Annotated in this window: 54 protein-coding genes, 1 tRNA gene and 5 pseudogenes (2 of these 60 cut by a window edge); 33 read left to right on the forward strand and 27 right to left on the reverse strand. The window is 45.4% G+C overall.

What is annotated here, in order from left to right:
• Together AC0IYG_RS10740 and AC0IYG_RS10745 are read left to right on the forward strand one after the other, a co-directional pair.
• A protein-coding gene (locus AC0IYG_RS10740; RefSeq protein ID WP_471711082.1) for a glucuronyl esterase domain-containing protein crosses the window boundary here: on the forward strand, positions 1–136 show its end. It extends 1,046 nt beyond the left edge of the window; only the last 136 of its 1,182 coding nucleotides appear in the window; its start codon lies off the left edge, out of view; its stop codon occupies positions 134–136.
• A gap of 86 nt (positions 137–222) precedes the next feature.
• Entirely contained in the window at positions 223–1,263 is a 1,041-nt protein-coding gene (locus AC0IYG_RS10745) for an SDR family NAD(P)-dependent oxidoreductase (RefSeq protein ID WP_471711083.1), read from the forward strand.
• A gap of 23 nt (positions 1,264–1,286) precedes the next feature.
• On the opposite strand, the gene AC0IYG_RS10750 is transcribed toward AC0IYG_RS10745, so the two are convergent.
• From AC0IYG_RS10750 to AC0IYG_RS10760, 3 genes are read right to left on the reverse strand one after another with little or no spacing between them, the layout of a single operon-like run.
• On the reverse strand, positions 1,287–2,867 hold the full coding sequence (locus AC0IYG_RS10750; RefSeq protein ID WP_471711084.1) for a glycoside hydrolase family 43 protein: 1,581 nt from the start codon (positions 2,865–2,867) through the stop codon (positions 1,287–1,289).
• A 52-nt stretch (positions 2,868–2,919) separates the two neighbouring features.
• Positions 2,920–3,534: a DedA family protein gene (locus AC0IYG_RS10755; RefSeq protein WP_471711085.1), complete on the reverse strand. Its 615-nt coding sequence runs from the start codon at positions 3,532–3,534 to the stop codon at positions 2,920–2,922.
• Positions 3,535–3,562: 28 nt separating this feature from the next.
• Positions 3,563–3,832 carry a TIGR03643 family protein gene (locus AC0IYG_RS10760; RefSeq protein WP_471711356.1) on the reverse strand — a complete coding sequence of 90 codons (270 nt, stop codon included), beginning with the start codon at positions 3,830–3,832 and terminating at the stop codon, positions 3,563–3,565.
• Between the two features lie 302 nt (positions 3,833–4,134).
• Between AC0IYG_RS10760 and AC0IYG_RS10765 the strand changes: the two genes are divergently transcribed.
• From AC0IYG_RS10765 to AC0IYG_RS10780, 4 genes are read left to right on the forward strand one after another with little or no spacing between them, the layout of a single operon-like run.
• Positions 4,135–4,719 carry a YgaP-like transmembrane domain gene (locus AC0IYG_RS10765; RefSeq protein ID WP_471711086.1) on the forward strand — a complete coding sequence of 195 codons (585 nt, stop codon included), beginning with the start codon at positions 4,135–4,137 and terminating at the stop codon, positions 4,717–4,719.
• Positions 4,716–4,943, forward strand: a complete 228-nt coding sequence (locus tag AC0IYG_RS10770) for an SRPBCC family protein (protein ID WP_471711087.1) — start codon at positions 4,716–4,718, stop codon at positions 4,941–4,943. The genes AC0IYG_RS10765 and AC0IYG_RS10770 overlap by 4 nt, the downstream gene beginning before the upstream one ends.
• Entirely contained in the window at positions 4,924–5,238 is a 315-nt protein-coding gene (locus AC0IYG_RS10775) for an alcohol dehydrogenase catalytic domain-containing protein (protein WP_471711088.1), read from the forward strand. The genes AC0IYG_RS10770 and AC0IYG_RS10775 overlap by 20 nt, the downstream gene beginning before the upstream one ends.
• A complete protein-coding gene (locus AC0IYG_RS10780) occupies positions 5,174–6,115 on the forward strand; it encodes a zinc-binding dehydrogenase (RefSeq protein ID WP_471711089.1) in 942 nt (313 codons plus the stop codon). The genes AC0IYG_RS10775 and AC0IYG_RS10780 overlap by 65 nt, the downstream gene beginning before the upstream one ends.
• 58 nt (positions 6,116–6,173) lie before the next feature.
• On the opposite strand, the gene AC0IYG_RS10785 is transcribed toward AC0IYG_RS10780, so the two are convergent.
• The 4 genes from AC0IYG_RS10785 to AC0IYG_RS10800 all read right to left on the reverse strand — a co-directional run bounded on the left by AC0IYG_RS10785 (position 6,174) and on the right by AC0IYG_RS10800 (position 8,314).
• Positions 6,174–6,542 carry a hypothetical protein gene (locus AC0IYG_RS10785; RefSeq protein ID WP_471711090.1) on the reverse strand — a complete coding sequence of 123 codons (369 nt, stop codon included), beginning with the start codon at positions 6,540–6,542 and terminating at the stop codon, positions 6,174–6,176.
• Between the two features lie 160 nt (positions 6,543–6,702).
• Positions 6,703–7,110 carry a hydroxyisourate hydrolase gene (uraH, locus tag AC0IYG_RS10790; RefSeq protein WP_471711091.1) on the reverse strand — a complete coding sequence of 136 codons (408 nt, stop codon included), beginning with the start codon at positions 7,108–7,110 and terminating at the stop codon, positions 6,703–6,705.
• Between the two features lie 11 nt (positions 7,111–7,121).
• Positions 7,122–7,655 carry a GlcG/HbpS family heme-binding protein gene (locus AC0IYG_RS10795; protein ID WP_471711092.1) on the reverse strand — a complete coding sequence of 178 codons (534 nt, stop codon included), beginning with the start codon at positions 7,653–7,655 and terminating at the stop codon, positions 7,122–7,124.
• A gap of 62 nt (positions 7,656–7,717) precedes the next feature.
• Entirely contained in the window at positions 7,718–8,314 is a 597-nt protein-coding gene (locus AC0IYG_RS10800) for a Crp/Fnr family transcriptional regulator (protein ID WP_471711093.1), read from the reverse strand.
• 320 nt (positions 8,315–8,634) lie between these two features.
• Here AC0IYG_RS10800 and AC0IYG_RS10805 point away from each other — a divergent pair, with 320 nt between their 5' ends.
• Positions 8,635–9,057 (forward strand): response regulator, encoded by a 423-nt coding sequence (locus tag AC0IYG_RS10805; protein ID WP_471711094.1) that lies wholly within the window; start codon positions 8,635–8,637, stop codon positions 9,055–9,057.
• Positions 9,058–9,179: 122 nt separating this feature from the next.
• On the opposite strand, the gene AC0IYG_RS10810 is transcribed toward AC0IYG_RS10805, so the two are convergent.
• On the reverse strand, positions 9,180–9,380 hold the full coding sequence (locus AC0IYG_RS10810) for a hypothetical protein (protein WP_471711095.1): 201 nt from the start codon (positions 9,378–9,380) through the stop codon (positions 9,180–9,182).
• Between the two features lie 18 nt (positions 9,381–9,398).
• Positions 9,399–9,761 (reverse strand): YtxH domain-containing protein, encoded by a 363-nt coding sequence (locus AC0IYG_RS10815; protein WP_471711096.1) that lies wholly within the window; start codon positions 9,759–9,761, stop codon positions 9,399–9,401.
• A gap of 600 nt (positions 9,762–10,361) precedes the next feature.
• On the opposite strand from AC0IYG_RS10815, the gene AC0IYG_RS10820 reads away from it, so the two are divergent.
• Both AC0IYG_RS10820 and AC0IYG_RS10825 read left to right on the forward strand, forming a co-directional pair.
• The gene (locus AC0IYG_RS10820; RefSeq protein ID WP_471711097.1) at positions 10,362–10,634 is read left to right on the forward strand and encodes a nuclear transport factor 2 family protein; all 273 of its coding nucleotides are present in this window, start codon (positions 10,362–10,364) and stop codon (positions 10,632–10,634) included.
• Positions 10,635–10,636: 2 nt separating this feature from the next.
• Entirely contained in the window at positions 10,637–10,924 is a 288-nt protein-coding gene (locus AC0IYG_RS10825; RefSeq protein ID WP_471711098.1) for a VOC family protein, read from the forward strand.
• 301 nt (positions 10,925–11,225) lie between these two features.
• Here the strand turns inward: AC0IYG_RS10825 and AC0IYG_RS10830 are convergent, their stop codons facing one another.
• Both AC0IYG_RS10830 and AC0IYG_RS10835 read right to left on the reverse strand, forming a co-directional pair.
• A complete protein-coding gene (locus tag AC0IYG_RS10830; RefSeq protein WP_471711099.1) occupies positions 11,226–12,110 on the reverse strand; it encodes a helix-turn-helix domain-containing protein in 885 nt (294 codons plus the stop codon).
• 154 nt (positions 12,111–12,264) lie between these two features.
• A tRNA-Ile gene (locus AC0IYG_RS10835) sits at positions 12,265–12,338 on the reverse strand.
• Positions 12,339–12,512: 174 nt separating this feature from the next.
• On the opposite strand from AC0IYG_RS10835, the gene AC0IYG_RS10840 reads away from it, so the two are divergent.
• The 6 genes and pseudogenes from AC0IYG_RS10840 to AC0IYG_RS10865 all read left to right on the forward strand — a co-directional run bounded on the left by AC0IYG_RS10840 (position 12,513) and on the right by AC0IYG_RS10865 (position 18,098).
• The gene (locus tag AC0IYG_RS10840) at positions 12,513–13,091 is read left to right on the forward strand and encodes an HD domain-containing protein (protein ID WP_471711100.1); all 579 of its coding nucleotides are present in this window, start codon (positions 12,513–12,515) and stop codon (positions 13,089–13,091) included.
• Positions 13,075–13,647 carry a hypothetical protein gene (locus tag AC0IYG_RS10845; protein WP_471711357.1) on the forward strand — a complete coding sequence of 191 codons (573 nt, stop codon included), beginning with the start codon at positions 13,075–13,077 and terminating at the stop codon, positions 13,645–13,647. The genes AC0IYG_RS10840 and AC0IYG_RS10845 overlap by 17 nt, the downstream gene beginning before the upstream one ends.
• A gap of 182 nt (positions 13,648–13,829) precedes the next feature.
• A pseudogene (lpxD, locus tag AC0IYG_RS10850) lies at positions 13,830–14,877 on the forward strand (UDP-3-O-(3-hydroxymyristoyl)glucosamine N-acyltransferase).
• 37 nt (positions 14,878–14,914) lie between these two features.
• Positions 14,915–16,306 (forward strand): bifunctional UDP-3-O-[3-hydroxymyristoyl] N-acetylglucosamine deacetylase/3-hydroxyacyl-ACP dehydratase, encoded by a 1,392-nt coding sequence (locus AC0IYG_RS10855; protein ID WP_471711101.1) that lies wholly within the window; start codon positions 14,915–14,917, stop codon positions 16,304–16,306.
• Positions 16,303–17,115: an acyl-ACP--UDP-N-acetylglucosamine O-acyltransferase gene (gene lpxA, locus AC0IYG_RS10860; protein WP_471711102.1), complete on the forward strand. Its 813-nt coding sequence runs from the start codon at positions 16,303–16,305 to the stop codon at positions 17,113–17,115. The genes AC0IYG_RS10855 and lpxA overlap by 4 nt, the downstream gene beginning before the upstream one ends.
• Positions 17,116–17,324: 209 nt before the next feature.
• Positions 17,325–18,098, forward strand: a complete 774-nt coding sequence (locus AC0IYG_RS10865) for a hypothetical protein (protein ID WP_471711103.1) — start codon at positions 17,325–17,327, stop codon at positions 18,096–18,098.
• A 408-nt stretch (positions 18,099–18,506) separates the two neighbouring features.
• Here the strand turns inward: AC0IYG_RS10865 and AC0IYG_RS10870 are convergent, their stop codons facing one another.
• Both AC0IYG_RS10870 and tsaD read right to left on the reverse strand, forming a co-directional pair.
• Positions 18,507–19,259, reverse strand: a complete 753-nt coding sequence (locus tag AC0IYG_RS10870; protein WP_471711104.1) for an MOSC domain-containing protein — start codon at positions 19,257–19,259, stop codon at positions 18,507–18,509.
• 48 nt (positions 19,260–19,307) lie between these two features.
• Complete coding sequence (gene tsaD / locus AC0IYG_RS10875; protein ID WP_471711105.1) at positions 19,308–20,306, reverse strand: tRNA (adenosine(37)-N6)-threonylcarbamoyltransferase complex transferase subunit TsaD; 999 nt, start codon at positions 20,304–20,306, stop codon at positions 19,308–19,310.
• A 71-nt stretch (positions 20,307–20,377) separates the two neighbouring features.
• Here tsaD and AC0IYG_RS10880 point away from each other — a divergent pair, with 71 nt between their 5' ends.
• Entirely contained in the window at positions 20,378–24,970 is a 4,593-nt protein-coding gene (locus tag AC0IYG_RS10880) for a translocation/assembly module TamB domain-containing protein (RefSeq protein WP_471711106.1), read from the forward strand.
• 23 nt (positions 24,971–24,993) lie between these two features.
• On the opposite strand, the gene AC0IYG_RS10885 is transcribed toward AC0IYG_RS10880, so the two are convergent.
• The gene (locus tag AC0IYG_RS10885; protein WP_471711107.1) at positions 24,994–25,386 is read right to left on the reverse strand and encodes a hypothetical protein; all 393 of its coding nucleotides are present in this window, start codon (positions 25,384–25,386) and stop codon (positions 24,994–24,996) included.
• A gap of 266 nt (positions 25,387–25,652) precedes the next feature.
• Here AC0IYG_RS10885 and AC0IYG_RS10890 point away from each other — a divergent pair.
• The 3 genes and pseudogenes from AC0IYG_RS10890 to pafA (AC0IYG_RS10900) all read left to right on the forward strand — a co-directional run bounded on the left by AC0IYG_RS10890 (position 25,653) and on the right by pafA (AC0IYG_RS10900) (position 31,924).
• Positions 25,653–28,408: pseudogene (locus AC0IYG_RS10890) on the forward strand (M16 family metallopeptidase).
• Between the two features lie 123 nt (positions 28,409–28,531).
• Positions 28,532–30,205: an alkaline phosphatase PafA gene (pafA, locus tag AC0IYG_RS10895; RefSeq protein ID WP_471711108.1), complete on the forward strand. Its 1,674-nt coding sequence runs from the start codon at positions 28,532–28,534 to the stop codon at positions 30,203–30,205.
• A gap of 63 nt (positions 30,206–30,268) precedes the next feature.
• Positions 30,269–31,924: an alkaline phosphatase PafA gene (gene pafA / locus AC0IYG_RS10900; RefSeq protein ID WP_471711109.1), complete on the forward strand. Its 1,656-nt coding sequence runs from the start codon at positions 30,269–30,271 to the stop codon at positions 31,922–31,924.
• 30 nt (positions 31,925–31,954) lie between these two features.
• On the opposite strand, the gene AC0IYG_RS10905 is transcribed toward pafA (AC0IYG_RS10900), so the two are convergent.
• The 4 genes from AC0IYG_RS10905 to AC0IYG_RS10920 all read right to left on the reverse strand — a co-directional run bounded on the left by AC0IYG_RS10905 (position 31,955) and on the right by AC0IYG_RS10920 (position 34,584).
• Entirely contained in the window at positions 31,955–32,431 is a 477-nt protein-coding gene (locus tag AC0IYG_RS10905; RefSeq protein ID WP_471711110.1) for an NfeD family protein, read from the reverse strand.
• Between the two features lies 1 nt (position 32,432).
• A complete protein-coding gene (locus tag AC0IYG_RS10910; RefSeq protein ID WP_471711111.1) occupies positions 32,433–32,963 on the reverse strand; it encodes an SPFH domain-containing protein in 531 nt (176 codons plus the stop codon).
• 14 nt (positions 32,964–32,977) lie between these two features.
• Positions 32,978–33,346, reverse strand: coding sequence for an SPFH domain-containing protein (locus AC0IYG_RS10915; RefSeq protein ID WP_471711112.1), 369 nt, complete (start codon positions 33,344–33,346; stop codon positions 32,978–32,980).
• Between the two features lie 125 nt (positions 33,347–33,471).
• Positions 33,472–34,584, reverse strand: a complete 1,113-nt coding sequence (locus tag AC0IYG_RS10920; RefSeq protein ID WP_471711113.1) for an acyl-CoA dehydrogenase family protein — start codon at positions 34,582–34,584, stop codon at positions 33,472–33,474.
• Positions 34,585–34,851: 267 nt separating this feature from the next.
• Between AC0IYG_RS10920 and AC0IYG_RS10925 the strand changes: the two are divergent.
• Together AC0IYG_RS10925 and AC0IYG_RS10930 are read left to right on the forward strand one after the other, a co-directional pair.
• A pseudogene (locus AC0IYG_RS10925) lies at positions 34,852–36,170 on the forward strand (UDP-glucose dehydrogenase family protein).
• 39 nt (positions 36,171–36,209) lie between these two features.
• Positions 36,210–37,201, forward strand: a pseudogene (locus AC0IYG_RS10930) (UDP-glucuronic acid decarboxylase family protein).
• 66 nt (positions 37,202–37,267) lie between these two features.
• Here the strand turns inward: AC0IYG_RS10930 and frr are convergent.
• The 4 genes and pseudogenes from frr to dusB form a co-directional block, all read right to left on the reverse strand.
• Positions 37,268–37,828, reverse strand: coding sequence for a ribosome recycling factor (gene frr / locus AC0IYG_RS10935; protein ID WP_471711114.1), 561 nt, complete (start codon positions 37,826–37,828; stop codon positions 37,268–37,270).
• Between the two features lie 28 nt (positions 37,829–37,856).
• Complete coding sequence (pyrH, locus tag AC0IYG_RS10940) at positions 37,857–38,576, reverse strand: UMP kinase (protein ID WP_471711115.1); 720 nt, start codon at positions 38,574–38,576, stop codon at positions 37,857–37,859.
• Positions 38,557–39,174 (reverse strand): acyl-CoA carboxylase biotin carboxyl carrier protein subunit, encoded by a 618-nt coding sequence (locus tag AC0IYG_RS10945; protein ID WP_471711116.1) that lies wholly within the window; start codon positions 39,172–39,174, stop codon positions 38,557–38,559. Before AC0IYG_RS10945 ends, pyrH begins: the two co-directional genes overlap by 20 nt.
• A pseudogene (gene dusB, locus AC0IYG_RS10950) lies at positions 39,168–40,158 on the reverse strand (tRNA dihydrouridine synthase DusB). Before dusB ends, AC0IYG_RS10945 begins: the two are co-directional and overlap by 7 nt.
• Positions 40,159–40,223: 65 nt before the next feature.
• Here dusB and AC0IYG_RS10955 point away from each other — a divergent pair.
• From AC0IYG_RS10955 to AC0IYG_RS10970, 4 genes are all read left to right on the forward strand, one after another.
• Positions 40,224–41,195 (forward strand): lysostaphin resistance A-like protein, encoded by a 972-nt coding sequence (locus AC0IYG_RS10955; RefSeq protein ID WP_471711117.1) that lies wholly within the window; start codon positions 40,224–40,226, stop codon positions 41,193–41,195.
• A gap of 21 nt (positions 41,196–41,216) precedes the next feature.
• Positions 41,217–41,438, forward strand: coding sequence for a putative signal transducing protein (locus AC0IYG_RS10960; RefSeq protein WP_471711118.1), 222 nt, complete (start codon positions 41,217–41,219; stop codon positions 41,436–41,438).
• Positions 41,410–42,243, forward strand: a complete 834-nt coding sequence (locus AC0IYG_RS10965) for a phosphatidate cytidylyltransferase (protein WP_471711119.1) — start codon at positions 41,410–41,412, stop codon at positions 42,241–42,243. The genes AC0IYG_RS10960 and AC0IYG_RS10965 overlap by 29 nt, the downstream gene beginning before the upstream one ends.
• A 132-nt stretch (positions 42,244–42,375) precedes the next feature.
• Positions 42,376–43,119 carry a carboxypeptidase-like regulatory domain-containing protein gene (locus AC0IYG_RS10970; RefSeq protein ID WP_471711120.1) on the forward strand — a complete coding sequence of 248 codons (744 nt, stop codon included), beginning with the start codon at positions 42,376–42,378 and terminating at the stop codon, positions 43,117–43,119.
• Here AC0IYG_RS10970 and AC0IYG_RS10975 read toward each other — a convergent pair.
• Entirely contained in the window at positions 43,116–43,925 is an 810-nt protein-coding gene (locus AC0IYG_RS10975) for a UDP-2,3-diacylglucosamine diphosphatase (protein WP_471711121.1), read from the reverse strand. The two genes, AC0IYG_RS10970 and AC0IYG_RS10975, sit on opposite strands and share 4 nt — an antisense overlap.
• 104 nt (positions 43,926–44,029) lie before the next feature.
• On the opposite strand from AC0IYG_RS10975, the gene AC0IYG_RS10980 reads away from it, so the two are divergent.
• Positions 44,030–44,770 (forward strand): hypothetical protein, encoded by a 741-nt coding sequence (locus AC0IYG_RS10980; RefSeq protein ID WP_471711122.1) that lies wholly within the window; start codon positions 44,030–44,032, stop codon positions 44,768–44,770.
• Between the two features lie 35 nt (positions 44,771–44,805).
• Here the strand turns inward: AC0IYG_RS10980 and AC0IYG_RS10985 are convergent, their stop codons facing one another.
• Entirely contained in the window at positions 44,806–45,369 is a 564-nt protein-coding gene (locus tag AC0IYG_RS10985) for a DUF4494 domain-containing protein (protein WP_471711123.1), read from the reverse strand.
• Between the two features lie 92 nt (positions 45,370–45,461).
• On the opposite strand from AC0IYG_RS10985, the gene AC0IYG_RS10990 reads away from it, so the two are divergent.
• The 7 genes from AC0IYG_RS10990 to AC0IYG_RS11020 all read left to right on the forward strand — a co-directional run bounded on the left by AC0IYG_RS10990 (position 45,462) and on the right by AC0IYG_RS11020 (position 53,997).
• Positions 45,462–46,094, forward strand: coding sequence for a hypothetical protein (locus AC0IYG_RS10990; RefSeq protein ID WP_471711124.1), 633 nt, complete (start codon positions 45,462–45,464; stop codon positions 46,092–46,094).
• Between the two features lie 19 nt (positions 46,095–46,113).
• Positions 46,114–47,949 (forward strand): hypothetical protein, encoded by a 1,836-nt coding sequence (locus AC0IYG_RS10995; RefSeq protein WP_471711125.1) that lies wholly within the window; start codon positions 46,114–46,116, stop codon positions 47,947–47,949.
• A 4-nt stretch (positions 47,950–47,953) separates the two neighbouring features.
• Positions 47,954–48,742 (forward strand): exodeoxyribonuclease III, encoded by a 789-nt coding sequence (locus tag AC0IYG_RS11000; protein ID WP_471711126.1) that lies wholly within the window; start codon positions 47,954–47,956, stop codon positions 48,740–48,742.
• 84 nt (positions 48,743–48,826) lie between these two features.
• Entirely contained in the window at positions 48,827–49,369 is a 543-nt protein-coding gene (locus tag AC0IYG_RS11005) for a Uma2 family endonuclease (RefSeq protein WP_471711358.1), read from the forward strand.
• A gap of 32 nt (positions 49,370–49,401) precedes the next feature.
• Positions 49,402–49,998 carry a pseudouridine synthase gene (locus AC0IYG_RS11010; protein WP_471711127.1) on the forward strand — a complete coding sequence of 199 codons (597 nt, stop codon included), beginning with the start codon at positions 49,402–49,404 and terminating at the stop codon, positions 49,996–49,998.
• A 96-nt stretch (positions 49,999–50,094) separates the two neighbouring features.
• Complete coding sequence (gene mutS, locus AC0IYG_RS11015) at positions 50,095–52,746, forward strand: DNA mismatch repair protein MutS (RefSeq protein ID WP_471711128.1); 2,652 nt, start codon at positions 50,095–50,097, stop codon at positions 52,744–52,746.
• Between the two features lie 45 nt (positions 52,747–52,791).
• Positions 52,792–53,997 (forward strand): MFS transporter, encoded by a 1,206-nt coding sequence (locus AC0IYG_RS11020; RefSeq protein WP_471711129.1) that lies wholly within the window; start codon positions 52,792–52,794, stop codon positions 53,995–53,997.
• A 71-nt stretch (positions 53,998–54,068) separates the two neighbouring features.
• Here AC0IYG_RS11020 and AC0IYG_RS11025 read toward each other — a convergent pair whose 3' ends face one another.
• The 3 genes from AC0IYG_RS11025 to AC0IYG_RS11035 form a co-directional block, all read right to left on the reverse strand.
• Positions 54,069–54,698, reverse strand: a complete 630-nt coding sequence (locus tag AC0IYG_RS11025) for an RNA recognition motif domain-containing protein (RefSeq protein ID WP_471711130.1) — start codon at positions 54,696–54,698, stop codon at positions 54,069–54,071.
• A 42-nt stretch (positions 54,699–54,740) separates the two neighbouring features.
• Positions 54,741–55,571: an SMP-30/gluconolactonase/LRE family protein gene (locus tag AC0IYG_RS11030; protein ID WP_471711131.1), complete on the reverse strand. Its 831-nt coding sequence runs from the start codon at positions 55,569–55,571 to the stop codon at positions 54,741–54,743.
• Positions 55,572–55,721: 150 nt separating this feature from the next.
• A protein-coding gene (locus tag AC0IYG_RS11035) for a 3-keto-alpha-glucoside-1,2-lyase-like domain-containing protein (protein ID WP_471711132.1) crosses the window boundary here: on the reverse strand, positions 55,722–57,671 show its 3' portion. 1,485 nt of this gene lie beyond the right edge of the window; 1,950 of the gene's 3,435 nt are visible here — the last part of the coding sequence; its start codon lies beyond the right edge, outside the window; the stop codon is at positions 55,722–55,724.

Raw genomic sequence — 57,671 nt, forward strand, 5'->3', positions numbered from 1 at the left:
CAATCCGCCGGGCATTAACAAACCGATTTTTAGATCACCCATCGCTTATCACAACCGCGAAGGCGAGCACGATATGACGGCCTACGACTGGGGGAATTTCGTGCAGTTCGCCAATTATCATTTCAAGAAGCGATAGGAAACTGATTTTCTATTAATGTCTTCACCAGGCAGCACGGCACAACATTTTTAGGAGGAGAGCCATCATCATTGAACAAACTGATTATGGACAATAACAGCAATAACAGCCTTTTTTCGGGAAAAGCGGCCTTATGGGCAGCTGCCGGACTGGGAGCTTTTGCAGCGGCCAGACATTTTTATCGGGAAATGATCAAGTATGATTTTCAGGATAAAGTCGTCGTAATCACCGGCGGAGCGCGCGGGTTAGGGCTGCTGCTGGCAAGGGAACTTGCTGCAAAAGGCGCTAATCTGGTCATTTGCTCGCGAAATGCGGAGCAAATCGTCATTGCTGAGCAGGAACTTCGCCGCATGGGCTCGACCGTGCTCGGCCTGAAAGCCGACGTGAGCGATCCACGCGATGCCAACCGGGTGATTGAGGCTGCGATCTCACAATTTGGAAAGGTCGACGTGCTCATTAATAATGCGGGTGTAATGCTCGTAGGTCCTGAAAATGTGATGGATGTGGATGATTACAAAACCGCAATGGACAGCAACTTTTGGGCGGCGCTGTATATGATCAAAGCCGTTTTACCCCATTTTCACGAACGGGGTGAGGGACGGATTGCCAATGTTTGCTCCATAGGCGGGAAAATCGCGGTGCCGCATTTGCTGCCTTATAGTGTGAGCAAGTTTGCGATGGTTGCCTTGTCGGAAGGACTGCATGGTGAGTTAAAAAAAGACAACATTCACGTTACGACGGTTATTCCAAACTTGATGCGGACGGGAAGCCCTAGGAATGTTTCGCTTAAAGGCGATCACGAAGCTGAATATGCCTGGTTCAAAATCGCCGATTCATCGCCATTGCTTTCGCAGGATGCGTCGGATGCGGCAGCGCAGATTGTGAATGCCATTGTTTACAGGGAATCAGAAGTAATATTGACCAATACTGCAAAACTGGCTGTGGCCATGCAGGGCGTAAGTCCCGCGCTGGTGTCGCTGGTAATGTCGGCGGCGAACCGGTTTTTGCCCAAATCCGGCCCCGAAGGAGCGGTGATCAGAAAAGGTTACGAAAGTGAATCAGAAAAGACTGTTGGTCCGGTTGCCTCAAAAAGTGACCGTGCAGCCTTGGAAAATAATGAGATCTAGGTTTAGTGAAAAATGACTTAATGCTAGTCATATTTCATTTGAACAGCCTTTATCTCGCTTTTGCCGGCGCCATTGCCTGAGACATTTACGCCCACTCTCGGCGCGCGGTCCCAGCGTGGCAGCCACGGCGCTTCAATCTGAACAGCACTGGTCAGGGAATCGATTTTCTGACCTTTTACGTCCCAGCGGAATTCGTAAAAGCGGCCGTAACGGCTTTTTAGGCTTAGCTTAATGTCTTTGAATTTATCCGGAATTTCCTGCGATTTGATTACTTCATGCTCGCCGTCTTTCAATTGCCACAGATCAATGTGATTGTCGCGCACGCCGTAGCCAATCGCGTTTTTTGCATCGCCATAGACAATGATGTTTTGCATCAAACCCTTCTGTGCGGTCACTTCGGTTGTAAATGTATAAGTGCCGTTTTTGATTGTCAGACCAATAAAATTACCGGTTTTAGTGTGGTTAGCATTATCAATTCTGAGCGCTCCGTTCTGGATTTCATAATTGGGCTTTGGAAAACTGACATCATAAACCCATGGCGCCCTGAGCGTATCATTGTTATAATTGATTGAAAAGTTGTGGTTGATCACCGCGCCAATTGCGATTGGCGCTTCGGCCTGTGCAGGCGTTGTTTTGCCATAGCGGAAAGCAGGCCATTTTGTGACTTCATCCCAAACCAGTTCGCTCAGCACACCTTGCCGGCCCGAAAATGTGAAATCGACCGCATTATAGGCGTGATGCAGGTAAAAATAGCGGTTATCTGCGGTCATAACCACAGTTCCGTGTCCGGGACATTTCCATGTTTCGTCACCGAAAAGTGCGGGGTTACCAGCGTATTTTGTCCAGGGCCCTTGCAGCTTTTCAGCGCGTGCAAAACCAACCTGATAATCGCAACTGGCGCCGCAGCAAGCATTTCCGGAGTAAAGCATATACCAATAATTCCCCCTTTTAAAAATCGATTGTCCTTCCGCGCCGCCCGATTCCCAGCCCGTCGCATCCGCTTTGATCAGGCTGAATTCTTTGCCGGTTACTTTCAGGCCATCCGGTGCGAGTTCGGCACCGAGAATTTCAATTCCACGGTCTTTATCTAGACCATATGCCTTCCAGGTGATGAATAATTTTCCTTCATCTTCAACCACAAATGCGTCAATTGCCTCTTTTGTCCATTCAATAATGACGCCGTGGTCTGTAAAGCCTTTTTTCAAATCCTTTGTGCTGGCCACGCCAATGAAAGACTGCTTGTCGGATTTACGGCGGGCAGTGTAATAACAATAAAAAGTGCCGTTGCGAAAATACGATTCAGGCGCCCAGTAACTGCCCATTGTCCAGTCCGGCAAGTCAGCAAAAACAGGCCCTACATATTCCCAGTCCACCAGATTTTTCGAGCTGTATATCGGATAAGCCGGTCCCCATTCCGAAGATGTGCCCGCAGCATAATAAGTGTCGCCCACCCGGATCACCGAAGGATCGGCAAAGTCACCTGCAATAACCGGATTGCGATATGTCACGACGAGACTTGGCGCTGGTTTTGGCTTTGGTCTTTGGGCAAAAGTGGAATTGATAGCGAATATTGTTATGGAGAGAAGGCAGGCTAAAAATCTCATAATGTAAAGGTTTAGGATAGTTTGCGAATGTTGCAAGTCGGTTTCAGGAGCACTAAGATCGGCTGTTTTTCTTTTTGAGCCAATTTCTGACAAGCTGCACGGCATAAAGCACTAGCAAACCGATGAAGATTACATTAAACACTTTCCCCACCATGTCGAATGCGCCCTGGTATTTATTTCCAAAATAATAAGCCACAAAAAACACAAGTGAAGACCAGATCAAGGTGCCTGCGAAGGTGTAAACCAGGAATTTGGAAAGTTTCATCCTGACCAGTCCGGCCGGAATAGATATGAAAGTTCTGAACGTGGGCACCATTCTTCCCCAAAACACGGCCGCAGTGGCATGCTTGTCGAAAAACCGGAGTGCTTTTTGATATGATTCGTCTGAAAGTCCGATCCAGATCCCTTTCCGGCTCACCCAGCTTTCCAGGCGGTCGTGCCCAACTTTACTCCCGACCCAATACCACAAACCTGCGCCCGCTAATGAGCCCAAAGTGGCCGAGAGGACGGCAAGAAAAGGATTTATTTCGCCCCTGCCCGCGGTAATGCCGGCAATGGACAGGATGATTTCTGAGGGCAGCGGCGGAAAAACATTTTCCAGAAGCATTAACAGAAAGATGGCAATGTAACTGGCTTGGTTAATAAATTCTTCAATCAGTGCAGTCATATTTTCAAAGTCTTGCCATCAGAAAAGGCTACACTCGTTTGCTGATCTTGTTCATTGTGACTTGTCTTTGCATGTTTGATTTGAAGCGTGTATCCTGAATTTCTGACAACTTCATGTGCTTGGTAACACGTCCCTGGACGCGTTTGCGCCACATTCTGAAACTGCTAGGCCTCATTTCTGTTCGCATGATTTTGATCACCTCCTGTTCATTTATCAAGAACTGCGCCTTGATCGCTTCAAAGGGCGTCCTGTCTTCCCAGGCCATTTCAACGATTCGGTCAACTTCTTCGGCTGTAATTCTTTTTCTTTTCCCAGCATATCATTAGGTGTCGTGTTGCTAAGGTAAGTCCAAATATGCATGCCACCAGCGTGCTGGGGAATTGCGTCTACTGTGTTAAGGCGTAGCATGTTTACAATGTCTTCAATATGAATTGCTTATTGTCAAATCCAGGCAATGTTACAGCAGTGCCGCTTCTGGAACATTGTTTTACTGCCGCCCGTCCAGAAATTTAATTATGCACGATTACGGGATCAGCACCGCATCATCATCGGCTGCGGGTTCGTCAACGTTGCACTTTCCATGTACTTAAATTAAAAGCGATGGCAACAATTAAAATTAATTCATCTGAATTCATCGATCGAGGCGTCATCAAGCCGCTTCCGACGGGTTCATCGTACATTAATGTAGGCTCCACTGAGCGGATTGCTTCCGCTGCGGCCGGTCTTGCGCTCATGTATTTCGGACTGCGGAAATTTTCGATGGCCGGTCTGCTGGTAGGCGCTGCGGGTGCTGCCTTACTCGAAAGAGGGACTTCGGGTTACTGCCCAGTGAACAATCTTATGCAAAGGGATTCTGCAAAACGGCCGGTCGATTCAACCGAAATCACCAAAAGCCTGACCATTAACAAGCCGAAAGCGGAGGTTTATCAATACTGGCGGAAGCTTGAAAACCTGCCCAAATTCATGCAGCATCTGGAATCGGTAAGTCAGACGGACGAAAGAAGGTCGCATTGGGTTGCGCCGGTTCCGGGCGGTGTCGGCAGGATTTCCTGGGATGCGGAAATTGTCGAAGACATTGAAAATGAAAAGCTCAGTTGGCGATCGGTTCCCAATGCAGCGGTTGACAATTCAGGAGAAGTCCTGTTCAAAGATGCGCCCGGTAATCAGGGACGGAGATTTATGTGATCATCAAATATCTGCCGCCAGCCGGTGCAATCGGCACCACCATTGCAAAGCTGTTCAATCCTGCATTTAAACAAATGGTGAAGGAAGATTTGCGCCGCTTTAAGAGGCTCATGGAAACGGGCGAAATTCCTGTAAGCGAAGCGCAGCCCTCGGGCAAGAAGCTGACATTTTACGATACTACTCACGATAAAATAGAGAAAGAATATGAAAGCCCTTTGTTATAACAGCGTAAAGGACCTGCGCGTGGAAAACGTGCCGGATCCTGAAATCATCAGCCCAAAGGACATGATCGTGCGCGTAACATTGTCCTCGGTATGCGGCTCGGACCTGCACATTATCAATGGTTTTATCCCGACTGTGAAAGCGGGAGATGTGCTCGGACATGAGTTTATGGGCGAGGTTGTGGAAATCGGCCGGGGATGTCAAAAAGTTTGTAAAGGGCGATCGGGTGGTGGTGGCTTCGGTCATTGCTTGCGGCGAATGTCATTATTGCAACGAGCAGGCTTTTTCGCTTTGTGATAATTCCAATCCCAATGCATACATCCCCGAGAAGTTGTACGGAGATACGATGGCCGGGATTTTTGGTTACACCCATGCTTTCGGGGGATATGCGGGAAGTCACGCACAATATATCCGGGTTCCTTTTGCGGACAATGGCGCGTTCAAAGTGCCGGAAGGGCTTGATGATGATTCGGTTATTTTTTGTTCGGATGCTTTTCCAACCGGTTACATGGCCGCAGATATGGCGAATATTAAACCGGGAAGTGTGGTGGCAGTTTGGGGAGCAGGCGGTGTAGGGCAAATGGCTATGCAAAGCGCCTGGCTGATGGGAGCAGAAAGAGTTATTGCGATCGATCGTGAGCCATACAGACTTAGGGTTGCCAAAGAAAAAAGCAAGGCTGAAACCCTCAATTTTATGGAAGTTGAAATTTTGGAAGCATTGAAAGATTTAACCGGAGGCCGCGGCCCTGACTGCTGTATTGATGCTGTGGGGATGGAATCGTCAGGGTCCGGCTTTGGTTATGCGTATGATAAAGCCAAACAATGGGCGCGAATTGAAAATGACCGCCCGCTCGTGTTGCGGGATGCGATAATGGCTTGTCGCAAAGGTGGCACGGTTTCCATTGTCGGTGTTTACAGCGGCTTCGCGGATAAGATTCCGATGGGTGCAGCAATGAACAAAGCGCTCACATTCAGAATGGGACAAATGCACGGCCCGAAATACATTCCAACCTTACTTGATCACGTTCAAAAAGGCGATGTTGATCCATCATTTTTGGTAACCCACAAAATGGGTCTGGATCAGGGGCAGCAAGGTTACGATATGTTCACAAAAAAAGAAGACAACTGCATGCGCGTGGTCTTCGATCCTCAAAAAAGCATGCAACCTGCGTAGAATAGCGAAGTAATGCTGAGTGAAACTGAAATGTCTTTTGGTTTCGCTCAGCATTATTTTAAGGACAGGATTGTGAAATGCTTTCACAAACAAGGATAGTCGCCGGCCCAAAGTTGGCAGTGCAATAGCCTATTACCACATTCGATTCCCTGGCCGTATCATAATAAAAGCGCATGTTAATCGTGGTGTCTCGTACTTGAACAGACTCAGGCAAATCCAGCATTGCTGCGATGTATTCAGGATTGGCGTCATCTCCGGAGTAATTTTTAGTCAAGGAAGTGGGCGAAAGAAATTCCACCAGATAAAGCGGTTCACTGGTTCCATTGCAATATTTTGTTAAAAATCTGGCCTGTCTGCATTGCGTTTCCGAGCGGGCTTCAACTTTCTTTTCGCAAGAGACAAATAGGCCAGCTGTAAACAGGAGCATATAAGTAAGGAGCTTAGTCACAAGATTTGAGTCACCATACTTCGGTTCCATATAGCATTTTACTTACTAAGACATTTAAGGAGGCATAAAGGTTGTATTAAATGCAATTTATTATATGATTAAGCCAAACCTGCTACAATTTGAATGATACTTAACTAGCCTAGTTACCTCTGTAAGTTGAATATCCGTAGGCGGAAAGTGTGATTGGGACGTGGTAATGTTTGTTGTCTTTGATTTCGAAGACAACTTCAATGAAAGGATAAAAGCTTTCGATGTTTTGGCTTTTGAAATAGTCTGCTGTCAGGTAAGTCAATTTGTAAATGCCTTCATTCGATTTTCCTGCACTAAGGAAGTCCGCAATCCGGCCGTTTGTATCAGTTACTTTTTCCTCGACAACTGACCACGTTTTTTTGTTCGAATCCATTTTTTCAAGTCGTATGGTGACGCCCGATGCCGGCACGCCTTTCGAAATATCAAGAATATGGCTTGATAACTGGAATGTCTTGGACTGCGCGAAGGCGAGTGTAGTGCTGAGTATCAAAGCCAGCGCAAGAACTAGGTTTTTCATCTTGTTTGAAGTTAGTTAAGTTGTGTAAATATGCCCGCTTCCTGAATGGCAGCGGATTTTGCAATTAAATCGTCATGCTCAGGACTTCCGCCGCCCGCGACGCCGATGGCGCCAATCAACTTTCCTTCAAACCAAAGGGGGCAGCCGCCGCCCAGCAGCAACAGTTCGGGAAGATTAGCCAGGTTTTCCGTGTCAGGATTTGTCCTGGCATTTCGTGATAAAGCCAGGGTAGGGGTTTTAGTTGAAACCGAAGTGTAAGCCTTTCTTCGGGATGCTTCCGTATTATGTGGCCCGACACTTTCCTGACGGCTGATGAGAATCACCTGGCCAGCCGCATCCAAAATAGTGATAGTGACTGATTTGCCTAAGTTGCTTGCGCAAACTCTTGCCTGCTTCGCAAGTGCAACCGCAGCGTCGAGCGTCAGCTGATAGGAAGGACTAAGATATGTTGTTGGCTGGGTAGGAACGTCCTTGCCAGGATTGACCGCTTGTGCAATCAACACAGTTGGAAACAGGTGAAGAAATATTAACAGTCTGATCTTCATTGCGTTTTTTTTACAAAACTACAAGTCGCATCTCCCGTAAGTGTTGCCCTATGTCAACGTTTTTATAACCTTGATTTTGCGCGGCTCAGGGTGGAAGGGGAAATTCCCAGATAGGAAGCGGCCATTTTGTTGGAGACGCGTAACAGGAAATTGGGCTGTGATTCGATAACCCACTTTACTTTTTCCAATGCATCAAATCCCTGAAATCCATAAATGCGTTTTTGGGCATTGACAAATCCCACTTCCAGGATTTCCCGATAAATGTGGCTGAATTCAGTCGTGGTGTCTACAAGCTGAAAAAAGTCCTTTCGCGAAATTGAAAGCAATTCACCTTTTTCAATGGCCTGCAAATACTCTAATGCAGGCTTTTGGTCAATAAAACTGGGAAGTGCAGTTGCAAACATGCCTTCAAACGCAAAATATCGGGATGTTTCAAGCCCTGCATTGTTCACTGTAAAAAGTCTGAGAGAGCCGGAATTGATAAAATAGTAAGTTCTGCAAACCTCATTATAATTGACCAAAATCTGTTTTCGAGAGACTTTTAATGGCTTAAAACAAGAAAGGATTTTTTGTAATTTCTCTTCATCAACACCATATTTCTGCAATAAATAAGACGCAAGGGGCTGATATGCGGCAGGTAACGACTGTATAAATTGCATGGTTTTTGGATGTTGTTAATAGAGGCGCCAAATATTTGTTCAGACACAAGCAACTGCTAAGTTATCAACTGTGTATGCATTTGTTGACGTCTACAACCTGGATGTTTAGAATCAGCTGACACAAAGTGCTTTCGCTCATCTTTGGCAGATCGAAACATTCACTTCATTAAGAACTGCATTTGATTTTGCTATCTGGACCGCATCTTTCAGGTTTTCCAGGGACTGCATGGCAGAAGTGAGTATGCAGGAACGGGAATTGGCCAATAATCCGTCCTACAATGCTCCTGGCAAGGTTTTAGTTGTTAAATCATAAACATTAAATGGAAAACGGACCAATATTATACGTCGGTGGAGATGAAGATGACAGATATCTCGTAACCGATGCACTATCAGAAATAGGATGCACCAGTAAGGTTGTCAACTTTGACAACGGTCAGGCATTAATTAATTATCTCAGCAGCAGTCAAGAACGTCCCTTTATCATACTTTGCGACCTGTATCTTCCTCAAATGACAGGTCTGGAACTGAAAGAAGTCATTAACAAAGATGATAAATTAAAAAGGCGTACGATCCCATTCATTTTTCTATCAGAATCAGTAAATCCCAAGGATGTGGATGATGCATATATGTCCCTTGTTCAGGGTTTTTATGTAAAATCTCCAACATTTGAAGGCTTAAAAGATCAGCTTTCCGCTATTTGTAATTATTGGGAAAGAGCCACATTGCCCAGAGAGAAAGTGTAGCGGATGGGTTGAAGCTTAATGTTGGCAACATAACAAAATGAATAACCGGGGCACCAATAAATGGTAGCCCCGGTTTGCTAACGCTGAGTAGAGAAGGGGTTTGTATATTTTAAGGCACTGGATTATAACCGGGCGCCTGCTGGCATGTCAAAACGGTTCTGGTTGTCTTTTGACTCCGTGCCCATCTTCGCTCCGTATCCGGCAGCAGCCACGCCAATTAGTAATCCCAGAAAACCAAAAATCGCTGCTTTCGACGCTGCAGAAGCGGCATCGTCGGCCATTTGTCTGGCTTTTGCTTCCGCTTCTTTTTTGGTTTGCTCCAATTTGACCTGTGCCTAATGTTAATATCTCTTTTGGAATCGGTCATTGATGGTTTCTACGCCGTCTTGAATTTCGTTTTCAGCCTTGTTTGCAAAATCTTTCAACTTGGATTCAGTGTTATCCGCTGCCGAGTCAAATGCGTCTTTCGCGTCATCTGCAACCTCACTTGCCTTATCCTTTGCGTTTTCCCACTGCTTTTCTAATTTATTGCCCTTCTTACCGGCCAGATCTTTGATTTTCTCACGCATGGCCTTGCCTGATTTCGGTGCCAGCAACACTGCAACGCACGCACCAATTGCAGCGCCGAGAAGCAAGCCTGTGATTAATCCCTGGTTGTGACTTTCCTGGCTGGTCAAGTCGAATTGTCCATACTTGGTTTTCATGATTTGTCTGTTTTGGTTGTTTAACAAAATTCCCAAATAGAAAAAGCATGCCATAAAATGTTGACTTAGTACGTCCGACGCTGTTGTAACTCATTGATTATGATGTTACTAGCGGACACTTAACTTGTGAGCTTTTACTGTTTGAAGTTGATGGTAAGGATGTTAGTACGCTAAGACGGTTAAGTGGAAGCGTGGGGAAACAAGCTAAAAATTTATTAAATTTTTTTAATAAGGGCTGTTACAAATTGCTTTTGATGGTTGACAACGGAGCCAAGTTTACTACTGTGGGATAATATGATCATCAAAAGAAACATCATAGTCAAATGAAAATAGCGTATTCGGAACCAGAATACCCGCCAGGTAAACTGATCCGGCGGAAGCAATCATGTTGACCTTTGCTGCACCAATTGCCGATGCCATCCACTTTACTCGGGATGACCAAGAAAACGCCCAATATTGGAGTGCGCAGGCGGAAAAGAAGAAATATCAAACAATTTTTAACTATAATATTACTATATGAGCTCAGCCCTCACAAACGACAGCATGACTCGCGCGGAACGAGCATTTCGGCAACACCTTTCGTTGTTTACTAACCAAGCTATGACTGCGGAAGCTTACGCAAATCTAATTACGGAGGACGTGGTACACGAATATCCATATGCACCTGCTCCCTTCGCTAATCGGGTACAAGGGCGCGACTCCGTAACGGCACACCTGTTGAACATCACCCGCCTTGCTTCCAACTGGCGCTTTACGGACTTCACTTTTTCAGCCAGCTCTGACCCTGATACAGTGTTTGTAGAATTCGAAGGCGGCGGCTTAGTAACGGGTGTACAGGTAAGACCTATCACCAGGTTTACAATGCCCGCCTGACTATGCGCGGCGAGCAAATTGCCCATTATCGCGAATATTTTAATCCAAGTCGGATCCTGGAAGCTTTCTTACCTAGTCGCTCTGAAGAAAAAACCGCTAAGGAGCATTCAATGTCAGACCGCCTAACCTATTTCCACCATGTTGGCATCACCGTGCGTAATCTGGAAGCTACGATTAACTGGTATGAGAAGCATCTTGGCTTTAAGCGGTTGACGGACTTTGGCTTTCCAGGAGCAAGCGTGGCCTTTATCGGACGTGGCGATCTCAGGCTTCGAGTTCTTTCAGATTGAGAACGCCAGGCCGATGGAGGACGGGCGGAAAGAAGCAGAATCAAACCTAAGCTATGGAGGAATCAATCACTTCGCAATTTTTGTGAATGACCTTGACGGCATTCTTATGGATTTAAAAGCCAAGGGAGTTGAGCAAGCATTCACACTCAACGTCGTACCTGATGGGAGCGGGGACCGCTATACTTTCATTAGAGACAATGAAGACATGCTTATCGAGTTGTATCAGCCAGGCGCTGAGTCTAGTCTAAGGCTATATTCGCCAATTGACCCGATTTAAATTAGAGGGTGCTTGCTATATAGTTTATAGGGGCCTTTGCTGTTTATAAGCAAGCGGGGTCTGCCCCATTTGACGCCGAAAGAATTTGCCAAAAGCTGACGTATCGCTGAAGCCCAATTCTTCGGCGACCTGTGTAATACTGCGATCAGTCTGCCAGAGCAGGTGGCGGGCTTCACGTAGCAACTGGATGTCAATCCATTCCCCTGCCGTTTTGCCTGTGGCTTCTTTCAAGGTCTCGCTTAAATATTTACTGGTAACACAAAGCAAACTAGCATAATCGGTTACTCGGTGACACTGCGAGTCAGGCTGTGCTAGGAGTTGCTGGAAACGGCTCACCAGCTCAACTTGGCGGGGCAGAGCTTCTGGAAGCGGCATGCGCTGCTCATAACTGTCGGCGGCTAAGAACAGTAGGATGGCGACGTAGCTGCGGACAATGTCAGCTTGGTGTTTGCTCGGCTGCGCCAGGGTTTGCCGGACCCGTTCGAGCAGTTGACCCACCTGAGCGGCCTCGGACGCTGATAAAGGCAGTACGTGTGTGGCTTGGGCATGAAAGAAGGCGAATTGCCTTAGCCGCGTCGAATCGGTGTAAGGCGCAGAGAAAAAGGTTTCGGTAAAAAACAGAGCTTCGGTGTAGTAGTCAGCCGACTGCTGCTGCCATTGACGCAGCACCTCAGGACCTAAAAGAATAAGTGAGCCGGGAGCTACGCGGTAGTAATCCCGGTTTACTTTTAACTCCACGCTACCCGCCCGGCACAGGCCAAGGGCATAGAAAGTCGTGTGATAAGGGACATTGGTTAATTTTCGTCCTGGTGGACTCACCATCAGGTGGTAGTCCTCCGAAGGCAGCGCCTGAGACGGAAGTCCCTTCGCTAGTTCGGGAGTGGCAACCTTGGGAATTGCGTCACGCATGAGGTGGAATGAGGTGATACCGCTATTAATTCGGTTTAAAAAAATATAAAACTTGTTTAGTGTGTCCAGTTACCATGCCACTTCTCTCAAACAAGATATTGCAAGAGAAAGAAAAAGGACTTGGCTTTTCTAGCTACAGTCCTTGATTTTCAAGTGGGCCCACCTGGAATCGAACCAGGCACCTACTGATTATGAGTCAGTTGCTCTAACCGAATGAGCTATAGGCCCTTAAATTATGTCCGTTGCTTAAACAACCGGCAAATGCTTGGAAGGCACTTACCCTTTTAATTCCTTGCAACGAAGCGCAAAATTAGTCAATAGCGGCAAATCTCCAAATGATAATGACAAGATTAAGTTCTTTTGTCCGTTGCTTGTTTATTACTTTTGCCAAAAAATCAAGCTTTGAATAAAAGGAAAATCATAAACGATCCCGTCTACGGGTTCATCTCCATCTCCTCCGATTTACTATATGATCTGGTCGAACATCCTTATTTCCAACGCCTGAGACGCATTAAGCAGCTTGGTTTGGCGGATGTTGTTTACCCAGGTGCATTGCATACGCGCTTCCATCACGCCTTGGGTGCCATGCATTTAATGAGCCTGGCATTGAAGGTTTTACAGGAAAAAGGACACGCAATATCTGACCAGGAAGCGGAGGCCGCGCAGGCTGCCATTTTGCTGCACGATCTCGGCCACGGACCATTCTCACACGTTTTAGAAAGTGTGTTACTCGAACATGTTGCGCATGAATCCATCACACTCGTGTTGATGAAAGCCGTGAACAAGCAGCTTTCGGGCAGGCTTGATATGGCCATTCAAATGTTTGAAGGCACATATAAAAGGAAGTTTTTTCATCAAATGGTTTCCAGCCAGCTCGATATGGACCGGATGGATTATCTGAACCGCGACAGCTTTTATACGGGTGCTGTAGAAAGGTGCAATCGGCGCGGACCGATTGATCAAAATGCTGGATGTGGTTGATGACCAGTTGGTTGTTGAAGAAAAAGGATTGCTTAGCATAGAAAATTTCCTGCACGCGAGACGGTTAATGTATTGGCAGGTGTATTTGCATAAAACCTTGCTGAGCGCACAGGCTATGCTGACGCAGATTCTATACCGGGCAAGGGAGTTGACGCAAAATGGGACTCAATTGTTTGCTACGCCTGATTTTGCCAAGTTTTTGGATAATAATTTCACGCTGGAGGACTTCGATATTCACAACGATCTGCTGGAATCATTCAACGGTTTGGACGATAACGACGTATGGGCTTCTGTGAAGGGCTGGCGAACACACAGCGATCCGGTCTTGTCGAACCTTTGCACCATGTTGTTAAACAGGAATTTATTCAAGATCACTTTCTATGATGCTCCGCCGGATGAAACGCTCCTCAATGACTTTCGCAAACAGCTTACTGAGTTGGGAATTACGGCTGATCAGATGAAATATTTCCTGATTGAGGGCGAAACCGCAAACTGGGCATATGCGAAGGAATTGGACCCGATTCGCGTAAAAATGAAGAATGAAACGCTGCTCTGATATTGCAGATGCATCCGATATCCCCACTATAAAGGCACTGACTAAGATTGTGCGCAAGTACTATGTATGTTGGGCTAAAAATGTATCTTTGCGTGGTTAGTCAGGATCATAATTAGAAATAGCCTTTTTAAAAATCCATAGTTAGTACTCGAAAATCGTTACCCGAAATTAGCCGAAAATATATGAAATTTACTGTCAGCGAGATTGCTCAAATGCTTGATGGAAACATTGTTGGAAATGAAAAAATTACAATTGATTCGGCTGCTAAGATAGAAGAAGGGCGTCCGGGGTGCATTTCGTTTTTGGCCAACAGCAAATACGAATCCTACATTTACACTACACAATCCTCGGCCGTAATAGTTAATAAGGACTTTGTTCCGAAAAAAGAAGTTGCCGCTACACTTATATATGTGGAGAACGCGTACACCGCATTTACAATCCTCCTCGAAGAATATCAAAAACGCCTTGCAAACGCTAAATCAGGCGTTGAACAACCCAGTTTTATCGGAGAAAACAGTCAGGTCGGTGAAAATTGCTATCGCGGCGCTTTCTCCTATATTGGTAAAAACTGCGTGCTTGGAAACGGCGTAAAAATTTATCCAAACACTTATCTCGGAGACAACATCGAGATCGGTGATAATTCTGTGATCCATCCGGGCGTAAGGATTTATGACAACACGATTATTGGTAAAAACTGTGTTGTCTTTGCTAATACGGTCATTGGAAGCGATGGTTTTGGATTTGCACCGCAGGCAGACGGGACTTATAAAACCATCCCGCAGCTCGGTAATGTGATCCTTGAAGATGAAGTGAGCATAGGCGCAAACTCTACAATTGACTGTGCCACAATGGGTTCTACGATTATCAGGAAAGGTGTCAAAATAGATAACCTTGTGCAAATCGCGCATAATGTAGAGATTGGAAAAAGATACCGTAATTGCAGCGCAATCGGGCATCTCAGGATCCACAACGATTGGAGAGCAATGCATCGTTGCAGGGCAGGTTGGCATTGTTGGACATATTACCATTGCCAACAGAACCAAAATAGGAGCCCAAAGCGGGTTAGGAAAATCAATCAAAAAAGAAGGACTCTCTTTATCTGGCTCGCCAGCAAGGGATTTGAACGAACATTTACGGTCAATGGCCCTCGTAAGAAGGCTTCCGGAAATGGAAGAGAGACTCAAAGATCTTGAAAACAAGCATGAAACATCTGATTTTCAAGGTCGATAGCACAACGCGCCTTTAAGAAGAAAAGGAAAGTATCATAATGAACGAAAAACAACAAACCATTTCCAAGTCTGTATCCGTAACAGGAGTGGGTTTACATACGGGTGTAGTGGCGACCATGACATTTGTGCCAGCGCCTGCCAATCACGGATACAAATTTCAACGAATTGATCTACCCAATCAGCCAATTGTAGACGCAGATGTTGACAATGTTGTCGACTTATCCCGCGGAACAACCATCGAACAAAACGGAGCGAGGATCCATACTGTGGAACACACGCTTGCTGCACTGGTTGGTTTACAAATCGATAACGTGCTTATCCAGCTTGACGGCCCTGAACCGCCGATTATGGACGGAAGCTCCATCAAATTTGTAGACGCGCTGCTCGATGCGGGCATTGAAGAACAAAATGCATACAGGAATTATTTCGAAGTTCCTGAGTATGTGCATTATATGAATAAAGAAACCGATACGGAACTTGTAGCATTGCCGCTTTCTGATTACAGGCTTACGGTGATGGTTGATTACAATTCAACGGTTATCAGCAGCCAGCATGCGTCTCTGAATGACATTACTTTGTTCAAAGATGATATCGCAGAATGCCGGACTTTTGTATTCTTACACGAACTTGAAGCGTTATACGGACAAAACCTGATTAAAGGCGGCGACCTTACCAATGCAATTGTTATTGTTGACAGAGAAGTTCAGGACGGAGAATTAGACCATCTTTCGCAGCTTTTGAGCAAACCAAAAGTGAGCGTTAATAAGTCAAAAGGCATATTAAACAATGTCGACCTGCATTATCCAAACGAAATGGCGCGGCATAAGCTGCTTGACCTGATCGGGGATCTTGCATTGGTAGGCCGTCCGATTAAGGCGCAGATTTTGGCCGCTCGTCCGGGACACGCTGCTAACGTTGCATTAGCCAAGAAAATCAAAAAGCTTATTAAATCGGGTAAAGGTGACATTCCACAATACGATCCCAACAAAGCGCCCGTTTTTGACATTAACCAGATCGGAGAGTTGCTCGCACATCGCTATCCTTTCCAAATGATCGATAAAATCATTGCATTGGACGAAAACAGCGTTGTGGGCGTTAAGAATGTCACGATTAACGAACAATTTTTCCTTGGTCACTTTCCTGGAAACCCGGTAATGCCCGGCGTTTTACAATTGGAAGCCATGGCGCAGACGGGTGGAATCTTGGTTCTGACCAGCGTTCCGGACCCAGATAATTACTGGCCGTATCTGATCGGAATTGATGCTTGTCGTTTCCGCCGTAATGTTTTCCCTGGGGACACGGTAATTTTTAAATGTGAATTTACGTCTCCAATGAAACGGGGAATCGTAAAAATGAGTGGCCGGGGATACGTAGCCGGACAGTTGGTGTGTGAAGCGGACATGATAGCAAGCCTGGTAAAGAAAAAATGACTCAATCATTAGCATATATTCATCCTGACGCTAAGATCGCTCAGAATGTGGAAATTGAACCATTCGCAATGATACATTCCGATGTAGAAATTGGCGAGGGCACATGGATAGGATCACACGCTGTTATTAATTCAGGCGCAAGAATCGGTAAAAACTGCCGTATTTTTCCTGGGGCAGTAATTGCTTCCACGCCGCAAGATCTCAAATATAACAACGAGTATACATTCACTATCATCGGTGATAACACGACAATCCGCGAGTACGCGACGATTAGCCGCGGAACCGAGGAACATTGGAAAACGGTGGTCGGCTCAGACTGTCTGATCATGGCTTATGCGCACGTAGCGCATGATTGCAGGGTAGGCAACAGCTGCATTATCGGGAACAATGTACAAATGGCCGGTCACGTACATGTAGGCGACTGGGCGATTGTAAGCGCATTAAGTGCTGTGCATCAGTTTGTTAAAATCGGTTCGCATGCATTTGTTTCGGGGGCAACATTGGTTCGTAAAGACGTGCCGCCATTTACAAAAGCTGCCCGTGAGCCGATTTCCTATGCCGGGATCAACTCCGTAGGACTGAGAAGACGTGGTTACAGCAACGAGAAGATCAACGAAATTCAAAATATTTACCGCTACATCTACATGCGCGGCCTGAACAATGCCGAGGCTTTGCAAAAGATAGAGCTTGAATTGCCGCCATCCAACGAGCGCGATGTGGTTATTAACTTCATCCGCAATTCAGAAAGAGGGATTATGAAAAGCCCTTTTCAAACAAATGGCACAACGGAGACCGAAGCTCAGCAGTAGAAACTTCCGAAACACGCTCAAAAATATTACATCAAGCCCGGGATTTATCCCGGGCTTTTTTACGGTTTGTCCTTACCGTTAAATCATAATTTCCCCTTAAAATAACCGACAGCGACCGTTAATTCAACGGATGGCTAAGGCGTGACAATGGCTGCTTTGGTTGCCTTAATATTGTGATTGAACAAAATATAGCAAAACATTTTTCAATCATGAAACGAATCACACTTCAATTGTCATCCGTGCTCTCGGCGCTCTTTCTCTTCGCTTTTTCATGCCAGGATCACGTCACGCCCGATCCTAATCCCGATCCGATTGTCGAGGACGCGCGCGTTAGAACATTGGAAATCACAAATCCAGGTCAGGTTATCAATGACCTTAATTTCAGAATGTCGTTTGAAAAAGTGGGCACCAGGCCTATTTCTGAATATGGGGTTTTACTGTCATTCAAATCAGCCAATAGCGAGGAATTTGCGGCAGTTCCGACGCTTGGAAATGAATTCAGCAGCGCGCTTAAATTTGATGACGCACCAACGGCTGGCGAGCATGCTAATCTGAAACAATCAGTTGGTTTTGACGACTTTAAAACACTTTATTATCGTGCCTATGCGAAACTGAATAATGGCAATGTTGTGTATGGGGATGTAATGGAATTCACGCCGGTTGATATTCCTAAATTCGGCACATTTACTGTGACTAAAACTCAGAATGTTCCGGCAGATGCCAAACTGCAAATTATTGGCGTTGGAACAGTTGAAGTGCAAGAGTATGGTGTTGTCTATTCATACAGAACAACGGCAAACGGAGCGATAAATAGCCAGCCGACATTAGCTGATAAAACTGTTACATACCCACTGCCGGTCACCGTTAAAACACATTCAATCAGTTTGCCAATTGCGGAAGGCAGTTATAACAAACTATACGCACGCCCATTTATGCGGTTAAAGAATGCGAAGATCTATTACGGAAGCATTTACAGTCTGTAATTAGACTTTGCGATTCTTATTGCATCCCTCCGGGATTTGACGGAAGCGTGGGCACCTGCTTTTGTTTTCAATGTTGCATCCCTCCGGGATTTAGCGATTGCATAGGAAACGCTTTTTCTACCAATGTTGCATCCCTCTGGGATTTGATGAAAGTGTGGGACCTGCTTTTGCTACATAAGGTTGCATCGCTCTGTGATTTTTGAAATGACACTGCTTACATAAAGTGCCTTACGAAACGCCTTTATATGTGGCGTTACAATAATCGCAGAGCGATGCAGATTGGTAGATCATGTTAAACCGTGAATAATTAAAATCCCGGAGGGATGAAACAACGTGTAAATTGCCAAAACCGGGTCTAATGTCTATTCAATGACATTCAATTCGTCTCCGACACGGATGACCCCATAATTACCTGGCGACCATATTTTGCCCAAACAAAACCTTGTTATTAACTCTTCGGTAGGATGCCAGCGTTTTTAGTGGTTCTGGGCCTTTTTCACCGGTTGCCGGATCAACTGTTGTTAAGACGCACCTTCCACAAGGTTTTACGATTTCAAAATCGATGTCGCCAAGCTTAATGCGCTTCCATTGATCTTCCTCGAAAGGCATTGTCTCAGCGATCACAAAATTCGGACGAAAACGGACCATTGAAATCTGCTCTTCCAATCGGGAATTTAGCTCGTCGAGAGAAGCTTGGGAAATAACAAGAAATGGGAAACCATCCGCAAAACTTACGTGCTCTCCATTGCTGGCATATTTTGGATCTGCCTTTCGCTCCGTTGATTCGGGCATCATAACGAGTCTGACCTGCTTGTCCAGCTGCGCGGAAAGCCACATATCCGCTTCATTAGAAACTGTCACCGCATCCACAACGTCGTCCCAGATTGTTACTGAAAGTGTTTCCGCAGAAACAGGAGCATAAGGAACGAGAACGTTGTTTTCAGGATCATTTCTCACAGATATTCGCAAGCCTTCTGATTCCAGCGCTACATCGATCAAAGCCATTTGACTAAAAACCCTTTGCGTTATAAACACATTGTTTTCGTCAATGATGAGCCAGCGGCGATCATATTGCAATCCTCTTTCTTCAACTTTTGCTTCCGTGAGCCGAATTCCACCCAATGATTTAACAGGATAGATCCATATTTCTGATAGGCGCATATTCAATTCAATTTTTTCGTGACGAAGTAAAATCAATGTGCACGAATGTTAAAATTCCATTCGCGCCAGCGGACTGACAGTTTGATCCGTGAAATCGTTTGCCTTAAACTTATAATGTGCAGCCATGGCAATCATCGCAGCATTGTCCGTACAATATTCGAATGAAGGAATGTAAACTTTCCAGCCCAGTTTTTCTCCGAGTTCGAGCAATGATTTTCGCAATCCTGAGTTTGCAGAAACGCCGCCAGCAATCGCTATTTCACGAATGCCGGTTTCCCGGGAAGCCTTTTTTAGCTTTTTCAGAAGAATATCGACAAGCGTAAATTGAATGCTAGCACAAATGTCATTCAGGTTTTCAGCAATGAAATCAGGATTCTGACGCACTTGTTTTTGCAAGAAATACATAAACGAAGTCTTGATTCCACTGAATGAGAAGTCAAGGCCCGGCATTTCCGGAAGCGGAAACGGGAACGCTTCGGGATTTCCCAGCGCCGCATATTTATCGATCAGCGGTCCGCCGGGATATGGAAGATCGAGCAGTTTAGCTGTTTTGTCAAAGGCCTCACCCACCGCATCGTCTTTCGTTTCGCCAATGATTTCCATTTCAAGCGGGGCGGTAACTTTCACAATTTGCGTGTGGCCGCCGCTCACAGTAAGACAGAGAAACGGGAACGCTGGCTTGGGATCGTCAATGAAATGCGCAAGCACGTGCGCCTGCATGTGATTTATTTCAATTAAAGGGATTTTCAGCCCCAAAGCCATGGATTTTGCAAAGGAAGTTCCTACCAGTAAGGCACCTAATAAACCGGGCCCTTTGGTAAAAGCAATGGCATCCAGGTCTTTTTTTGTTACTTTTGCATCATTCAATGCGTTATCCACCACAGGCAGAATATGTTGCTGATGAGCTCGCGAAGCCAGTTCGGGAACAACTCCACCATATTGTGTGTGAATGAGCTGCGTGGCAACAACATTGGAGCGGATTTTCCCGTTAGTGATTACGGCTGCGGAGGTTTCGTCGCAAGACGATTCTATGGCGAGGATATTCATAATTTCTTGAAAGTAATCGCAAAATTAAGCATTAACAATAAGATAAGCGGTATCCCCCCGCGAAGCTGTATATGTTAAAATTCCTGAAGGCGTTTGGTAATGGTCTGATTGTAGTAATCATCTTCGCGCTGCTGGCGCTCGGAATTATGACCATTGCGCTTCAACTTCCTTCGGTTCAGACTTGGGCAGTTCGCCGCGTCACAAGCAACATTTCTGAAAAATTAGGCTATCCCATCACCATTCAAAAGGTTAATATCAAGTGGTTTGACGTTGTTTCATTGGAAGGGATTTCGGTGAAGGATAAAAATCAGAAGGATATGATCGATGTTGGCCGGATCGATGTTAACCTCGATTTGAACAACATTATTGAGAACTCGAAAAAGGAGATATATCTGGATGAAGTTAACGTGTTCCAGCCCGATGTTCATCTGGTTGTGAACCCGAGTTCGGGTTCGCTGAACATTGACGGATTTATTGAACGCATTAATGAGCTCACTGCGCCAAAAGTCCCGCGACCTGCCAATGCGCCTGAAAACAACACGCCATTTATCATCGGAAAATCGAAAGTAATTGACGGCACTTTCCGGTATGACGACCCGCGGCAAACCCGCGAAAAAGGCCGCCGTGTGTTCGATTATTCTCATTTTGAGCTAAATAAGTTAAGCGGAGACCTGAAAAATTTCCTCGTCCAGGGCGATACCATTTCATTTTTGGCAAAAAACCTGGAAACGGTTGATAAACAGACGGGCTTAACCATGCACGATCTGGATACTCGTTTTCTGTTTTGTCAAAAAAAGATGGAATTGAAGGAGCTGGACGCGCATATCGGCAATTCCTATCTCAAAGACGAGGTCATTTTCTATTACAACCGGTCCGGAGAACTGGGTGACTTCAACCATAAGATCCGGATGAAAGGCCATTTGATCGGCAGTTATGTTGATTCGCGTGATCTTGGCCTTTTTTCGACATATGTTGATAACCTCAATGAGCGCTGGCGAATTTCTGGTGACTTCAATGGGAAGGTCGATAATTTTATGCTTTCCAATATGGATTTGCACTTTGGAAAAGGCAGCAGGTTGGTCGGTAATGTTGGTTTTGAAGGCCTTCCTAAGATTGAAGGTGTGAAAATGGACGTTCAATTGTCCCTTTCAAAAGTGCAGCCATCCGATTTGATCCAATATTATCCGGAATGGGACATGCACCCGACCCTGGAAAAGTTTGGCCAGACCTTATTAGATGGAACATTTAAAGGAACGCTGGAAGATTTTGCGGTAAATGCGTCCGCTTCATCGCAAATGGGTGAGGTGGCCGGCGATCTCGTTTTTCACATTGCGGACGAACAGTCAACGACTTATTCGGGTCAGATTAAGACTTCTGCATTCAAACTTGGAACATTGCTGGATGACGAGGAAACTTTCCAGGAACTCGATTTTGACGGCAAAGTTTACGGACGCGGAACAGAGCTGAAATACGCTTCCACAGACATGAACGCAACGGTTGTCCGCATTGGATTTCGCAATTACGATTATAAAAACATCGGGTTAAAAGGGAACATTCAAAACCAGTATTTCAACGGGCAGGTTAGCGCGCGGGACAGCAATTTGCTGGCGACGATTGAGGGAGAATTTGATTTGTCCAAAGCGCAGAATGCATTTGAAGTGCAGGGTGTCGTGGAGCGGGCTAATCTTAAACAGTTGGGCCTTGTAAAAGAGGATATTACATTGCGCACCCAACTGAATATCAACTTGTCAGGCAACACTTTCGATGCGCTGACGGGCGATGCCAAGTTGCTGAACACTTATTTTTTAATGGCTAATAAAGAGCGTAACCTGGTTATGGATACGCTGGTTTTCTCGTCACGGCAAATTGAGGATCGGAGGATTTTGAAATTGGAAAGTGAATTTTTGACCGCCAAAATGGACGGGAATTTCCTCCCAACTGCTGCTTATAAAGACATTACTGGCATATTGGAAGAATATAAACTCTATTTCTTCGAAAATGAAGCCAACCGGGCCGAGTATTATGCCAAGAAAACCGCACAGGCTTCCGACCGCAAATATGAAATCGATTATGCAGTAGAAACGAGGAATCTGTCCCGTTTTCTCGCCTTTCTGAGTCCTGACGTGTATATTTCAAAAGGCGCAAAGGCAGAGGGAAGTTTCAAAATGGACAACACTGCTTTCCTATCTTTTAATGCTGTTTCGGACACGGTTCGATATGGGACTAATGAATTTGTGAATGCGGAAGTTGATGTCACCACTTCCAAATTTGTAAACAGTGCAGAAGTCCTTGCGTCTGTGCTGGTCACTTCCGATCGCCAGAAAATGAGCGTCCTCGTACCGACTGAAAAGTTGGAAATTGAAGGAACCTGGGATCGCGACCATATTGACTTCAACGGCGCCCTAAGACAGGTTAGCAGCACCAATAATGCAAATCTGGCCGGTGAAATTCGCTTCCTGCCTGCCGGTTTGGACATTCACTTTAATAACTCTCAACTCAACTTGCTGGAAGAGGAGTGGGCAGTGCCTTCGGAGAGTTTTATTTCGATTGTAGGAAAAGACATTACCATGTCGAACCTGGGTCTGGTGAGCGGCAAACAGCGGATTTTCGTTAATGGAACCGCGTCAGCCGATCCGGAAAAGACATTGACGCTCGACATTAAGAACTTCAAACTTTCCAGCTTAAACTCGTTTTTGAACACTAAGCTGGCCGGAATCATGGACGGCTCGGCCAAGGTGAATGACATTTATAACAGCGTCATGCTCGACGCCAATTTTAACATTGAAAGTCTTGGTTATGGTCAGTATGAATTTGGAAACCTGTCCGGAACAGGCGATTGGGACCAGGGCAGCAGTGAATTGGAAATTGACGCACAGCTGAACAAGAATGCGCGCAGAGTTTTCAACCTCACCGGAGCTTATCGCCCCAAACTTGCAAACAACACATTAAACCTGAGGGCGATTTTTAATAATTTTGACTTCAAAGCCCTTGAACCGTTTGCCGATGGCCTGGTTTCAGACATTAGCGGCACAGCAAAAGGGGTCGTTTTGATCAAAGGCGCGGTGAATGCGCCCGTTCTCGAAGGCTCGCTTGCAGTGGACAAAGGTCAGATGAAATTCGATTATCTGCAGTCGGTTTTTACTTTCAGTGATAAAATCAACTTTACAGAAAGTGAGATTACATCTGATAACATTCTCATAACTGATGCCGATGGAAACACTGCGAATCTTCGGGGCGGCGTTTTTCATGACGGATTCAAGTATTTTTCGCTCGGCTTCAATGCGGACTTGCGCAACTTTAAAATTCTCAACACCACGGCGCGGGACAATGATACTTTCTACGGAACGGCTTATGTTACGGGCCCTGTCGCGGTTTTTGGCCCGATTGATAACCTCAACATTGAGGCAAACGTAACGAGTAATAAAGGCACGAAGATTCACATTCCACTGGACGGCGCTACGGAAGTGGCCACGCAGGATTATATCCAGTTTGTAAGTAAAATGCCCGCCGTGGACAGCACAGCCAGGTTATCTGATTCAACTGCAAGAAGTCAGGTTGCGGGCGGCATCAAGATGGATTTTAACTTTAACCTGACTCCTGATGCGACTTGCGAGATTATTTTTGACAGACAAACCGGTGACATTATCCGCGGAAACGGAAGCGGCCGGCTTAACCTGAACATTGATACAAAAGGCGATTTTACAATGGCCGGCACTTATGAAATCGAGCGGGGAGACTACAACTTTACACTCCAGAATGTCATTAATAAGAAGTTTAACATTAAACCCGGCAGCCGGATTGTCTGGTCGGGAGATCCATATGGCGCGCAATTAGACGTTAAAGCGGGTTACACGCAGATGGTTTCGCTGGCTGGCGTGTTACCAAATACAAGCGTGGGGACTTCCAATGGCGATGCGCTTTCGAGACGCTATCCTGTGGAAGTGACCATTGCGCTTTCGGAACAGTTAATGTCCCCGCAAATTAAGTATGACCTTAAAGTGCTTGATAATCCTTCGTTAAGCAGCTATCGCGGTCAATTGGAGGCTTTTCAGAATAAATTAAAATCCGATGAGCAGGAATTAAGCAGACAGGTGAGCAGCCTTTTGCTTGTGAATCAATTGCTTCCCGAAACCAGTCTGGCAGCTGTTGGCAGCCAGAATTTCCTGGGAAGCAGCATTAGTGAGCTTGTTTCCAATCAAATCAGTCGCTGGGCGTCGGGAATTAATGAAAATCTGGAAGTAGGCGTTTCCGGGCTTTCTTTGGACCAGAATGCATTGAATAATTTGCAGCTGCGCTTTTCCTACCGCTTCCTGAATGACAGGTTCCGGGTAACGCGTGACGGACGGTTTACAAATGGGACCCAAAGCACAACCGGGGCCAGCACATATGATGCCGCAAGTTTGCTCGGTGAATGGACGCTTGAATATTGGCTCAACAGCCGCGGATCCGTTCGGGTGAAGGCTTATAACCGCAATGTGCAGAATTCACTTTATCTGAACACATCATTCACGACTGGCGGCGTTAGCATGCAGTTTACGCATAGTTTCAACCGTTTTTCGGCGATGCCAAAACCTGCTGTGAAATTGCAAACTGCTCCCGCAGATTCTGCCAAGCAAGACACGACGGGCACTAAGATGATCTCCAAAAAAGACCCGACGCGCTAGTCAGAATGCTAAGCGTAACTTGATCATTCACCCCGGTAACGCACAGCCAGCCCGCTAAGCATGTAACCTTCACTTTTCACGCTGGTGTAATACTTGTATTTCACATTGATAATGGCATCGGCACCAATCTTTTGCGCCTTCATAACGAGTTTGGCGGTCAGCAATTCTTTCGTTTTTGCATCATTGCCGCGATACATCATGCGCTTGTCCTGCGTCTGACGCGCTGTCAACGAATCTTCACTCGTTATTTCCACAATCCCAATTTCTGAATAAGGGCGTTCAAGCGGCTGATTATCATATAGTAACTCAATTGGATACTTTGTATTGGTCGAGATAGGGATGCCCGAAGAGCAGCTTGCCAAAAACAGGACGGCAGACAATAGAAAAAGGCGGCTTATATTTTTGAACGGTGTCATTTACTAATGATTAAATCATATATGCTAAAACTGCTATTCTTCTCTCAGAATTCCTACTGGCGCCGAAAATATGTAGAGCAGTTGCAAACAGATACGGCAAAACAGGTCGGTTTTGTTGCACTGATTTTATTTTACCATTTATCCGTTAGTCATTGCTAAATGCGATATTCTCAGCTATTTTCATACATTGTAAATCTCATCTTATTCTTATTGGTATGGTCATGAAATTTAAAAGAAGCGCATTCAGCAATAAAGCTGTTTGCGGAATGCTTTTGGCGTCCATGCTTGCGGCTCCCGCGTTTGCGCAGGATTTGCCGAAAGGCGTCAAAAAGATCACTTCGGTGGAGGGGATCACCGAGTATAACCTCGAAAACGGCTTGAAAGTGCTCATGTTTCCCGACCCGTCAAAGCCAACTGTGACTGTTAACGTCACTTATCTCGTTGGTTCGCGGCACGAAGGTTACGGCGAAACGGGCATGGCGCATTTGCTTGAACATATGGTTTTCAAAGGCACGCCGAAGCACCCGAACATTCCGCAGGAACTGACTGAGCACGGCGCAAGGCCCAACGGAACCACCTGGTATGACCGTACCAATTATTTTGAGACATTTTCGGCCACAGAAGAAAATCTGAAATGGGCGCTCGACCTGGAATCAGACCGAATGATCAACTCTTTTATTGCCAAAAAAGACCTTGACAGTGAATTCAGCGTGGTGCGCAATGAGTTCGAATCGGGGGAAAACAGTCCGTTCCGTGTATTGATGGAACGCGTTATTTCCGGCTCTTTCCTTTGGCATAATTACGGAAAATCGACCATCGGAAACCGTTCCGATATTGAAAAAGTGCCTATTGACAATTTACAGGCATTTTATAAAAAATATTATCAGCCTGATAATGCAGTCCTGACCGTTGCCGGGAAAATTGACGAAGCCAAAACGCTGGCTATGATCAACGATTATTTTGGTAAAATCCCAAAACCAGAGCGTGTCCTTCCCAAATCTTACACGTCCGAGCCAACGCAGGATGGAGAGCGATTTGTTGAATTAAAAAGAACGGGCGATGTGCAAATGATCATGGCTGCGTATCACATTATGCCCGGTTCGCATGCCGATTATCCGGCGATGGAAGTTCTGACGGAGCTTTTGACCGCTGAACCGAACAGCCGGCTTTATAAAAATCTGGTTAATACGAAAAAGGCATCTTCTGAGTTCGGCGCCAGCTTCCAATTGTATGACCCGGGCTTTGTGCTTTTCGGAGCAGAGGTTTTGAAGGAAAAATCGTTGGACGAAGCGAAAAAAGCATTTACTGCAACATTGGATTCTGCGGCAGTGCTGAAACCGTCCAATGAGGACATTGAACGCGCAAAAACGACAATCCTGAAAAACTGGGATCTTGAATTCCGGAATTCCGAGCGCGTTGGATTGAGCGTGAGCGAAGCTATTGCAACGGGTGACTGGCGACTGGCTTTTTTGTTCAGGGACAACATTCGCAAAGTTTCCGCAGAAGATGTTTTCCGCGTTGCGCAATATTATTTGAAGCCTTCCAACAGAACATTAGGAACATTTGTGCCGGAAGCAAACCCGGTAAGAGCCGAAATTCCGGAGGCGCCAAACGTGGCTGAGCTCGTTAAAAATTACAAAGGAGAGGCCGTTGTGGCAGAAGGCGAGGCATTTGATCCTTCGCCAATGAATGTGGAAAGCCGCACGACTCGCGTCGAAAAACCAAACACGATTGAAACAGCATTGCTTCCCAAAACCACGCGTGGAAATGTGGTTGCTGCCCGGATCACATTGCGTTATGGTGATGAAAAAAGCCTGATGAACAAATCGGCAATTTCTGATCTGACGGGTTCCATGCTCATAGGGGCACGAAAACGCGCACAAGACAACAGTTGAAAGATGAATTTGACAAGCTCAAAGCGCGGGTAAGCTTCTTTGGAGCTGCCAACCAGGCCGGAGCGAGCATTGAAACAACCAAAGAAAATCTTCCTGCGGTGATGAAGCTTGTTGCGGAAGTGTTAAAAACGCCGGCATTTGATGAGTCTGAGTTTGAAAAGCTTAAACAAGAAGAGCTGGCCGGCATTGAATCGCAGCGCAGCGAACCGCAGGCCATTGCATTCAATCAATATCGACGCATTGTAACGCCTTACCCGAAAAGCGACATTCGCTATGTTGGCACGTTCGATGAGGATGTGGAAAGCATTAAGACAACCACGATTGACCAGATCAGACAATTCCATAAGGAGTTTTATGGAGCCAATAATGCGTCTGCAACGGTTGTAGGCGATTTTGACAAAGCAGCCATTCAGAAAATTATCAATGATGAGTTTTCAAACTGGAAAAGTGCGAAGCCATTTACAAGAATTGCGTCACCATATGTGGCTGTAAAAGCGGAAAATAAGATGCTGGAAACGCCGGACAAAGCCAATGCAATGTTCGTTGCGGGATTAAATATGCCTTTGCAAGACACAGATCCTGATTATCCGGCATTGGTGATTGGCAATTATCTGCTTGGAGGTGGCTTTTTGAACTCACGTCTGGCAACGAGAATTCGTCAGAAAGATGGATTAAGTTATGGCGTTGGATCACAATTCTCGGCAAGTCCCTTGGATAAAAACGGAACATTCATGTCCTACGCAATTTATGCGCCTCAAAATGCTGAAAAGCTCGAAGCTGCATTTAAGGAAGAGATTGAAAAGACGATGAAAGAAGGTTTTACAGCCGAGGAGCTGAAAGCGGCAAAGTCGGGTTACCTGCAATCACGGCAGGTGGCGCGCTCTCAGGATGCATCATTAACCAACACTTTGACGAGCAATCTTTACCTGAACCGCACAATGCAGTGGGACGCAGACTTTGAGAAAAAGGTGGAATCATTGACGCCTGAGCAGATTAAGGCAGCATTTAGCAAGCATATTGACTATAATAAGCTTGTCATTATCAAAGCAGGAGATTTTGCCAAAGCCAAAAAAGGTGCGCCTGCGGCCGCAGCGCCTGCCCCGATCGGCGGAAGCGAAAAGAAATAAATTGAATGTGAATAGACAGGAAAACCGGTCGCATTTTGCGACCGGTTTTCTGCTTTTAAAGCAGTACATTTTTATCTTTGCCGAGTATAACAAGGAAATTAAATCCCTTCAATGTTCTTTCAAATGAAATTGGTACCAAACGTGTTCCTCAAATTCCTGATTGCCGGACTTCTCATCAGCCCAACCGTTTTCAGTCAGTCAAAAACAAAGACAGCGGCCGGCCCGAGCAAACTTGCACGTCCTAAGTTGGTTGTGGGAATTGTGGTGGACCAAATGCGCTACGATTATCTCTATCGCTATTATGATAAATACAAGGAAGGCGGACTGAAACGCCTTATGAATGAGGGTTTCAACTGCCGGAATAACCATTATCATTATGCATTAACGGTTACTGCAGCGGGACATTCAGCTGTTTATACAGGCTCATTGCCAGCGGTTAATGGCATTGTAGGGAACGATTGGTATGATAGTCAGGCCGGAAAAACGGTTTATTGCACGGATGACAGCACGGTGGCCACAGTAGGAAGCAATAATGGAGCCGTTGGCAAAATGTCACCCAAGAACCTGCTGACAAGCACGGTGACAGATCAGTTGCGGATCGCAACCAATTTCCGCTCAAAAACGATTGGTGTTGCCATTAAGGACCGGGCGTCTATCCTTCCGGCGGGACATGCGGCAACGGGCGCTTACTGGTTTGATTCAAAAACGGGAAACTTTGTAACGAGCACTTATTACCGAAATGATCTGCCGGAATGGGTAACGGCTTATAACAACCGGAAAATGCCTTCTGAATACTCCAAGCTGGGTTGGAAGACATTGTTGCCCGTTGCGGAATACACGCAAAGCTCGCCGGACGATGTGCTTTGGGAAGGAAAAATTTCAGGAGAAGCCAAATCTGTTTTTCCGCATGAGCTGATTGGCACAGCAGGTGACGCTTACACAGTTATTACGACTTCTCCGTGGGGAAACACCATGACCAAAGACATGGCGATTGCGGCGATTAAGGGTGAAAATATGGGTAAAGGAGCCGACACGGATTTTCTGGCGGTAAGCTTTTCAACGCCAGACCGCATCGGACATGCATTCGGGCCGAACTCGGTGGAGCAGGAGGATAATTATTTGAAACTGGACATGGAATTTGCGGACTTGTTCAACTTTCTGGACACTTGGACAGGCAAAGGAAATTACACCGTTTTTCTGACCGCCGATCACGGAGCGATGGACGTTCCTGCATTTTGGAAAGAACATAAATTGCCAGCCGGACTAATGAGCGCAACCGGACTTACGCGCACAGTTGTGAAAGCATTGAACGATGCTTTCGGCGAAGGCGATTATATTTCAGCATTTGAAAATTATCAGCTTTATCTCAACAAGAAGCTTTTAAAAGATAAAAAAGTGACCGTTGCGCAAGTTTACGATGTGCTGCGCGAGGCTTTGCTGCCCGTGGACGGCGTTGCGGATGTGCTTAATTTGACAGACATCGGGCGCGCACCTTTGAATACATATCAACTGGAAATGTATAAAAACAACATCAATGCAAAGCGCAGCGGCGACATTCAGCTGATCGTCCAGCCGGGTTGGTTTGCCTCTTCTTACGGCACCGGAACAGATCATGGAACGCCTTATAATTATGATACGCACGTGCCGTTCCTGCTTTATGGGTGGGGTGTAAATAAGGGTGAAACCTTGCGCCGGACTACGATTGCTGACATTGCGCCAACAATTTCTTCATTGCTGCACATTCTGCCTCCGAGCGGGAATGTGGGCAATGCAGTGGAAGAAGCTTTGAAAAAATAGTTGAGAATCTTTTCGCCTGCGGATAATCGTCCGCAGGTTTTTTATTAATCCAATTCCTGAACCGTGAAAAAAATCTGCTTAAAAGCATTGTTTGTCCTGCTGTCTGTTTCCGCTTTGGCTCAGACAAACAAGAAAGTTGCTTCCAAACCGTCTAATCTGGCGCGGCCGAAACTTGTTGTCGGCATTGTGGTGGACCAAATGCGTTATGATTACTTGTATCGCTATTACGATCTCTATCCTGAAGGAGGTTTTAAGCGCATGATGAATGAGGGTTTCAACTGCCGTAACAATCATTACAGTTACGCATTAACGGTTACCGCTGCCGGGCACGCTTCGGCTTACACGGGATCCGTTCCCGCGATTAATGGCATTGTCGGCAACGAATGGTTTGACCCGATTACCAAGCAAAGCATTTATTGTGTAGAGGACAGCACTGTTAAAACCGTTGGAAGCAACAATCCGACTGTTGGGAAAATGTCGCCGCGTAACCTGCTCACCAGCACAGTTTCGGATCAGCTTCGGATTGCAACTAATTTTCGGAACAAGACAATTGGCATAGCGATTAAGGATAGGGGATCGATTTTGCCAGCGGGTCACACCGCGAACGGTTCTTACTGGTTTGATTCCAAAACCGGGAATTGGGTTACGAGCACTTACTACATGGAGGAATTGCCGCAATGGGTGAAGGATTACAATGCGAAGAAAATGCCTTCGGAATATTTGAAAAAAGGTTGGCAATTATTGCTTTCTGCAGACGCTTACACGCAAAGCTCGGCGGACGATGTGGATTGGGAAGGCAAGCTTCCGGGCGCTAAGCGTCCCGTTTTTCCTTATGAGTTGGCGGGCTTGGCTGGCGATGCATTTGGTGTTGTAACCGACACGCCGTGGGGAAACACGATCACCAAGGAAATGGCGATTGAAGCTGTGAAGGGGGAGAATTTGGGTAAAGGAAAAGATACGGACTTTCTGGCCATCAGTTTTTCTTCGACAGATAAAATCGGGCATAGGGTAGGACCAAATTCTGTGGAGCAGCAAGATGATTTTCTGAGGCTTGATAGAGAATTTGCTGATCTCTTTGCATTTCTGGATGGATGGGTTGGCAAAGGCGAATACACCGTTTTCCTGACGGCCGATCATGGCGTTGTGGATGTTCCGGGCTTTGCGGCTGCTAATAAGCTGCCTTCTGGATTGGTTGAACGGCGCGTTGTAGTTTCTACGATTGACAATGCATTAGACGACACTTTTGGCAAAGATAAATATGTGCTTAGCCGTGAAAATAACCAGCTTTACTTTGATCACACGCTTTTGCAAAAAAAGAAAATCACCATTGCTGCGGCGACCGAAGTGATTCGTGAAGCATTGCTGAAAGTGCCCGGTGTGGCCGATGTGCTTAACCTTACCGATCTTGGAAAAGCGCCTTTGAACACGTATCAATTGGAATTATATAAAAACAATGTGAATGCGAAGCGCAGCGGCGATGTGCAGATCATTACCGAGCCGGGCTGGTTTTACGGAACGTCAACTGGAACATCTCATGGGACGCCTTACAACTACGATACGCAGGTTCCTTTCGTCATGTTTGGCTGGGGAATTAATAAAGGCGAAACATTGCGCAGGACATCGGTTTCAGACATTGCACCGACGATTGCTTCTCTGCTGCACATTTTGCCAGCAAGTGGAAACATTGGAAATCCAGTTGAAGAAGCGATAAAAAAGTAAGTTTTTAGACAAAAGAAAACGCTGCAACATTCAGGAAAACAGAATGTTAAGCGTTTTTATGAATAAATATTTCAGGACTCTTCCACTATCAGCAGGATTCCGTCTGCTTTTCTTAATAACGACTTTACTTCCCGCTGCGATTGTCGTGTGATTTCCGGAATTGGCCTTCCATTCAGCACCACGATAATAAATTTTTCCTTCTCCTTCGGCAGGAATGTCTTTGATCACCATCGCCGTTTCGCCTTCGAACTCTGTATATTCCGCAGCGCCCTTTCGGTCGAGCAATCTTCGCGCATGCTTGCGCAGCACAAACATGGAAACAAGGGAAATGATTGAAAATGCAATGATCTGACTTTCGGTGCTGTTAAGCAGGCCGAATGCTGCGAGTAATGATGTAAACAATGCGCCAATTGCGAAAAACACAAAGACAAGTAAAACGCTGACCAATTCCGCAATCAGCATGATCAGACCGACAATGAGCCATATTTGAGGCAACGACAAATCCATACTATTTCTTCGGTTCCGATTTAACAACAGTGAGTGCAGTGGCTATGAGAGAGCCCATATCGGCAAGATTTGCAGGAAGAATTAATGTGTTTCCTGCCTTGGCCAGCTTACCAAATTGCTCGACATAATTTTCGGCCACTTTCAGCTGAACGGCTTCTACGCCGCCTTCCATCTGGATCGCCTGTGCCACGAGTTTGATACTTTCCGCCGTCGCTTCGGCAACAGAACGCAATGCTGCTGCTTCACCTTCCGCCTCATTTATTTGTCTTAACCGAAGCCCTTCTGATTCCAAAACGACTTTTTGTTTCTGACCTTCCGCAACATTAATAGCGGCTTGCTTTTCTCCGTCCGACTGCAAAATGACAGCCCTTCTTTCTCGTTCCGCCTGCATTTGTTTCTCCATAGCGATCAAAACGCTTTGAGGCGGTGTAATATTTTTGATCTCGTAACGCAATACTTTCACGCCCCAGCCCGTGGCCGCTTCATCGATGGATTCCACGACCGCGCGGTTAATGGTACATGCGTTCTTCAAATGTTTTGTCTAGATCAAGTTTTTCCGATCTCGCTTCGCATTGTGGTTTGAGCGAGCTGAATTACTGCAAAAGTGTAATCTGCAATGCCGTATGCGGCCTTTTTGGGATCAATAACCTGTATGAAAATGACTCCGTCCATACGCACCTGCACATTGTCGCGCGTAATGCATATCTGTTCGGGAATGTCGATAGCCGTTTCTTTGAGCGTGTATTTATAGGCAATGCGGTCAAAAAAAGGAATGATGAAATTGATGCCAGGTTGAAGGACCGCATAAAATTTGCCAAGCCGCTCCATAATATACGCGGTTTGCTGCGGGATGACCTTTACGGTCATCAGAATAGTAAATACAACGAGAACTAATAATACTACGAGTGGAGTCATAATGAGTCAGGTTATGGTCTATTGCGAAAATAACCATAACGTTTCTGCCTTCCTACTCCGACTCCCATCAGCGACTCGGAAACTTGCTCGTCGGTTTATGACTGGGATGGATGGTTTTTGAAATATCAATCTTTCAAGATTTCTTTTGATATTACCATCTTCTGGATTTCACTGGTTCCCTCGCCGATGGTGCAAAGTTTGCTGTCCCGGTAGAATTTTTCAGCTGGATAATCCTTTACAAAACCATAGCCGCCAAAAATCTGAACCGCTTCATTCGCAACGCGGACTGCTGTTTCTGAGGAGTGATATTTGGCAACGGAGCTCGCCAGGGTCACTTTTTGTCCGGCATCCTTCATTGCGGCTGCATGGAAAGTCAGCAAAGACGACGCCTGAACATCCGTATACATATCAGCAAGTTTGAATGCAATCGCCTGAAAATCACAGATTGCTTTGCCAAATTGCTTGCGCTCTTTTGAATAAGCAAGCGCAGCTTCATACGCACCAAGTGCAGTGCCTACACCCAATGCTGCAATGGAAATGCGGCCGCCATCAAGCACTTTTAATGATTGTACAAAGCCATCACCGATTTCACCAAGGCGCTGACTGTCGGAAACGCGGCAATCCTGGAAAATCAGTTCAACTGTTTCGGATGCACGCATGCCTAATTTGTCTTCTTTTCTGCCTGAGCTGAAACCGGGCGTGCCTTGTTCTATAATGAATGCAGTGGCCCCGTGCTTGTCTCCCGGCTCGCCGGTTCGTGTTATAATGACGGCGACATCGCCGGTTTTTCCGTTGGTGATAAAATTTTTGGAACCATTAATAATCCAATCGTCTCCGTCACGCACGGCGACTGTGCGCATATTGCCAGCGTCAGATCCTGTATTGGGTTCCGTAAGGCCCCATGCACCAACATGCTGGCCGGAAGCGAGATTTGGAAGATATGTTTGTTTCTGGCTTTCATTGCCAAACATCAGGATATGATTGGTGCAAAGCGAATTGTGCGCAGCCATGGACAAGCCAACCGAAGGATCGTTTTTGGAAAGCTCGATAATTGCGGTCACATATTCCTTATATCCAAATCCGGAGCCGCCATACTCCTCGGGGACAAGCATGCCCATGAGGCCAAGTTCTCCCATGCTGTTAAAGAGCGTTTTAGGGAATTGCTGCGCTTCGTCCCAAGTCCTGATGTGTGGTCTGATATGAATTGCGGCAAAGTCCTTAACGGTTTCACGGATCATATTACAGGTTTGTTCCCGCTGACTTTCAATTATATCCTGATTTACCAAATCCATATTCGTTGATGATTATATTTATGTCGCTCAATGTTAGCAAGAATTGGAAACATTTCCCTATCCGTAAACGAACAAATCCTACATCATGCGGTGAAGATTCATTTAAAAAAATTACTTTTGCATAAAGCCAATTTTTGCCGACTTGGTTTAATACAATATTTTAACGTTAATTAATAAGTGTCGTAACAGCTATATAATAATTATCACATTTTTATGAAAATTGCAGTTGTAGGAACAGGTTACGTTGGTTTGGTTACCGGAACATGCTTTGCCGAAACGGGCAACCAGGTAACCTGTGTTGACATTGATGTCAGAAAAGTGGAACGTTTGCAAAAAGGGGAGATCCCGATTTACGAACCGGGTCTGGACGTTCTTTTTGATCGCAACGTTGCTGAGGGAAGGTTGTTGTTCACAACTAATCTAGCAGAAGGAATTAAAGATGCCGAGGTTATATTCCTTGCACTTCCTACACCTCCGGGAGAAGACGGGTCTGCTGACTTGAAATATATCCTGGAAAGTTGCAGATGATCTGGGCCATATTCTTGACAAATATGCTGTGATCATTGACAAGAGCACCGTTCCTGTTGGAACTGCTGAAAAAAGTAAATGCGGCCATCGCAGCCAATGCAAAAGTTGAATTCGACGTTGTTTCAGGCCCTGCGTTTTTAAGAGAAGGTGTTGCCGTTGAAGACTTCATGAAGCCTGACCCGCGTTGTGGTCGGAACTTCGTCTGAAAAAGCGAAAACAGTGATGGAGAAATTGTACGCTCCATTGGTAAGACAAGGCAACCCGGTTATTTTCATGGACGAGCGTTCTGCGGAAATGACCAAATATGCTGCCAATTCATTCCTTGCCATGAAAATTACTTTCATGAACGAGATCGCTAACCTTTGCGAGAAAGTGGGTGCGAATGTGGATGACATCCGTCGCGGAATCGGAACGGACAGCCGCATTGGAAAACGCTTTTTGTTTGCAGGAATCGGTTACGGCGGAAGCTGCTTTCCAAAAGACGTGCAGGCGCTTGCGAAAACTTCGAAAGATTTTAACTACGACTTCCGCATCCTGCAATCTGTTATGGATGTGAATGATGATCAGAAGAAAAAGCTTTTACCAATGGTTGATAACTATTTTGGTGGCAGCTTGAAGATAAAACGATTGCAGTATGGGGCTTGGCGTTCAAACCTTATACAGATGATATCCGCGAAGCACCAGCTTTGGAAAACATCAATGCATTGCTTGAAGCAGGCGCACGTGTGACTGTTTACGATCCGGAAGCGATGAACAATGTAAAAGGAATTTTGGGAGATAAAGTTACTTTCTGCCACACGCCTTATGCAGCTTTGGACGACGCTGATGCATTAATGATCTTCACTGAATGGCCTCAGTTCCGTACACCTGAATTTGAAAAAATGGGTAAACTGCTTAAAAACAAAGTAGTTTTTGACGGAAGAAACCTCTATGAACTGGAACAAATGCGTGAAATGGGTTACACCTATTACAGCATTGGAAGAGAAAAAGTGATTCCAGCCTGAGGAAGTCCAAAATAAACATCTAACCTATCTCATTTTTAAATGAAACGTGTATTAATCACCGGAGCAGCGGGTTTTCTGGGTCTCACCTTTGCGAGCGTTTTCTGAAAGAAGGCATGTACGTGATTGGGATGGACAACCTGATTACTGGCGATATGCGGAACATCGAGCATTTGATGCCGGATCCCAACTTTGAATTCAATCACCACGATGTTACGAAATTCGTTCACGTGCCTGGTGACCTGGATTATATCATGCACTTCGCGTCTCCGGCCAGCCCGATTGACTATCTGAAAATTCCTATTCAAACGCTGAAAGTGGGCGCGATGGAACGCATAATTTGCTCGGCCTTGCCCGCGTAAAAAAAGCACGTTTCATCATTGCTTCTACATCTGAGGTTTACGGAGATCCGTTGGTTCACCCGCAAACAGAAGATTACTGGGGACACGTGAACCCGATCGGGCCACGCGGTTGCTATGATGAAGCAAAACGTTATCAGGAAGCGATTACGATGGCATATCACCGTTATCACGAACTGGAAACACGCATTGTAAGGATCTTTAACACATATGGTCCTAGAATGCGCCTCAATGACGGACGTGTATTGCCAGCATTCATCGGGCAAGCGCTTAGAGGGTGAGGATATTACAGTGTTTGGTGATGGTTCTCAGACGCGCGCATTCTGCTATGTGGATGATTTGGTTGAAGGAATTTACCGTTTGCTGATGAGCGATTACGCATTGCCTGTCAACATTGGTAACCCATCTGAAATCACGATTGGTGAGTTTGCTGAGGAAATTATCAAACTAACCGGAACAGATCAGAAAGTAATTTATCAGCCACTTCCGCAGGACGATCCAAAACAGCGTCAACCGGACATTACATTGGCGAGAGAAATATTAGGCTGGGAACCAAAAGTTTCGCGTGAAGAAGGTCTCCGGATCACTTACGATTACTTCCGCAACCTGCCGAAAGAAAGGTTGTACGAAGAGTCGAACCACAGAGGCTTCGAAAGTTTCAGCAGCACAAAATAGCTTACCAATAAAAAATCCCGCTTTTGCGGGATTTTTTATGCTCTTATAAAAGAGGTTCGGCTGCTGCTAAACTTCCATAATTTCTTTTTCCTTCGCATTAAAGATCTGCTCCACTTTGGTTATAAAACCGTCGGTGAGTTTTTGAACGCGGTCTTCGCTTAATTTAACCAAATCCTCTGCAACGCCTTCTTTGGTCAGCTTGCGCAATGAATTGTTAGCATCCTGACGAATGTTACGAATGTTTATTTTCGCGGTCTCAATCTCGTTTTTCGCGCGTTTAACCAATTCCCTTCTGCGTTCCTCATTCAACGGCGGAACGGAAATCCGGATCATTTCACCATCATTCGAAGGCGCAAAACCCAAGTTGCCATTGCGGATCGCCTTTTCAATTTCGTTAATTATCTTTTTCTCAAACGGTCTGATGGCGATAGTCCTTGCATCGGGCGTGTTAATGGTAGCCACATTCTGCAAAGGCGTCATAGAACCATAATATTCAATCTGAAGGCCTTCAAGCATCTGAGGTGATGCTTTTCCTGCACGTATTTTACCCAACTCAATGATAAGGTGTTTGATGGCGCCTTCCATGGTGTCTTTGGCGTCCTCCAGATATAATTCTATTTCTTCCATTATTTTGTAGTAAGATATTGTATTACTGCTAGTTAGATATCAGTGTGCCTACTTCTTCGCCCATTACCAAATCAAACAGGTTTCCGGGTTTGTTCATATCAAAAACGATGATCGGCACATTATTTTCCTTACAAAGCGTGAAAGCCGTCAAATCCATGATTTTCAGATTCTTGGACAGCGCTTCATCGAAAGTCAACTGCGTGTATTTTGTAGCAAGCGGATCTTTCTCCGGGTCAGCTGTGTAAACGCCGTCAACGCGAGTTCCTTTCAAAACCACTTCCGATTCTGACTCGATTGCGCGCAAACCGGCAGTTGTATCCGTAGTGAAATATGGATTTCCTGTTCCCGCACCGAAGATAACAACGCGGCCTTTTTCAAGGTGACGAATTGCCCTGCGACGGATCAACGGTTCACAAACCTGCTCCATTTTAATGGCAGACATCAGACGCGTGTTCATGCCATGTTTTTCAAGAGAGCTTTGTATTGCCATGCCATTGATAACAGTGGCCAGCATGCCCATATGGTCGCCCTGCACCCGGTCAATACCCGATTTTTCGACCGATGCACCGCGGAAGATGTTTCCACCGCCGATGACGATTGCAATTTGAACGCCTACTTCGGCAATTCTTTTGATTTCTTTGGCGTAAGCATCAAGAATGTTGAAATCGATAACCTGGCCTTTGTCGCCTCCGTTAAGTGCTTCTCCGCTAAGTTTGAGTAGTAAACGTTTATATTTTGGTTCGGGCATGATGGTGATGTAGGTGTTTTCGACCGTAAAAATAAGGGTAGGAAGTTAAGATTAACAAGTAATTTATTGAAACTTCCAGCAATACCTGATTTTTTTCAACGATTTGTCCTGCCGAGACTTTCAATGTTTTTACAATTCCGTTTCCGGACGATTTGATTGTGTTTTCCATTTTCATCGCAACCAGCACCAGCAAAGTGTCTCCCTTGTTAATGCTGTCCCCTTCCGCAACAGCAACGGACTGGATCAAACCCGGCATAGGCGCTTTAATGTTGTTGATTTTATTGGCGCTGCTGTTTTGCAAACCCATTCCTTCGAGAAGCAAGTCGAGCTCGTTTTTTGCCTTTGTATATAAATGCTGCCCATTGATCAAAAGGTGCACCGATTTGTCGGCAGCATTGTAATCCAGCACTTCAATGTTGTATGATTTATTTTGCCAAATCGCGTGGTAATGATTTTTGCCAATGGACACAATGTCACCTGTAAAAGGCTTACCGCCAATCGCCCATTGACCTTTATCATTTGAAATGACAAAATGCTCACCAGTTGAAGCCTCAGCATTATCGGATGCAGGATTACCCGAAACGGTTACTTTCAGCATATTGCTTCGCTGTATTCGTGGACAACTTCCTGGTAAAATGCCGTCCAGCTCTTCATAAGTCATGCCTTCAACAAGTCGCATACGGAATGGTTTGAAGTGGTCTAATCCTTTGAAATAATTGGTATAATGTCTGCGCATTTCAAAAACCCCTGCAACCGGCCCTTTCCAGCGAATGGAGAATTCAAGGTGTTTGCGGCAAACGGCCACGCGCTGTTCCATCGTCGGCGGCGCTAGCTTTTCGCCTGTTTTGACAAAATGCTTGATCTCGTTAAAGATCCACGGATTTCCAATCGTCGCACGGCCGATCATAATGCCGTCAACGCCAAACCTGTTTTTGTATTCCAATGCTTTTTCGGGCGAATCCACATCGCCATTGCCAAAAATCGGAATTGTAATACGCGGATTGTCTTTAATCATGGAAATCAATGTCCAATCAGCCGAGCCTTTATACATTTGCACGCGCGTGCGCCCATGCACCGAAAGTGCTTGAATGCCAATGTCCTGCAACCGTTCAGCCACTTCCTGAACATTCTTCGTGGTTTCGTCCCAGCCCAATCTCGTCTTCACTGTAACCGGCAAATGCGTCGACTTGATCACCGCCTCGGTCATCCGAACCATTTTGGGGACATCCTGCAACAGCGCAGCACCGGCACCGCGACAAGCCACATTCTTCACCGGGCAACCATAATTTATATCGATCAAATCCGGGTTCACGCGTGAAGCAATTTCAGCGCAAGACCCCATCGTTTCCACGTCACTTCCGAAGAGCTGAATGCCCACAGGGCGCTCATATTCAAATATATCCAGCTTTTGCACACTTTTTGCCGCATCACGGATAAGCCCTTCCGAAGACACAAATTCAGTGTACATCAGATCGGCCCCATTCTCCTTGCAAACTGCTCGAAACGGTGGGTCGCTCACGTCCTCCATGGGTGCCAGAAGGAGCGGGAAATCGCCCAGCGTTATGTTTCCTATTTTTACCATAACATTAGGGAAGGCCCCTGAATCTTATTTTTAAATTCATAATTAACTGTAAATTTACACCAATTATGCAAAATAGTAACCCGATTCAGGTTGTTTCCCGAGTGCCAGGCTTATTGGGCAGTTTAATGGTTTTGACCGGCTTTGTGTTAATTGGCATGGCCATAGGCAATGTTCTGGCTGTGATGATCATTGCGCTTTACATGAAAGTTGACCCTGACAATATTACAACCATCCTCAATCAGCTGATCACAAATCCTGCCGGCGTAAAAAACGGATGGTATGCGCTCATGATGTTGCAGGGAACGGTCCACTTCTTTTCCTACCTGCTTCCTTCGCTTGTTTTCTGGATTTATATCGAGCGTAAGACGATCAGTCAATTCGATTTTCGTGAAAAACCTGCATTCAGGATCTGGTTACTGGCTTTTTTGCTTGTGTTGGTTTTTATTCCTGCCAATAGCAAATTCATTGAATGGAATGCTGCGATGAAGCTTCCCGATGCTTGGTCTGGTCTGGAACTCTGGATGCGTGAAAAGGAAGATCAGCTTTCGGTCATGACTGCATTCATGACTAATTATACAAAATTCAGCCAGCTGCTAATTGCCCTGGTAATTGTTGTGCTGCTTCCTGCATTAGGTGAAGAAGTGCTTTTCAGAGGCATTATTCAAAGAAAACTTGTGGGCGCATGGCAAAATTACCATTTAGGGATCTGGGTTGCGGCTGCGATTTTTAGCGCCATACATTTCCAGTTTTACGGATTCCTTCCCCGGATGTTGCTTGGTGCACTGTTTGGTTACTTATATTACTGGACCGGAAATTTATGGATTGCCATTCTCGCACACTTTGTCAATAATGGTTTTGTGCTGGTAATGATGTATTTGAATAACATTGGCGTGCTGAACATTAACATTGAAGAAACGAAATCGATGCCAGTGATGCTGGTGGTTTCTTCTGTACTGGTTACAATAGGCATGTTATTTTCTATCCGTAAAGCGGGAGAATCGAAGCGTCATGTGATGGTGACGGATAATGAGTTTTAATTTTTAATTTAATTAATTGATATGGCTGAGCAATGGGCGAAGGCATTCCAGAGCGGACAAGTTATCCGCGCGGAAATTGCACGTGAAATATTAGAGCAAAACGGAATAGCAGCCGTCATTGTTGACAAAAAAGACAGCAATTATCCGGTTTTCGGGATGTATGAAGTGCACGTCCCGGCAGTTGACCTCCCTCAGGCCCAAACGATTATAACGAATGAAGCAGCGCTTAGAGAAGCTGAATAATTTACAGCAGCGGGCAATAACGGCACTGGCTGGGGTTTTTGTGATCATAAGTTGCATTCTTTACAGTGAATTGACCTTTTTACTTCTTTTCTGCACCATAAGTTCGCTCACCCAACTGGAATTTTATAAGCTCCTCGGCCTGGATGGAAATCAGCCGCTGACATATTATGGAACATTCTGTGGCACAGTCATGATGTTACTTGCGTATCTGATAGAACAGGACTTTGTCCCGTTTGAAAATTACTTCATTATCAGTCCGCTTTTGTCCATGATATTTTTTATCAAGCTTTATAAAAAGAATGACCTGAAACCGTTTACCAACATTGGATTTACATTTCTAGGAATCATTTATGTAGCGCTTCCTTTTGCATTGATCATTGTAATGGCCATGCGCGGCGGAGTTTACAATTATGAGATCGTTCTGGGAAGTTTGCTGCTGCTATGGGCGTCTGACATTGGCGGTTATTTTGCAGGGACGAAATTTGGAAAACGGAAGCTGTTTGAGCGCATTTCACCCAAAAAATCCTGGGAAGGCGCGATGGGCAGTGCAGTTTTTGCCGCATTCATCGCATTTGCGCTCGGTTATTATTTCCGTACCTTCGAACCCTGGAAATGGTATTGCATCGGGGCCATAATCGTAGTCGTCGGCACATATGGTGACCTTGTGGAATCGCTTTTCAAGCGGAGCATTGCTATCAAAGATTCCGGGAGTAGTATTCCGGGTCACGGCGGCTTTTTAGACCGGTTCGATGGTTTACTTCTTTCGGCTCCGTTTATCGTCACTTTTTTAAAGCTCTTTTCCTGAGCGCCCGCATTAGTCGGCAAAAAGGGCAATGCCCTGTGAAATAGGTCGTTTGTAAATCAGGAATGAATTTTTTGGTTTGATTTTACAAATGCTTTTGGTTTAACATTGATTTGGAATAACAATTCGGAACGAATGAAAAGGAGTCTTTTTATATTTTTATTAATGCTTGCAGCTTTTACTGGCCGGGACGCTTTTGCTCAGGGTGAACAAAGTGCGATTGTATTTTCCGGAATGGTTGTTGGCGGAAAGACGACTGAAATCTTGCCCGGCGCGACGATCTTCATTGTTAATGCAGGACGCGGAACATTGTCCAGAAGTGACGGTTCTTTTACGATCAAAGTTTTTCCGGGGGACAGCATTGTCTTCGGATATGTAGGTTTCAAAAAGCAATATCACGTTATCCCAAGGAACTATAATTCGGACATTTACTCTGCGATTGTTGCCTTGCGTGAAGACGTTGTAACACTTTCCGGTGTAACCATTTATCCTTATTCGACGGAAGAAGAATTCAAAAAGGCATTTTTAGAATTGAAATTGCCAGATCAGGCGGATCGAGATGCATTAGCAAGAAGCACGGATCCGGATTATATCAACAGAATGGCTGCGCAGGTGCCTAATAATGCACAAACCAATTACCGTTATTCGATGGATCAGCTGCTTTTTGGACGCGAATCATCGGCTAATAAAGGTTTTGCAACCACATTTCCGTTCCTGAATCCGTTTGCGTGGGCTAACTTCATTAAGTCGGTTAAGAAAGGTGATTTGAAACAAAAGGATTGGAGAAAAGACCTCAACGCAGCTCCGCGAGAGAACATTACCAAGCAGGACTTTATCCCGCCAATGCCTGAAAACGAAATCAAGAAAAACGGAAATTAAGACCGGCTTCTCTCGAATTTTTGGAGCTTCACATCTTGTCCGTCAAATGCGGCATAATGCTGCTGCGTAACCCATTCGCCCAGATTAATGTAACGTGATTTTGAATTGACCGGCAGATCCAGCACAAGGTGACGATGCCCGAAAATGTAGAAATCGTGGTGTTGCGCTTGCTCCACTTCCCGGCAATATTGCAGTAACCATTCGTGATCTTCGCCCATAAATCGTTCCTCGCCTTTATTAACATTGGCGATACGGCTTCGCTTAGACCATTCCTGCGCAATCCACATGCCCACATCCGGGTGCACAAATCTGAAAACAGCCTGGAAAAATGAATTTTCAAAAATCTTTTTCAAGAACTTATAGGTGCTGTCTCCCGGTCCTAATCCATCGCCGTGGCCAATAAGCATTGTTTTTGAGCCCTTATTTGAATCAAATGTAAAACTTACGGGATTGCGATAAATGGGCGCGCCAATTTCCTCCGTCAAATAGCCAGACATCCACATATCATGGTTTCCGGTAAAAATAATGAGCTCGATTCCTCGGTCAGAAAGCTCCGCCAGCTTCCCTAGGAGTCGCACAAAACCTTTGGGAATTGCCCTTTTGTATTCAAACCAGAAATCGAAAATATCGCCAACCAAAAAGATAACCTGCGCATCGTGCTGAATGGATTCCAGCCAGTTAACAATCAGTTTCTCGCGCTCGCGGCTCAAAGTTGCGGACGGAACGCCAAGATGATAGTCTGATGAAAAATAGGCGCGGCGGCCATCTTGCAAGTGGATCGTCTTTTTCTCAAAGTGGAAGTTCATGCGGAAGTTTAAATGCGGCGCAATTTACAATGTTCCTTTTAAATGGCACGGCGTGGTTTTTTAAAAGTCTCTTTCTAGATTGCATGCTCTTTAACAATATCAACATGAAAAAATACTTTATTCCATTACTCATAGCGCTTTTTACGGGCATTACTAGCGCATCAACATTTGCACAAGCCGTGAAGAAAATCCCGGCAGACAAACAACGCGCTGCACAATGGCGGCCGGCGCAAGGGCAATATTATTTTAGCCATGCAATGGTTTTTGATTATGAAAACAAACCGGAGCAAACGAAAGGAACGATTACAATTTATCTCGATCCGGTCAGTGGCGGGATGTTGTTCAAAAAAGAAAGCAGCTTTGGCAAAGGCGGGAAGGATTTCGACTTTGTAATTGGCTTTCCGGACGGCAAATACATTTTCTGTGGCGCTGATGAGAACGGTAAAAAAATGAGAATAAACGAGGCCGTAGGCGCATTAAAGCCCGGACCGGATACAAAAGCGCAAGCCAGGGAAGATTTTTCAACTTATTGGCTGCCAACCGGAAATAAGCGCGACGATTTCGGTTTCGAAAGCTCAGAATATGACGTGAGCTACGCGACTTCTGACAACAAAGACAAAGTTTGGTTGACTAAAACACCATTCAGTGTTTATCCGCTTTACGGGCTGGAATTTGTTGAAAGTGCGGTTGCTATGCCGATTTCTTTTGACTTTATGCACGTTCTCGAACCGAATCAGTTAATCGGTGAGATCAATTCCAAGGACACTATTTTGAAGTTGAAAAGTTTCGGGAAAGACCCACAAACGGTGGAGACGAAAGAATATCCGGTGTTTAAGACAGAATAAGAAAAAGCCGGCCTATCATCAGGCCGGCTTTTTTCTTATTCTGCAACAGCTTCTGCCTCTGCACGTTCAGCCTTCACTTCGGAAAGCGGGCGCATATTGGCAGGAATTTCCTGCTCGTCCTCTTCCTTGGTGTATGGGAACACATCCAGAATCGGCGTCAAGTTAATGTCAGTTGTTTCGTAAGGGATCAGGAAATTACGCATGCTTTCATTGATCCTGTCCAATGCCTGCTGAATGCCTTCCGCATTAACAAGCATATAATTGACGATTTTCTTCTCCTTACCGCTCTTTTCATCCACTGAAAAATAGATCACTTTCGCCTTAAACCATTGCTCACCATCCTCAAAAGCAAACAAATCCGCAAGGCGCATGCGGGTAATGCTGGTCACACTAAAATCGCTGGCACCGGTTACGATCTGCTTGTAAAGTCTCGCTTCTGATTCCGTGTAAGAAACGGCGTCAACCAGATAAACCTCATTAATTGTCTTCAGGCTTCCTGCCTCATCCTCTTTTTGATACCGAATTTTTCCTAAATACCAGCTCGCCATAATGTCGTTTGTTTTTCTTTTAAAGTATGCAAATGTAGACGCTTGGTCCAATGCGTGCAAAAAATATAGTCACAAACTAATAATCGATGTCCTGTGCATGCGTTGTGATACCTACTGTTTAACTTGCGAAAAATAATTTCAGAATGAAAAAGAACATTTGGGTCATTGTGATCATGATTATGGCCGGTGCGTTGTCGAGCTGCGGCGTAGGGCGGCAGGTTGCCGATGCCAAAACATTTGGTGATTGCAAATATGACATAGCCTCTGTCGATAGCGTTTATCTGGCAGGAATTGACATCCGTGAATTCAAGAATTTGCGTAGTTTCAGTGATTTTGACCTGGCGAAATATCCTGGTCTGGCAATGGGACTTTTGAGGAAAAATGTGCCGCTCGACCTTCGTGTGAACATTGACATTACCAATCCTACGAAAAAACGCGCCGCTATTAACCAGCTGGAATACAAAGTTTTGCTTACCAATAACGAGATTTTCAATGGTTATCTGAGCCAGTTGATTGAAGTGTTGCCTGGCACATCGCCAACAAGAGTGCCGGTGCGCCTGAACACCAATGCTTATCAGTTGCTTTCCAATGACAAAACCCGTGATGAATTCGTCAATATGGTTATGGCATTAACCGGCAGAGCCGATGCTAAGCCAGCAAAATTTCAAGTAAAGATCAGACCAACACTCGATCTGGCTGGAAAACAAGTTAACTATCCAGGCTACATCACTTTCGAAAAAGAAGTCACAGCCAAAATGGTTACCGGGTCACGTTAATAATTAAAAAGACATTGTTTTGAAGATACTTGTAGACAACCCTTACCTTTTTGAATATTTTAGTCTGGTTCTTATCCTGTTATGCATATTCGGCATTTCATGGTTTTCAGGGAAACTGATTGGACTGAGAAAATGGTCGGGGATTGGGTTAATCATTGTCCCGGTTGTCTATTTTTATCTCATTCTGGAATCGTACACGCTGAATATCCCATTCACGGACGATTTCAACCTGCTCGAAACCATTCACAACTTCCATATTGCGGAAGGTTTCATTGCCAAAATTGAAGTCCTTTTTGAGCAAGTCAATCAGCATCGTTTCGGGTTCGAAAGGACCGTTATGCTGCTTATGCATTTGCTCACGGGGACGGTTAACATTAAAACACAAATCCTGCTCGGCAACTTATTCCTGCTGAGCATTTTGCTTTTGCTTTTCCAATCATTTCGCAAAGAGCAGATTTCCTGGTATTATTTCATCCCGGTTCCTTACGTGCTTTTCAATCTGGTTTATTTTGAAAATGCCATTTGGGGAATCGCCGCCATTCAGAACACACCGCTGATCTTTTTTGCATTCCTGACTGCCTATGGATTGGGGCGCAATGATCAGAAAGGATTTTTTCTCGGCATTATTGCCGCTTTGCTGACCACATTCACAAGCGGCAGCGGCATACTCGTCTGGATCATTGGCTTGCTCATTTTATCGCTTCAAAAGCGTTTCAGACTGTTGTTCCTATGGCTCGCCATTGCAGCAGCAATCCTTATTTTTTACTTCCTGTTCGACTATCAGGTCATTCCGTCGCACACGGGTTCGGTGTGGCCGCATCCGGTTTTCAACCTCATTTTCCTATTTGCTTTCTGGGGCAATGCGTTGTATCTGGATGCTTTGCATCCGCTCGTCCCGTCATTTTATAGTGACATGATTGCCTGTGTTTTACTTGGCGGAGCTGTTATGGTCGTGTTCTGCATTTGGGTTGTGAAGCTTTTTGTGAAGAAAAAACCACTTTGGAGCGACTGGTTTTTGTGGGGAGCAATGATGTTCGCGATGGGAACCGGCGCAATGTTCGTAATCAGCAGACCTATAAGCAATTATGTAATGTATGGAGGGAATATTTTTTCCAGACGATACATGATTTTCGGTGTGGCACTCCTGGCAACCGTTTACGTTTGCGTGATCATTTTAGCCAAAAACTTTAAAGGCGCGAGACGAATTGCGGCCGTTCTTGGCTTGTTAAGCTTCGTGGCGCTGCATTTTGTGAGTTATTATCTATCTATTGCCAGCATCCGCAAATTCCACGAAGATCTTGCTATCGACAGTTTTTATTGGGAAAATCACAAGACGTTCCTTACTGCGGGCGATAACTTCGGCGACATTCCTTTTTGGAACCATCCGACCCGCATGCGTAACCTGATTGACACTTTAAAGAAGCATAATCTGGTCGAATTTGATCAGTTTAAAACATTGCCGCCTTACAAAAGCATCTTGACACAAACGGGGAGCAAGTCGGATCATTTCAAAGGAAAATTTGCCATCAAAGTGGATTATCAGAATAATCTGAACAACATTCCTTCCAAACATTTGCGTTTTGAAGCGCAAGATGCAGCGGGTGAAAAACCACTTTATTTTGTCTTAGCTTCAAAGGAACGCACCATTCTGCTGCCCGCATTGCCGGTCCCCAATTCACCGGACGACTTCCTGAAAACACACGCATATTATAGCTCCGATTATCAATATTCACTGTTCCGGACGAAGCTGCCGGAAGGTTTGTTTGAGGTTTGGATGATGGGAAAAGATGAACTAGGCATCTGGAAATCGTCATTTACCGGCAGGAGTATCTTTTTATGTGATAGTAAAAAATAGCGAAATGCGAATACTCACCTATAATTTGAATGGCATCCGCGCAGCGCTGCGGAATGGTCTGGTTGAATGGTTACAAACTGTTCCGGTTGACATTCTGTGCTTTCAGGAAGTGAAAGCGACACCGGATGTTGTGGATCTTTCCGGTCTGGAAGCGCTGGGTTATGAACTGATCGGCTGGCATGCCGCGGAGAAAAAAGGTTACAGCGGTGTCGCCATGTTTTCAAAAATTCAACCCGATCTCGTTACCGCTGGTTGTGAAATTCCTGCTTATGATGCCGAAGGGCGGATTCTGCGTGCAGATTTTGGCGATATCACCATTCTCAATTGCTATTTTCCTTCCGGAACGAGCGGGGAAATCCGGCAGGGAGTGAAAATTCAGTTTTTAGGTGATTTTTTTGATTGGGTAAATGAGTTAAGAAAAGAGCGGCCTAATCTCATCATTTGCGGAGACTACAACATTGCACACGCGGAAATCGACATTCATGATCCTGTTCGAAACAAGAAAATGTCCGGTTTCCTGCCTGAGGAAAGAGAATGGATGACGAAATGGTTTGGCAGCGGTTATACAGATGCATTCCGGTTTAAAAATCCTGAGTTAAGGGAATATTCCTGGTGGACTTACCGCGCAGGAGCACGAGGCAACAACAAAGGCTGGCGCATTGATTACATTTCGGTGGCCGATACACTGAAAGATCGGATCGTTTCGAGCCGGCAAATAAATGATGCCGTCCACTCGGATCATTGTCCGGTGTGGTTAGAAATTGAATCGCCATATTCGCAGACCGACTCATAAATTTCGTATTTTTGATTAAAGCGAGATTCAAACAAAAGCGTTATGGATATGCCAATGCCGGTAACTTTGAAGATGGGAGACCTGATGAGTGAGGAAGAATTCTTCCAGTTTTGCCAAATGAACGACACACTAGAGTTCGAAAGGGACTCAAAAGGAAATATTATACTTATGTCTCCAACAGGATCATTTACAGGAAAATTTAATGTTCGTTTCATCGCCCAATTATCGCAATGGAATGAAACTGCACAACTAGGCGAAGTTTTTGATTCCTCAACCGGCTTCACATTGCCGAACGGAGCTGTGCGATCGCCGGATGCATCATTTGTGATAAGTCAGAAATGGGATGCGCTCACCGAAGATCAACAGGAAACTTTCGCGCCCATATGCCCGGATTTCGTGATTGAGATCCGCTCTAAGTCGGATGAACTAATGTATTTGCAGGATAAAATGGCTGAATACATTGCCAATGGCACGGAGCTTGGCTGGTTAATTGACCGTTTTGAAAACAAAATCCACATTTACAAAAAAGGCAAATCACCCGCAGTTCTTGATAGTCTGGATGTGATGCTGTCTGGTGAGGATGTCCTGCCTGGTTTTTCCTTAAATCCTGGCGCGCTTCTGAAATAATCGCTGCTCATTCAGATTTAATTTTAATTCATTTGTTTCGTTACTTCTTCATTTACAAGCCTTTTGGAATGCTTTCGCAGTTTACCCGTGAAGGTGATCACCCGACGCTTGCTGACCTCGACTTTGAATTTCCGAAGGATATTTACCCGGTTGGCAGACTGGATGCCGATAGCGAAGGCCTGTTGCTTTTGACCAATGATAACTTTCTTAAAACGAAAGTTTTAGATCCTAAAAACAAGCATTCCAAAACTTACTACGCACAGGTTGAAGGCATTATAACCGAAGAATCATGTGAATTGCTGCGCAAAGGTGTTTCCATTTCAATCAATGGTAAAAAGCATCTGACACTTCCTGCAACCATTTCACCCATTGAAGAACCAGCTCTTCCGGAACGCAATCCACCGATCCGGTTCAGGCAAAACATTCCTGTTTCATGGGTTTCTATCACGATTGGAGAAGGAAAAAACCGTCAGGTGAGGCGCATGACCGCTGCCGTTGGCTTTCCAACATTGCGACTGGTCCGCTGGTCGATCGGGAAAATTTCACTTAACGACAAGGATGGTGATTTTCCTAAACCCGGGGACGTATGGGAAGTTACGGCCAAAGCCGTGCGCCGCGTTTATGACTGATCGGCTCGCGATCGGATAAAACGTCATTGCGGTGTTGCCAAACCGGACAGAAGGGTTAATTTTGTATATATCCTTTTCTCAAAATACGGCTGATAATTGGCAAAGGCACAAAAAGAAACTCCGCTTAATAAACAATACAATCAGATCAAGGCAAAGTACCCGGGTGCACTCTTGCTATTTCGTGTTGGAGATTTTTACGAAACTTTTGGAGAAGACGCGATCCGGGCCTCGAAGATCCTCGGAATCGTGCTTACGCGCCGCAATAATGGTGGTTCGCATGAAGAACTTGCAGGTTTTCCGCATCATTCCCTTGATAATTATCTGCCCAAACTGGTCCGTGCCGGCGAGCGCGTTGCCATTTGCGACCAGCTCGAAGATCCAGCCGCTGCCAAGGGAATTGTAAAAAGAGGCGTAACCGAACTCGTCACTCCGGGCGTTTCGCTGAATGATAATGTGCTGGATATCAGGAAAAACAATTACCTGGCTGCTGTCCACATTGGTTCTGATAATTTATACGGGTTAGCATTTCTCGACATTTCTACCGGTGAGTTTATGACGGCGCAGGGCAATGCGGCGTACATTGACAAGATGCTCCAAGGCTTCATGCCTGCCGAAGTGCTGTTTTGCAAAAGGCATAAGCAGGAATTCAACCAGCTTTTTGGTGGAAAATACCACACATTTCAACTGGAAGACTGGTGCTTTGGCTATGAGTATGGCTACGAGCAACTGATCACGCATTTTCAAACTGCTACATTAAAGGGTTTTGGAATAGAAGCCTTGCCCATGGGCATCATTGCGGCTGGCGTTATTCTGCATTATCTGCGGGAAACCGAGCACAAAGAAGTGGGCCATATCGGACGCATTACGCGTTTGGAGGAAGAAAGATACGTGTGGCTCGATCGCTTTACGGTTCGTAACCTTGAACTCGTTTATCCACAGCAAGAAGGCGGCGTGCCTTTGATTCAGATCCTGGACCAGACTGTGACGCCGATGGGTGCGCGGCTGCTTCGGAAATGGATCGTTTTGCCGCTTAAAGAAAAATTACTCATCGAAGACCGGCTGAACACAGTCGAGCATTTTCTGGATAACGAAGATCTGCATGACGCGGTTATTCAGCATTTGAAACAAATAGGCGACCTGGAAAGGCTTATTTCCAAAGTTGCTGTCAAGCGCATCAATCCGCGCGAACTCGTGCAGCTTAAAAAATCTTTGAAGCAAATTGGCCCGGTTAAGGAGCTTATTTCTGCGATAATTCAGGAAAAAGAAAGTAAGTCTGACAAGAAAAAGGCGGTTAATCCTGCCATTGAGATATTAAAGAAATATGCGGATCAGCTGAACCCCTGCACATTTTTGGTCGAAAGGATTGAAAATGAAATTCGGGATGACGCGCCGATTCTGACAAATCAGGGGCGCATTGTTAAAAGCGGCGTCGATCCGGAGCTGGATGAGCTGCATGCGATTTCTTACGAAGGAAAAGATTATCTGCTCAAACTGCAAAATCGTGAAATTGAACGGACTGGAATCGGTTCGTTGAAAATCGCTTATAATAAGGTTTTTGGTTATTATCTGGAAGTGACGCACGCGCATCAGAATAAAGTGCCTGCGGATTGGATCAGGAAGCAGACGCTTGTCAATGCGGAACGTTACATTACGCCTGAATTGAAGGAATATGAAGAGAAAATCCTGAATGCGGAGGACAAAATATCTTCTATCGAATACCGGATTTTTAATGAGCTGATGCTGACCGCCGCTGAATATGTGAGCACAGTTCAGCAAAATGCATTTGTGATCTCCACATTGGATGCATTAAGCTCCTTTGCGACCGTTGCGCGCAAAAATAATTATGCAAAACCCGTTATTACCGAAGGAAACGAGCTCGACATTAAGGACGGGCGCCATCCGGTAATCGAGCAACAGTTGCCGTTAGGAGAAAGTTATGTTCCAAATGACCTATTCCTTGATGATATGGCACAGCAGATTATCATTATCACCGGACCTAACATGGCCGGTAAATCTGCGTTGCTAAGACAGACTGCATTGATCGTGTTAATGGCGCAAATGGGATGTTACGTGCCCGCAAAGTCTGCGAACATTGGATTGGTCGACAAGATTTTCACCAGGGTAGGAGCGAGCGACAATTTGAGCCGTGGAGAAAGTACATTCATGGTCGAAATGACTGAAACGGCGAGCATTCTGAATAACCTGAGCGACCGCAGCCTTGTGTTGATGGACGAGATCGGGCGGGGGACGAGCACTTACGATGGCGTTTCTATTGCCTGGGCCATTGCGGAATATCTGCATAACCAGGCAGATTGTCGTCCGAAAACGTTATTTGCAACACATTACCACGAATTAAATCAGCTTACAGACGACTTTCCCCGCATCAAAAACTTCAATGTTGCCGTAAAGGAAGTCGATAACAAAGTGATCTTTTTGCGTAAGCTCAAACCAGGCGGAAGTGCACACAGTTTTGGTATTCACGTGGCGCAGATCGCAGGAATGCCGCAGCCTATTGTGTTAAGAGCGAGTGAAATCATGCACCATTTGGAAAAAGATCACGTCACGCATGAGCATAAAAAGCGGGTTAAGGAAATTCCCAAGAACAACTTCCAGCTCAGCATTTTCGAGCCGGCCGATCCGCGCCTGGAAGAATTGAAAGAAAAGCTATCGCTTGTGGATGTTAACACGCTTTCGCCAATTGAGGCGCTTTTGAAACTAAATGAATTCAAGAAAATCGTTCAGAACTAACCCAATACACTTTATAATTTACCTATCAATCTCCTATCCCTTTTTATGAAAAACACAACGCGTTTTCAGTTGATGGCCATGATGTTCCTGCTCTATTTCATATGGGGCTCGTGGTACGGTCAAATGAGTAAATATCTGTTCACCGCGCTCGGGGCAACCGGCGCGCAGGTAGGGAATGCTTATGCTGCTTTTTCTATTGCGCAGATCATCGCTCCTTTTTTCGTCGGAATGATCGCCGACCGTTATTTTGCCGCTCAAAAAGTGCTTGGCGTTTTGAGCCTCGCTGGTGCAGCGATCCTTTTCGTGCTCATCGGCGTTGACGATCCTGACAATTTCTTCTGGATCATTCTGGCTTACTGTATTTCATTTGCCCCAATGATGTCGCTTACGACGTCCATTGCCATGCAGCAGGTGACCAATTCTGAGAAAGATTTTCCTGCTATACGCGTAATGGGGACGGTTTCCTGGATTGTCGTTTCCAACATTATCGGTTATTATGGCTTCGGGGATGATGTGATGATCTTCAAAATTTCAATGGTCGCTTCCGCATTCCTGGGTGTTTATTCATTCTTTTTGCCGGACACTCCGCCAAAGCCAAGCACAAAAACGTCATTCTCCGACATTCTAGGACTCGATGCATTTACCCTTTTCAAAGACCGCTCATTCGCAATTTTCTTCATTTCTTCGCTGCTGATCTGTATTCCTTTATCATTCTATTACGCGATGGCCAATCCGTCTCTTACCGACTCGGGAATGACCAATGTTGAAAATAAAATGTCACTGGGTCAGGCTTCCGAAGTTATTTTCATGCTTTTAATTCCGCTTGCATTCAGCCGTTTGGGTGTTAAATGGATGCTCGTTGTAGGTCTTATTGCCTGGATTATCCGCTTTATCGGTTTCGGTTATGGCGATGTGAACAGCGAATGGCTGCTTTATCTTGCGATCATTCTGCATGGTGTTTGTTACGATTTCTTCTTCGTAACCGGTCAGATTTATACAGACAGCAAAGCGGGCGAAAAATACCGCTCGTCTGCGCAAGGGCTTATTTCTATCGCAACTTATGGGATTGGAATGGGCATCGGATCATGGCTGGCTGGTCTGGTTGCGGACATGTACACTGTAAATGGTGTGAAGGACTGGACAAGCATCTGGATGGTGCCAGCGGGAATCGCGGCGGTTGTGCTGGTGTTGTTTGTATTGTTCTTTAAGGATAACAAAGTGAGAGCTAATGCAGCCGTTGTTGAGGCATAAGTTCTGATTTATCAGCACATAAAAAAACCTGTAAGTCGATCTTACAGGTTTTTTTATGCTTTAACTATATCTCAATAATCGTCGTCATCGTCGTCAGTTCCAATGTTGCGGGTGTAATTTTTTGAACCACCTCCGCCTTTTTTGTAGTCGCCTCCTCCTTTGCCGAATCGGTCATCTGGTTTTTTACCTCCAAATCCGCCTTTATCTCCATATCCGCCGCCGCTGTAACTGCTGCGATCGCTGCTTCTATATCTATCGTTGCTTCCACCGCCTGATGAACCTCTGTCGCCACCTCCGGAATATCCGCCGCCGCCACTGTATCCGCCACCGCCCGAGGTGCTTCCACCGCCTACACTGCTTGGTCTATCGCTGCTGCTGCCTGTTTCAGGACGAGCAGGTCTGTTAAATCCACCTTCTCTTCTAACATCTCCTCTTGGCGCGCCCGCATCACTTCTTGCTTCTTTTTTCTGCGATTCGTTTACTACCAGCGGACGTCCGTACATTTCTGCTCCGTTCAAATTGCTAATGGCCAACCTTGCTTCATCTTCATCAGGCATTTCAACAAATCCGAAACCCTTGCTCTGACGTGTAATCTTGTCAATGATAATTTTCGCGGAGCTCACTGTTCCAAATTTTTCGAAAGCTTCACGCAGTTCGCTTTCCTTTAACTTAAAAGAAAGACTCCCAACAAAAATGTCCATGGAAACGCCTGGTTTTAATTGATTTTTAGGTTATAAATATATTTATTTTAACTGATAAGCTACAACACTGTTCTTGCCAAAAGTCGGCACATAGACGATTTTTTTCACACTGTCGTAACCAATGTCGGCTGAATTCACCTTATCAGCACTTGTATCAAGTAATTTTTGAGTAGTTCCGTCTGACTTTACGTAATAAACTACACCAGCCCAGCAGGAAACAATGTATTCTCCGGGCACAACTTGCTCGATCCCGTCGGTGCTTTTCTCCATTCCCTCAGCCACAACACTCACTTCTTTGGTAGCACTTAGTTTTTTCAATGTTCCCGAATCAGCGATCAACAAATCTGATCCAACTGCCAAAACACCATTCGGTCCGGTCAGGTCTTCAAAATAGGTTGAGATTTTACCGTCCTTGATCAAATGCACTTTCTTTGTGCTTGAATCCGAAACGTAAATGTTTCCTTTCGCATCAATCGTCAGGTCATTTAAAAATACAGCACCTTCAACGGCGTGTTTTTTAATCACTTTTCCTGATTTAATGTCAATCTCAACAACGTCCGTCACATCTGTAACATATAAGGTGTTGCCTTTAATGCCCATTCCTTTCGGAGCGTGAAGGCCTGTGATCCAGTCTTTTGCAATAATTTTTCCATCCAAACCAACTTTTGCAATCCCGCCTTTTCCATCTTTTTCACCTGGTTTTCCGTCAATCAGCGCCACGTATAAAACCTTGCCAGGAGCACTGTAAAAAACGGATTCCGGGATCGGAAGCGATGCATCGGTGGACCAGATCTGAGTGAGGGAATGCTGGGCTTTTACGGACACTGCTCCCAACAAAAGCGCAGCAGATAGAAAAATGTGACTGATTTTCATAAGACTTCGTTCTGTAGATATGTTTAATCTATGAAAGGTCGATTGAGGTTGATATACTTTTGAGATCCTTTAATTTTTTCGATCTCTACTCAAAGCTAAATAAAAATGCCCAAACCAGTTGGTTATGGGCATTTTTAAATTTTTTTCAAATCATTTCTTTTTCTTCTTTTTCGTTGAAGCAACGGGCGGTTCTACATTTTTGGTCAGATCGGCTATCCGGATATTTCTGAATTTGAGTTCTGATCCATGGCCCAGAAACCCTAAATGACCGCTGGTGCGTTTCAGTCCGGGATGTTCCTTATGATCGACAGTTCCGTTTTTACTCGCTTCTGCCAGGTCGCCGTCCAGAATTACTGTGCCATTCAGGGTTACTTTGATCTTCGAGCCCTGCACGCGCACTTCTTCATAATTCCATTCACCCATTGGTTTCAAAAATCCTTTTTTTGCTGGAATAATGCCGTATGCCGAGCCATGATATTGATATTCATGCAAGTCTTTGTAAATGTCGGCGTCATTGTCTAGGATCTGGATTTCAGTGCCCACATAAGCCGCGTCACCTTCCATCGGCGTCCGGATTCCCAATCCGTTGTTGGCGCCAGGTGTCAATTGGAATTCGAAACGGAAATCGAAATCGCTGAACTCGTCCTTCGTGTACAAGTTGCCTTTGCCGCCTTTTTTCGGATCAACAACCAATGCACCATTTTCTATAAAATAATCGGTGCGGTTTCCTACCCATTCAAACATATTTGTTCCGTCGAAAAGAACTTTAAAACCTTCCTTTTGCTCCGTATCGCTTAGTTTAAATGGTTCAGGGCGTTCAATTTCACGCACATACACGTCGCGATAGTTAATCTGGTTGCCATGTGCTTGCAGTTCAATCTGCTCTTTGGCAAAAATCGGCAGGTTGCGGTCCCAATAGTTTTCCAGAATGACATTGTCAACCACATTTTCCCCATTCAACTCCACCGAAACCCGGTCACCGATCATCGTGATGTGGAATGTGTTCCAGTCGCCAATCGCATTGTCAGCCACTTTGGAAGGTTTGCTTTCATTGACTTTGTTATTATAAAGTCCGCCCGAACCCACCTGCGCGCCGACACTCACACGCGATGTATCCCAGATCTGAACCTGAGGCGTTCCACGCAAATAGACGCCTGCATCACCGTCTTTCTGGATTTTCCAATCCACAAACATTTCAAAATCACCATATTGCTTTACTGTGCAAAGGTTGTCGCCGTGTCCCGAGAACACCAGTTCACCGTCTTTTGCGAACCAGTCTTTGTTCGCAGCTTCATCCGCCTTTTTTTGCTTGATAGCAAGGCTGTCTGCGCTCATTTTGCCGCGAGCAATCGGATTTTCAACCAAGCCTTTCCAGCCAGAAAGATCTTTGCCATTAAACAAAGCCACAAATCCTTCACCTTTGGGAAGTTCGGACAAATGTCTTTTGATTGATTCACGCTGATATTCTGCATCTTTTCCAGTCAGCGCACCGCTTGCTTTTGTAAGCATATCACGGATTTCTGCACTGTAAAAACCTTTATTAGCCAATGCGATCGTCATAACAGCTTGCGCAGCCGTCTGTTGTGTTGCAGGATTGTCAAGATATTTTCCTGCAAAAAGCAATGCATTGAATGTTCGGAAACGCGGCAGTTCTTTCAGGATCATTTCCTTTTGTGCATCCGTTTTAGCCAAGGCCATTGCCTCACGAAGCATAATAACTTTGACGGTTGGCGTTTTGGTCGATTTGGTTGCAGCGGAAACATATCCGGTTAATGCTGCTTCGAAATCCGCATTGTCAGTGGTCTTTTCCGCAATGTTCAGCAGTTCATTCGCTGCGCTTGCATCTGTCCAGGCCGATAATGCTGCAACAGCCGCTTTCTTCGCGCTGGCATCACCATTATTATAAGCGATAACCACGGCATTCAATGCTTGTTGTCCGCCAATGCTTGCGAGCACACCCAGATAATTCGATTGCTTATCCGCAGGCGCAGCTTGCATTTCTTTCATAATCAGCGCTGTTTGTGCTTTTGCATCACCCGAACCTTTCACACCAGCAGCAACGGCTTTTTGGACAGCCGCCATTTGCTCAGCATTGCTTAC

The organism is Dyadobacter sp. AC419 (assembly GCF_979253085.1).

Bases quoted from the DNA above. Each gene is read 5' to 3' on its own strand.
- AC0IYG_RS10775 (WP_471711088.1), top strand. From the start codon at position 4,924: ATGAAAGCCCTTTGTTATAACAGCGTAAAGGACCTGCGCGTGGAAAAC.
- AC0IYG_RS10865 (WP_471711103.1), top strand. From the start codon at position 17,325: ATGAAACGAATCACACTTCAATTGTCATCCGTGCTCTCGGCGCTCTTT.
- AC0IYG_RS10885 (WP_471711107.1), bottom strand. From the start codon at position 25,386: ATGACACCGTTCAAAAATATAAGCCGCCTTTTTCTATTGTCTGCCGTC.
- AC0IYG_RS10965 (WP_471711119.1), top strand. From the start codon at position 41,410: ATGAAGCAGCGCTTAGAGAAGCTGAATAATTTACAGCAGCGGGCAATA.
- AC0IYG_RS10785 (WP_471711090.1), bottom strand. From the start codon at position 6,542: ATGCTCCTGTTTACAGCTGGCCTATTTGTCTCTTGCGAAAAGAAAGTT.
- AC0IYG_RS10845 (WP_471711357.1), top strand. From the start codon at position 13,075: ATGCTGGATGTGGTTGATGACCAGTTGGTTGTTGAAGAAAAAGGATTG.
- AC0IYG_RS10880 (WP_471711106.1), top strand. From the start codon at position 20,378: ATGTTAAAATTCCTGAAGGCGTTTGGTAATGGTCTGATTGTAGTAATC.
- AC0IYG_RS10815 (WP_471711096.1), bottom strand. From the start codon at position 9,761: ATGAAAACCAAGTATGGACAATTCGACTTGACCAGCCAGGAAAGTCAC.
- tsaD (WP_471711105.1), bottom strand. From the start codon at position 20,306: ATGAATATCCTCGCCATAGAATCGTCTTGCGACGAAACCTCCGCAGCC.
- AC0IYG_RS10820 (WP_471711097.1), top strand. From the start codon at position 10,362: ATGACTGCGGAAGCTTACGCAAATCTAATTACGGAGGACGTGGTACAC.
- AC0IYG_RS10855 (WP_471711101.1), top strand. From the start codon at position 14,915: ATGAACGAAAAACAACAAACCATTTCCAAGTCTGTATCCGTAACAGGA.
- AC0IYG_RS10970 (WP_471711120.1), top strand. From the start codon at position 42,376: ATGAAAAGGAGTCTTTTTATATTTTTATTAATGCTTGCAGCTTTTACT.
- AC0IYG_RS10750 (WP_471711084.1), bottom strand. From the start codon at position 2,867: ATGAGATTTTTAGCCTGCCTTCTCTCCATAACAATATTCGCTATCAAT.
- AC0IYG_RS10755 (WP_471711085.1), bottom strand. From the start codon at position 3,534: ATGACTGCACTGATTGAAGAATTTATTAACCAAGCCAGTTACATTGCC.
- uraH (WP_471711091.1), bottom strand. From the start codon at position 7,110: ATGAAAAACCTAGTTCTTGCGCTGGCTTTGATACTCAGCACTACACTC.
- AC0IYG_RS11000 (WP_471711126.1), top strand. From the start codon at position 47,954: ATGCGAATACTCACCTATAATTTGAATGGCATCCGCGCAGCGCTGCGG.
- AC0IYG_RS10830 (WP_471711099.1), bottom strand. From the start codon at position 12,110: ATGCGTGACGCAATTCCCAAGGTTGCCACTCCCGAACTAGCGAAGGGA.
- pyrH (WP_471711115.1), bottom strand. From the start codon at position 38,576: ATGCCCGAACCAAAATATAAACGTTTACTACTCAAACTTAGCGGAGAA.
- AC0IYG_RS11020 (WP_471711129.1), top strand. From the start codon at position 52,792: ATGAAAAACACAACGCGTTTTCAGTTGATGGCCATGATGTTCCTGCTC.
- AC0IYG_RS10955 (WP_471711117.1), top strand. From the start codon at position 40,224: ATGCAAAATAGTAACCCGATTCAGGTTGTTTCCCGAGTGCCAGGCTTA.
- AC0IYG_RS10825 (WP_471711098.1), top strand. From the start codon at position 10,637: ATGCGCGGCGAGCAAATTGCCCATTATCGCGAATATTTTAATCCAAGT.
- AC0IYG_RS11025 (WP_471711130.1), bottom strand. From the start codon at position 54,698: ATGGACATTTTTGTTGGGAGTCTTTCTTTTAAGTTAAAGGAAAGCGAA.
- AC0IYG_RS10975 (WP_471711121.1), bottom strand. From the start codon at position 43,925: ATGAACTTCCACTTTGAGAAAAAGACGATCCACTTGCAAGATGGCCGC.
- AC0IYG_RS10980 (WP_471711122.1), top strand. From the start codon at position 44,030: ATGAAAAAATACTTTATTCCATTACTCATAGCGCTTTTTACGGGCATT.
- AC0IYG_RS11005 (WP_471711358.1), top strand. From the start codon at position 48,827: ATGAGTGAGGAAGAATTCTTCCAGTTTTGCCAAATGAACGACACACTA.
- AC0IYG_RS10990 (WP_471711124.1), top strand. From the start codon at position 45,462: ATGAAAAAGAACATTTGGGTCATTGTGATCATGATTATGGCCGGTGCG.
- AC0IYG_RS10960 (WP_471711118.1), top strand. From the start codon at position 41,217: ATGGCTGAGCAATGGGCGAAGGCATTCCAGAGCGGACAAGTTATCCGC.
- frr (WP_471711114.1), bottom strand. From the start codon at position 37,828: ATGGAAGAAATAGAATTATATCTGGAGGACGCCAAAGACACCATGGAA.
- AC0IYG_RS10945 (WP_471711116.1), bottom strand. From the start codon at position 39,174: ATGCTGAAAGTAACCGTTTCGGGTAATCCTGCATCCGATAATGCTGAG.
- AC0IYG_RS10765 (WP_471711086.1), top strand. From the start codon at position 4,135: ATGGCAACAATTAAAATTAATTCATCTGAATTCATCGATCGAGGCGTC.
- AC0IYG_RS10870 (WP_471711104.1), bottom strand. From the start codon at position 19,259: ATGCGCCTATCAGAAATATGGATCTATCCTGTTAAATCATTGGGTGGA.
- AC0IYG_RS10915 (WP_471711112.1), bottom strand. From the start codon at position 33,346: ATGACTCCACTCGTAGTATTATTAGTTCTCGTTGTATTTACTATTCTG.
- AC0IYG_RS10795 (WP_471711092.1), bottom strand. From the start codon at position 7,655: ATGAAGATCAGACTGTTAATATTTCTTCACCTGTTTCCAACTGTGTTG.
- lpxA (WP_471711102.1), top strand. From the start codon at position 16,303: ATGACTCAATCATTAGCATATATTCATCCTGACGCTAAGATCGCTCAG.
- AC0IYG_RS10920 (WP_471711113.1), bottom strand. From the start codon at position 34,584: ATGATCCGTGAAACCGTTAAGGACTTTGCCGCAATTCATATCAGACCA.
- AC0IYG_RS10905 (WP_471711110.1), bottom strand. From the start codon at position 32,431: ATGGATTTGTCGTTGCCTCAAATATGGCTCATTGTCGGTCTGATCATG.
- AC0IYG_RS11030 (WP_471711131.1), bottom strand. From the start codon at position 55,571: ATGAAAATCAGTCACATTTTTCTATCTGCTGCGCTTTTGTTGGGAGCA.
- pafA (WP_471711108.1), top strand. From the start codon at position 28,532: ATGAAATTGGTACCAAACGTGTTCCTCAAATTCCTGATTGCCGGACTT.
- AC0IYG_RS10800 (WP_471711093.1), bottom strand. From the start codon at position 8,314: ATGCAATTTATACAGTCGTTACCTGCCGCATATCAGCCCCTTGCGTCT.
- AC0IYG_RS10745 (WP_471711083.1), top strand. From the start codon at position 223: ATGGACAATAACAGCAATAACAGCCTTTTTTCGGGAAAAGCGGCCTTA.
- AC0IYG_RS10805 (WP_471711094.1), top strand. From the start codon at position 8,635: ATGGAAAACGGACCAATATTATACGTCGGTGGAGATGAAGATGACAGA.